Origin of the sequence: Legionella sp. ST3F1, from assembly GCF_048553315.1 — a bacterium.
Classification (GTDB): domain Bacteria; phylum Pseudomonadota; class Gammaproteobacteria; order Legionellales; family Legionellaceae; genus Tatlockia; species Tatlockia donaldsonii.
Genome location: NZ_JBLZIO010000012.1, coordinates 57,672 through 106,652 on the forward strand (window position 1 = coordinate 57,672; position 48,981 = coordinate 106,652).

Sequence of the window (48,981 nt, forward strand, 5' to 3'; positions counted from 1 at the left end):
AAATAATGAAGAGTAAAACCATGTTATGGTTATTAGTCGGTATTATCTTGACTACGGCTGCTATTTTATGGGGGCCTCTTGTGAGCAATGTAGAACAAACAAAATATAAAGTAGTCGAATCTTTTGGCGGTATTGAGATTCGTGACTACTCTGGGATGATTGTTGCGGAAGTTCAAGTACCTGGCGATCGTAAGGATGCAGCCAATAAAGGTTTTCGATTACTAGCCGGTTACATTTTCGGTGAAAATGAATCAAAAAATAAAATTGCAATGACGGCACCAGTCATACAAGAATCAGTTGGAAATGAATGGAAAGTGAGATTTATTATGCCATCCTATTACTCGATGGAAAGGTTGCCAGCACCAAATAATACCGCAGTTAAATTAACAACGATGCAAGGAGGACGCTTTGTTGTTATACGTTTTTCAGGATTGGCAAATGAAAGAAATCTAAAAGAACATCAACAGAAACTGGTAGATTTTGTTAGAACAAAAAAATTGAAACCAATTTCAGAGCCAATTTATGCTTTCTTTAACCCGCCTTGGACTTTACCCCTGCTGAGACGCAATGAAATAATGATTGAAATTAAACGCTAATTATTTATAGAGATTTTTATGGTGACATCAATATATGCCCATACTACTTGGAGTAATACTTATTCTCCTTTCCAAATACAGGGTCGCAGAAAACTGGGAGTGGGTATTGGTGATTTCAGGGACTCACTTCAGACGCTGATCAAACGGTAAGCAGAGTAAAGCCGGCATCGAGAGCTAATCTATTTTCGGAAATTTAATAATGAAGTGAGTATACTTCCCAAGCTCTCCCTGACAGTTAATAGAACCACCCGCTGCCTCTACCAGCTGCTTGCTACAAGCTAATCCTATTCCAGTCCCACCTTTTCTTTCAGAATAAAACGGTTCAAAGATGATTTTTGTTTTTTCGGGAGAAATTCCTTTGGCAGTATCCCTAATGTGCAAATAATTAAAATCATCATCCTGACTTCCTTCTGCGACCCAAATCGATATTTCTCCTTTACCGACCTCTTCAATTAGCTCAAAGCCATTCTTTAATAGATTCCAGAGCAGATTCCTGAAAACCACATCAGCAACCCACACCGGGTAATCGCAGCCCAAATCCAGCTGAATAAGCTCCTGTTGACCTTCTTTAAATGGATACTCTTCCAAAGCCTGTTTAAGTAATTCTTTAATGGGATAAATAACAAATTTACGCGTATCAAACCTGCCACACTGAATGTTATTTAATTGAATATTAATAAGCTGATTAATACTCTCAATACCACGCCCAATGATCTGAACCCCCTCACTTAAACGTTTTTTCACGTCGGGGTTCTTAATTTTTTCAATTTCCACTTCTTGCAGTTGGGCCTGTAAATAGATGCTTGTTAACGGTGTTCGCAAATCATGAGCCAAACTTCCTGCTAAGAGCCGAATTCCAGAAATCCTGGCATGAATTAATTCCCGCTCTCTGGCAAACAAGGTACCGATCACAATCGCCGTAGCAAACGTCATAGCCAACTCAAAGAAAGAAGGGTTATTCGGAACATAATGGATTGAACTGTCAGAGCCGCATAAATAACAAAAAAAGGCTAACCCGCCACCAAGCATTAACAGAACCAATGAATCCAATGCGGTTGCGACAAGAAAAAGAAAGAATGTGGCCGAGATACAATTCATTAGCCAGAATGTTGCGCCATGGTTAAGTAAGGTCAAATAGGTAAAAAAGAAGGGCAGACAAAAAACCAGGGTCAAATACCAGACAATAGGGAGAAATTTCTGGTATTGGATTAGCCAAAATTTATGTAGTGAGAGGATTGTACAGAGACCTGTAGCGATTAATCTCAGTATAATTTCTTGATTTGAAATAGGATTTTCCACATGCTCCAGCAACCCAAACAGTGGGAAGTTAATCATCATGACGAGACCAAACAAACTGATTTGATGGCTAGATTCAACTGCTTTTTCTTTAAAATAACTATATAAAGGATAGGCCATTTACACTCCTCAAAAGCTGATAGTTACTTGATCGAAATTGATTTCTATTAATCAGAAGTAAATGGCAACATCGCTCCTGATTATCAAAAACCCGGCAAATTGGTTGCCAGGCTTTCTCATTACCCAAGAAAATAGTACTTAATTTGAACAAAAAAGGATAGGGGGACAAACTCCCCTAGATATGTTCAAAAATAGATCATTTTGATATAATGAGGCTAGCTCATCGTTGGTATACCGTTATTTTATGAAAACTGAAGAATCACTTCTCTTAAACCACTTAGAACCTTTATTTGAATTAGCCTCTGTCAATGTTTATTCAAAAGACCTCAAAGGTTGTTTCATGAGTAGCAATCAAACGATGCTAGAGGTTAATAATATACCCTCTGAGCAGGATATCCTTGGTGCAACCGATTATGATCTCGCCTGGAAAAACCAGGCGCCTGCTCTCATAAAAAATGATCAGGAAGTCATCCAAACGAATAAGGCAAAAACCTATATTGAACCCGTTTGGTTAAATGGCAAAGAATTACATTGTTATATTAGCCACAAAAGACCTTTACGCACCTCATTAGGGAAAGTGATAGGTGTTTTCGGCCTTTCTTTTTTACTGGACGATGAAAACTCCTTAATAAATACCGTGAATGAGATCACTGCTCTAAGCAATTCTAACCTTTCCAAGCAAATACAAGACCTGGGAGAACAACCCTTTCTTAGAGCACGCCATTTGACCAAACGACAAATGGATTGTCTTTATTATTTGGTTAAAGGGATGACAATCAAGCAAATTGCCAATACGCTCAATTTATCGCCCAAAACCGTTGAGCATTATCTTGATGCCGTGAAAGTAAAGCTAAAATGCCGCAATCGTACCGAATTGATTACAACAGCCTTGCAAATGCCAGCTATCAGAGAGCAATTATAATATCAGGTCTACTGTTTACGCCCATAAGGTCTGGTCATCAACTCAAGCAGATGGCCATCAGGATCTTCAAAATAAACACCCTTTCCCCCATCACGATGATTAATTTTACCCCCTTGTGTTTGACCAGGATCGGCCCAATAAGTAAGCCCGCGTTGACGAATCCTGCTAAAGATTTCATCGAACTCGGATTCTGTCACTAAAAAAGCATAATGCTGGGATGTAATGTCATTATCAGTCTCATAAAAATCGAGGCTAACTGCATTACTCATTTCAACTACCAGGAAGGGACCGTAAGCACTGGCCTCCGCTAATCCAAGAATCTCAGTGAAGAATTGAGCCGATTTTTTTTGATTGCGCGACCATACAATCGTATGATTGAGTTGTACCGCCATAGGTTTCTCCATTAAGCGCCTCAAAGAGCGAAGCAGCAAAATCTTTATCAACTAACAGGTTTTCTATCGCCTTTAGCAACAGGGGCTTTTAGAATATAGCTCAAAATTTAACTGTTCTAATTCACTCTGCGATTTCTCCTGCTCCATCTCATGGGGCAATCACTAAAGAGAGTGAACAGGGAGGCAAGGGATAAAAACCATGACAAAAATGCATGAAAATGAGGTAAGTATAGACGCGACCCTTGTTCATACCCTACTCAAAGCGCAATGCCCTCAATGGGCTAATTTGTCTCTACAAGCTATTTTATCAAGCGGTACAGACAATGCCCTATTTCGCTTGGGCACTGATTATGTTGTTCGACTTCCTCGCATCGATTGGGCCACTAAAAGTATCCATAAAGAATATGAATGGGTTCCCAGACTTGCAGAACAGCTGCATCTCCCTGTTTCGGTGCCTTTGTTTAAAGGTCATCCTTATCAATCCTATCCCTGGTCTTGGCTCGTCACCCAATGGAATGAAGGCCATAATCCCCCCTTTGAAAGAAAAGACGAATATGAATTATTGGCTAAAGAGTTAGCTGCTTTTTTAAATGAACTCCACGAAATAAACCTGGCTAACGGCCCTCTTTCCAGACGCGGAGTATCTTTAAAAGAGCTGGATGAAGAGACAAAACAAGCAATAAGCGAATTAGAAGGGGAGATTAATACCCAAGACGTCACCTCTTTATGGCATCAGCTATCCAATTCTCCCTCATGGGATAAAGCACCTGTGTGGATACATGGGGATTTTCTACCAGGCAATATTTTAGTACAAAACCATCGCCTAAGTGCGGTGATTGATTTTTCTGATGTGGGCATCGGTGACCCTGCCTGTGATTTGGTGATTGCCTGGAGCTTATTGAACTCACATTCAAGAAACGTTTTTAGAACCCATTTAAAAAATATTGATGACAACACCTGGGAAAGAGGGCGAGGCTGGGCTCTATCAATCGCGCTCATCATGCTGCCCTATTATAAGAATTCCAACCCGGTTTTGGCCGCATTAGCAAGACGAATGATAGACAAGGTATTGGGAATTAAACTAGATCAATCGGATCAGGATATTGAGCGACAATGGCCTCTGATGTAAGTAAAGTTATACCCTCTACCGTAGCTTGAGCCACAAGTATTCTATCAAAAAAATCCTTATGTATAGCGGGTAAATTTTGGATAAATACAGAGTGGCACTTGTTAGTGGCAGTTCAATATAGGAATCCAGTAAATTTCGCCGAAGAACTCTCGTATCGACCTGAAAGTTATTCCTCTGCAAACTACTTTTAATGGCAACTTCCCAAAGATTTGCGGGACTAAAAAAGATCATTGGCTTCATCTTCGATTAGTTAGCGTGTCTCTCGAGACAATTCATTAGGAGCGCTTGCTGCCCATAAATTGGTTTTAGCTCCATGACTATTTACTTTATGCATAGCTCTACTAAACTAAGTTTATTTAGTTTGGTTTAAATTTTTTACAAATTACTCTTTCATCTTGCTAAAAAGGGCAGTCTTTGGGGTCAGCCTTTTTACTGCGACAAAACCCTGGCGATTCAACATTCCATAAACCGGATTCGGGATTTTTTGTCAAGGCACTCTGCGAATACAGCGCCACATAATACGGCCTTTTAGGAGTATTTATTTTATACACACAAACTATTTTTCCATTAGGAACTTTCTGTGTGGTTGCCCAGGCAAAACTTAACTCACTATTGCTAATTGCATCAACAGGCTTGCCCGTTGCTGCGATTGAAACCATCCAGCGACTATTCAAATGACTCACCATTTGCCCGTTTTGGATTGAGGATGATAACTCACTGGTTGGTGGACAATAGTTAACTCCTGACGGCAACTCTTCGGTTGAGGCATTAAATAGGCCACCTGAGTAAGACCAGCTTATTTCCTTATTGTTGTAGGAAGGGGTAGCAATAATGGTGTCATTTTCCTGCAAAAAGCCGAATACCTTGGTATTGGGTATGATAGTGATAACACCATCTTTGATAAGCAGCTCTTTAACGGGCTCCTTATCTTTTTCTTCCTCAGTCATGTTGGGATTAGACGTAATTAAATCAGTACAACCTAGGGGAGTACCCCGACGTTCAATACACTGAGCAATGTATTTTTGATAACGTTGAATCGCTGCGAAGTTCATACGGATATAGGCACTAATGTACTTCGTATCGTTAGGGTATTTTTGCCTTGCTTCCTCAATGAGCAATTGTACGGACGGGTTGACCAAGGGCTCTGTTTGCCCATAACTGCTATTCGCCATCATGCTGATCATAAACAATGCAAAAAGGGCCGCCCTTATACTCTGTAACATTATCGACTCCAAAGACTTCGTATGCGCTGAATCATGAGCACTTTTCTTCTTAAGATCAACCGCTGAAAATGAGTTGAATTTATTACGATCAACAAGATTTTTACTGTACCAAAAATTATTTATTTTTAACAAAATCTTAAAAAAATAGTCAGGATTATTTAAAATACCGCTTTAAATGAATGGAGAAACTGACAATGCACTGTGGATTTGGAACTTTTTTTGAAAATAATTATGATATTGAACACGCAAGAAATATTTTGGCTTCCATTGCCAGACTTGGACTGACAGTTCCTCAGCCTTCATCAATACGAGGCTCTTTGAAATATGATACGCCCGATAATCAGCTTTGCTACAATCAAGTTAATTTAACCGATCCCCGGCAGCTTGACGAAACCATTCAAAGTCTCGTTTATGATGAAAAAGAAGGTTTCTGGGCCATTGCCTGTGAACGCCATTTCGACGCAAAGAGATTAGCTGCTTATCAAGTATCAGACGCTTTAATAAATTCTGTGGTTTTTCTATTTTCGCGAGAAGGAAAAATCTACGGACCAGAAAGCCATAAAGACATAGCCGTCAATTACTGGCCCAATCTACGCCTCTGCGGGGTACCAACCCAAGAGGAAACGGAGTCTTATTTCGGCGAAGTGAGAGTACCGGGAGAAACACATGCTGTTCCCTCCTCAGAAATAAGAGCAATCCTGGCCCCCCTTCATTTGGTGGATTGGGTAAAAGAATTTTTTCCGAAGAGCAGGGTTATTCCCGTGACCTTGATGGAAAAAAAACTGACTGAAGACCCTCTTGAATTATTTGTAAAATGTAAATCGGTTAAAAACCAAACGGTGATAGGACCCAATTACACTCGAGCGCTTCACATTGCCTTAGCAGCCTTCCCCGACCTTAATCAGTTTGGTGTGCATTTAACTCGCTTACCTATGGTCTATCAACCTGATTTATCCCTCACACTAGAAAAGAATCATGAAATCTATAAGAAAAAGTGGGATACGGTTACTTTGCGGTTATCCAATGTACGTCCCGATCAACTCGAGGAACTGCAAGGACTTGATGGGGTAATGACTGTAAAAGAAGCACGTGGTAAGGGTACTTATTTATGTTTTTGCCCTGCGCAGCAAAAAGAAGCGGTCGCTGCATGTTTGAGACGAGAACCTGTCTCGAACGACGATCAAGTTCGTCCCCATTAGACGTCATCCGATTGCTTTACAATATTGCAAATAAATTGACGTTATAGACACAATTGGTTACCTTTGTTTGGAATATCACTGTTTAAGGTCAAGCCCAGGGATGACCGAACAAAGGAGCACCCATGTTAATCAAGTTAATGCGTCACATCCGTCAACTTCAAACCAAAACTGATGAGGGGATCTTGGCTATCCTTAAACGATTAAGCGACGTTCAATTCCCTGAGACTCTTTTGATTACCTGTATAGACTCGCGTATTGGCTTAATCACCCAATCCCAACCCGGAGAATTATTGGTTCATCGCAATGCAGGAAATATTGTTCCCGCTTATCCTAATGAATCGAGCGAAGCCGCTACGATTGAATATGCAGTGGAAGTACTGAAAGTAAAAGACATCATCATTTGTGGCCACTCTGATTGCGGCGCGGTAAAAGGACTATTATCACCAACGATTAAAAGCAATTTACCCTCTGTCGCTTCCTGGGTTAGCCATTCCCATTCCGTATTAGAAGAGATTGGGACAGAAACTAATAATGATGATTTTGCACTCAAAGTACAGATAGCAATTAGAAAGAATGTATTAGCGCAAATTGAACATTTAAAAACCTATCCTCATGTTGCTGAAAAGCTTGCCTCCAAGCAGCTAACGATTCATGGATGGGTGTATCACTTTGAAACAGGTGAAGTCTCTATCTTTGAGCCCAAGCAGAACGATTTTGTTAAGTTGGAGACTGCCCTTCAGCTTGCCATCGAAGAAAGAAGAAACCGAATTGTTAAAACAATTGCCATGAATTACCTGGCGCAATTTACCCACCCTCAAACTGCTGACGACTACCGTGCTTTAATGCACTTTTTTTCGCTGTTAGAAAAGGATTTAACTGCTATTTGGGGACGAATTAAAGGGCAAGTTTTACATAGTCTATGGACCGAATTAGGTGCTCTGTATGATGGTCCCCAGGATCCTGAATTTAGAACCATGGTGAAACTTGGCGTCCAAGTTAAATTGGATAATTTAACCGATTTTCAAAAGAACATTCAGGAATCAGCAGGTTATCATCAGTATTGTAGCCAATTAATTCGTCACACCTTGTTCGGAAGATCAGTGCCATTGCCCAAACTACCGATTGTCATTCCCCATAACGTATATAATCCTCCTAGTATGTAAAGATTTACACCTGGAGAAAGGGCTCCAGACTTTTGCCTGCAAAGCATCGGCTGGGTTGCGCCTGCTCTCCTGGAACAAATCAAGTCCTTTCACTTTACCGGTTACGAATATGGTATAATTTTGGGCTTCCTATAAAAATTATTATGAACAATGAAGATAAAAACTCTTTTTTATAGTTTGCTCATTAGCTTCCACGCTATTGCTGCCCCTCGTTTCGTTCCTGCTGAACCATTGCCCGCCGGGCATTATGAGATTGATGGGCCAGCCCTTTGTGCAACCGCTAAAGAAACACTGGCTTATTTAAATAAAGGCAATCACTATGACCCTCAGGTGATCCATGAAGGCAAGGTTTTTAAACTGCCCCTGGCACGAGTCAAAGCGACCTTAACCTTTATTTGCCAACACCAAAATGAGCTGCAGGACCCTGCTTTTGTAAAAAAGCACTTTGATTTTATTCGCTGGTATCCAGACAGCGAACAAGCCAAAACACTTAGAACCAAACTCCTTCTTGCTAATTTACCCAACGATAAAATTTTAATGACGAAGTATTACGTCCATCGTGCCAAAGTATCCAGCAAACCAAGCCCGGCTTATCCCTTTGCGCTCTATGCGCTTCCAAAAGATGAAGAAGCGCTCACCCTCGAAGAAGCCAATGCCAAACCGGAGCTTGTTCGTTTCCACTATGGCAAACAAGCTATCTTGAAGGGTGCTTTAGCCAATAAAAATGTTCCTGTTCTCGCTTATTTAAATCGAGATGATTTGGAAGCCGCTTTAATGCAAGGCACAGTCGTCGCTGATTTTGGCAACCATGGACAGATAAAAATCTTTAACGTTAATCGCAACAACAACATTCCCTACGATAAAGCCAAAAATCCCTATAAGCAGGAGCGCTATTGGTATTTTAAGCCAGTAAACGGGATCAAAGGATATGGGAAAGATGCTGAGTATAAAATTACCGTCAATAGCCAGGTTACTTTTGCAGCCGATCTTGAGCAGCTTGGCCTCGGAAAACTGCTTATGGTGCAATATCCTGACCAGACCGGAAAAATAAGGACACGAGCAGGTATTCTTGCTGATACTGGTGGTGCATTCCAAAATAACCTTTATCAAGTCGATTTTTTAACAGGCAGTTATGCAGGAAAAGAGGCCTTCTATCAAGCAAACCGCCATTTACCCAATTATGTGACTGCTTACTTCATGGTGTTAAAAGCGTAATATGAAATTTTTTATACCCTTCTTATTTTTTATGAGTTCTCTGGTACATGCCTTTTCTTGCCATGATGCCCAGGTTATTCATAAAGCGCCCATTCAATTTGATCAAGAGCGTATTGCCTTAACCCGGCAGTATCAGTTAACCCATTATGGAATTGACTCCAAATCAATTGAAATTGAACCTAAAATGATTGTATTGCATTGGACTTGCATCCCATCACTCAAAGCCACCTTACGTATATTTAATCCGCCTACTTTTCCCCAAAGCTCCCCCCGTATAAAAGAACTGCCTGGCAACTTAAATGTCTCCAGCCATTTTGTTGTTGATCGCGACGGCAGTATTTATCAGCTTATGCCTGACAATTGGATGGCGAGACATGTGATCGGCTTAAACCATTACGCGATTGGGATTGAAAATATTGGTGGAGTGGACAGTAAAGACGACTTAACCGATGCACAAGTGAGAGCAAATGCGTTTTTAGTTTGTTATTTAAAAAAGAAATACCCGGAAATAACCCATGTTATTGGCCATAATGAGTATTTAAATTTTAAAAATACACCGCTGTGGCTTGAGCGTGATCCCAATTACCAAACCGATAAAAACGATCCTGGGCCGGTGTTTGTCAGTGAAGTTATGCGCTTAGTCCACCAGGGATAGTTGCTCATTTTGTTTGGCTGACAACTGTTTGATAAGTCCCACGCGCTTGCCCATATCAGCCATTTCAGCCGCTGTTAAGAGCGCAGCGATATTCGCCCAGTTTTCTATCAACTTAGAGGGTGCAGCATGCGCAATATCACGAATAAAATATTCTTTATCGTCAGGATTTAAAACTGCAAACAGGGTTTTTAACATCCCGACAATTTCCTCGGCAGTCATGACCTGATAGACGGGATAATCGATCGATTCGAGATCTTCTTTGCTGCACAGGCGAGCAAGCTCTGGCATTAACTGCGTTTCTTCCTTATGAAGATGCTCTAAATTTTCTGCAATCAATTTTCTGTAGCTCAAAGAGAAATGATATCCACTCTCAATTCGTTCTTTATCGGAATTGGCTCTCCTGATAGCCGCAAGTTTATTTTTAAGGGCATTAAAAATGGCTTCATGATGTTGATGATCAGCCTCTACTTCCTGAAAAACATAGCTATTATGTTTTTTAAATAACCCATGAATTTTTTCATCTTCATGTTTGGCATGAAAACCAAGCAAATTGACCAGGTTATTCAGATCGCTCGCAATGTCCTGTACCTGTTGTAGATCACGAAAATCAGTTTTGCCAATTTTATTATCCAGCTCATTCATCACCAGGGTGATATATTTATGCTCTCTATATAAACGTCTTTCTGGACCTTGATAGATCCCGTATTGATCTTGCATTCACAGTCCTCGTGGTTATACCAAGTCTTTAATTGCTGCGATTTTAACAGGTTTCAAAATGATAGCGTATTTGTATTGACCTGGTTTGCCCAATAACAAACCAGGAATAGCGATTAAATCCCCACTCTCATTTAATCCAATTAAGTCTGTTAACTAGCTAACCCAGGCTCAATTCTTTTTTACTGGTGATTCCGGTTTCGCGCCTTTGCTTATAGAATTTGGCAAAAACAAGGTCGCTTTTGTTGCTTCCTGACCGTTTAAATATCGTTTCCAGTCATGATTAATTTTTTCTAACTTTTCATTGAGAATTTTTTCTCTTACCGTAAATGACGAGTTAAAGAGTACATCTTTTGTCAATAAATTCAGTTCTACTATTTTTTGATTGAGTCGATTAATCTCTACCTGTTTTTCTTGCATTTTTGCTTCCAGTAACGAAACTCGATGATGAGCAATCCATGTTGCTCCAATGGATACTGCAAAAGCTAATAACAAGACTGAAATATCTAATCCAGTCATACTAGACATTCTGCTTCCTTTCCCATCTTTCCCTTTTGACATGATATTCTCCCAATAATCAGCCAAGTGTTTTACTCTCCTGCTTATGAATTTGATACCGGTGAAGGGGGTGTAGTTTCCTGTGGCGCAGGTGATATGGCAGTCTCAGGGAATAATAGAAACAGCATTCCCACTATGACCAATACAATGATAATAATTGACAGTTTATTCATAGTAATCCCTTAGCTTTAAGAAGGATAACCTCCTGCCATCCCTTTCTTTCTTCTTAATTATAACCTAGTGTTGGGAATTGGTTGAAAATAAACCATAAATTATTTATTTTAATAGCCTTTATTTTTTCTTTACTTGATTAACTACAATGAGAGAAGGAAAACAACGTTAAGGGAATTTATGACATCACTACAGCATTTTGTATGCGAACACCCTTACTTTAGTATGCTGGTATTTGTGGCGATTGGCTTTCTTTTACGCGGAATTAGGCGACTCAATCCCAAGAGCGTGCGAATAGCACTCACTGAGCTGGAATTGGCTTTGGACGATGAAGACATGGAAAGAGCAAAACATGTCCTGCAACGATTAAAATCAGGCTTCGGTCTCTAAGCTTACGCGACTTGCTATACCTTGTAAAAAAGCAAACCCCTCTCTGCTATACTCTAAGCAACCGATTAGTTTTGCGCCCTTGTTAGCTTCTTTTGGGGCTGAGAAACCATGGCAAAATAGCAGAAGGACTCATCGTGAAAAACCATCGATTCCTACGCATCCTCTTAATAGTACTTCTTATTTTTCCTTCTCTTAATTATGCTGACGATAACGACGTAGCCGCATGGACACGACAGGTTCTTATTTCTACCCTGTCGATTGATTACACGGTAACCCCTGAAAATTTTGCTATTTTACAGGAAAATTATATGCCCACAGCCTGGGAAGCTTTGGAAGATTTTGTTGGTGATCAGGTTAATGTGATACGCGCCGAGAAGTTAACCCTGCATCCAGTTGCCTTAGGTCCAGCGACAGTCGTCAGATCAGGTTTCTCTTTTGGCATTCATTATTGGCGGGTTAATCAGTCCATCGCCATCCCAGAATTAAACATGACTATTGATTTTTCTGTGATCGTTATCAAGGCAAATAACCCGCCTTATTTAATCCAGAATATGACGATGAGCAAACATGATTCTTAACGAATGATGGTGCGGAAGTGCAAGGAAGCAAGTTAAGTTCCCTGCACTATTCTCTTAGGGAAGGCTTACTGAAAGAGAACTCCCTTCTTCATAAGCAGTGACCAGGATGTCACAGGGATTTTGAGGATTCACCCAAGCCCTTTTATCGATTTCGCCTTGCTCACTAAACTCAACACGCCACTTTCCATTTTCCTCATCAATGCTCTGCACGGTAAGGTATATGGTATTGGTATTGCCATAGGTTTGAGAGTAAATCTTCAAATCTGGGGCATAATATTGTGCCAAAGACTGCTTCACATGCTCTTTAAGAGTTTTCAGCTCAACTGCTGAAAGCTCTGAGACGTTAAAGTAAGGCTTAAATCCTACGCGTAATTCTATTTTCATAATTATCCTGTCTAAAGTTTTAACTCGGGCTCTGCACTCGTTATTTTAAAATAATGTTTTTCCAGTACATCAATTTCAAGAAAAATTTGTAATTGCAGCTTATTAAGCGATGCAGAAAAATGTTGCTTTAAGACAGCGATCAATTTCTCACCCACCTTTTGTAAGGTCTCCTCACTGCGACCAGCCAATATTGTCAAGTTAACAAGAATAAAGGCCTGTTGCGGTTGCCCATCAGCGATATAATAATCCTTGCATTCTACTGCCCTGCTCTTGCAATTGCCTAATTGCGCGGGCAGATCTTGCGATAAAACAGCATGGAGTAAAGGAAACACCGCAGTGATCTTATCTTTCTCGATGACATTGGCACTGTATTCTAAAAGCAATTGCGGCATACCATTCCCTCCTCTGTTTTATCGCGCTTTTATACCCGATTTCAGTTCTTTAGAACATAGTTAAGAACGTAGTTACTTTAATTTTTTTATCAACCCAAAATAAATATCTGGCAATAGTGGAATTTTCAGAATTATCTGATAGAATCATCTCGTCTATTTCTGTGCCTCACTGTGAATAACTTTTCTTCCCTTGTTAACACCCCTCACTTACTTAAAATTAATTTTATTATATCCTCTTGATTTTAAAGGATTTTTTGTTTTTGCTTATCATAAACCCATCCATTTTTATCCACAAATTCTGTGGATAATTCTGTGCATTAACTGCTTGAAACCCCTTGGTAGCCAAGCCAAAGATGATATACTCTTGCCATGTTTACGAAAATTGCAGCTTAGAATGCGTTCCTTATCGAATTTCATCTTCAGTATTCTATTGATTTTATTTGCCAGTTTTGTCCATGCTGAGAGCAACTTAAAAGAATTCGAGCAAAAATTAAGCGATTCCGTTATCACGACAAAAATTACTGCCAAATTTACTAAAAACCGTGATCTTAATCCTTTGAAAATCTACGTCTCAACGAAAGATGGTATTGTGACCTTACGTGGCCATGTAAAAAATAGACAAGCCTATGTAGATGCCCTTCGACTTGCCAAAGTAACCAAAGGGGTAAAGGCCGTTGAAACCGATGAATTGGTCATCAAGCAGGTAAACACTGCCTTAACCGATGCTTATATTACTGCCAAAGTCGAAGCGGCTATTTTACGAGCCAAGGTGTTTGACGATGAATCAATTCCGTTAGTCGGCATCAATGCAACCACAACAAATGGTACTGTCACCCTGTCTGGAAATCTCAAGCAAAAAAAATCCATTGTCGCGATAATAAAGCGGGTCAATGCCGTGCGAGGCGTCAAGAAAATCGTTTCTAACTTACAGGTAGTTAACAAGGAAGGTTAATGAAGGATTTCACTCGGTTTAAATTTTTCCTCTGGTATTTTGGCCATTTTCAAGTTCCTTTGATTGGCCATTTGAAACCCAAACTAATCGCTCTCGATGAGCAAAAAATTGTTGCTAAAATAGCTTTAAGAAGACGTAGTAAAAACCATCTTAACTCCATGTATTTCGGCGCCTTGGCAGTGGGTGCTGATCTTGCTGGCGGCTTACATAGTTTCTATCACGCAAAGCGGGCCAACTTGAAAGTATCCGTTGCGTTTAAATCGTTTCAGGCCCAATTTCTTCGCCGGCCTGAATCCGATGTTTATTTTGTCTGTGAAGAAGGCGATCGGGTCAAGGAGATGCTCTTGGAATCTAAAAAGTCCGGTGAGCGGGTAAACAAGCCAATCCAAATCAGGGCTTTTACTGATTATCTTAAAAACCCTGAAGAAGTCGCTACCTTTAGTCTAGAGTTATCAGTTAAGGTATTAAATTAGGGATTAGCGCTTAGGGTTGATTGTCTGCGCTTCGCTGCCCACATACCAAGATGTATGCTCTGCTGCGATACCCAACAAATCAACCCTAAGAACTCAAGCTAGCGACATAGAAACAGTCCCTAATAAAGCTGGAATAAACGGTCAATGAGTGCAAAAAATGAATTTTCGCCACTGGCAAATCGCTGTATTACTCCTCCTTCTTAGCACCTATAGTGTGTTATTTTATTTTGTTTTTACTTATCAATATAAACTCGATTTTTCATCGTTTTACTCCGCCTTTCAGCTTTTTGATACCGGAGATAATCCCTATCAAAGTTTATATACGACTTATCTGCTTACCATAAAAAAGTTATCCGCTAATCTTAATCCACCCATTGTGCTCTGGGTACTCACTCCTTTATTACGCCTTAACTATGATCTGGCCTTGATTATCTGGTCAGGCCTTTCTTTACTGTTAGGATTAATCGGGGCTCATTTTAGTTTTAAGCTGGCCTTTCCTGCCGATTTCATTAAGAAGAATTGGCTGAGTTTATACCTCATTTATTTATCCTTGTTCGCAACAGTCATGGATACGGCCATTGCCCAATTTGGTTCCATTTTATTTTTCTTTATCATGACCGGTTATTATTGTTACCTTAACAACAGAGAATATAGTGCCGGCCTACTTTGGGGCATCATCATCGCGATGAAATTCTTTCCGGCCTTACTTTTTTTCTTTGTCTTAAAACAAGGCCGCTACAAAGTCTTTATGGTCATGTGCGTTACCCTGCTGGTACTGTGCCTTATCCCATGGGTTGTTTTAGGGACAACTATTTACAAGCAATATTTTTCCATGATGACCCGGGTTCTTTGGTACGGTGATAGTTGGAATGCGTCTCTTTATGGTTTTCTGTTCCGTTTATTTATTGATGTGCACGATAAAACACAGAGTTTAATCGCCATTAAGACAGCCTATATTTTTCTATTTTTCAGCCTTCTCTTCTGGTACCTGAAAAAAAGTACCGGAAAATCGACAGTCCAGAATCACCAACCGTTTTGTTTGACCTTGGTCATGATGTTATTAATGAGTCCTTTCGGTTGGTTATATTATTTTCCCTTGTTAATTCTTCCTTTTGCCTGTCTCTGGATAACCGCCATTGATAAAAAAACAAATACGGCTCAATTACTCTTCATGTGGCTTATCAGTTTATTTCTGCTTAACTTCCCAATTGACTATGTTCGTACCACCGATATGCCTACCTTCCTGGGTAAACTTGGTTTTTATTCTTTTTATTTTTATGGTTTATTGCTGATGGCTCATCTGTTGACACGACAACCAATCCTCCCTCCTGCCAATGATCTGAGCATAAACAAAGCGCCTGCCTACTTCACCCCATCACTATCTATTATTATTTCTTTCGGTCTTTTAATTCCCATTATTAGTTTTGTTATGCGCTTATTCTCTATTCCTGGCGTACCCCTGTTGCATTATTAAGGGAGAGGCGCTTTTATTATTTTGCCTAATTGACAAACCCATGCATGCCGTCTAACGTTAACAAGGAATGCTTAATCTCTATGCGACTGAATTTAGGCCATCATGATCAACTTAACCATTCACACACAACCTGATGATGAAACTTGTGGCCCCACCAGTCTACATGCTATTTATCGCTTTTATGGCATGGATATCAGTCTTGAACAGGTCATTAGTAAGGTAGAGCGTTCTCTTTCAGGGGGAACCCACGCCCCCATGTTAGGCAAACATGCCTTACAACATGGATTTCAGACAACGATTTACATTAACAATCTTAATGTATTTGATCCAACCTGGTTCAGAGGTGACCAAGGGGAAGCCTGCCAAAAAATGCTGATGCTTAAGCTAAAAGCACAAATGAAACATAAAAGAGAGAAAGGATTCACTCAAGCAAGCCACGCTTTCCTGGAATACCTGGATCTAGGCGGTCAGGTGCGCTTTCGTACGCTGAGTGTGCAATTGCTTAAAGAGTATTTCTCTCAAGGTATCCCGATATTAACCGGGCTTAGTGCGACTTATTTATATCGTAGTGCACGTGAACGTTTCACTAAACAAGGAGAATCTATTTATGATGATATTCGAGGCACTCCCTGTGGCCATTTTGTTGTGCTCTGCGGTTATGACAATAAAAGGAGACTCATTGTTGTCGCTGATCCGCATCGCGAAAACCCGATTTCCCATGACAATTATTACAAAGTAAGCGGCCACCGCCTAATTAATGCCATCATGCTCGGCGTCCTAACCTATGATGCTGTGTTACTTATAATTCAACCCAAAGAGTCGTGAATGCAAACTATAATAGTAACGGATGACCCACCAAGCTGGGAATTTTTAAGCCCACTCGCCAATATTGTTAATGCTTTAGATTACTTGTCCAGTGAAAATTATCATCAAAGCAAGTCGATGCGGGTGATTAATCTTTGCCAATCCTATGGCCATCAGACCATTGGTTATTATGTCTCACTACTGGCCCATGCCCGTGATCATAAAGCCATTCCCTCAGTCCATAATATCCAGGATGTACTCAACGTGAGTCTATCGATTCTTATTTCACAGGATATTGATGAAGAAATTCAACACAGTCTTCAGGACATTAAGGGGGATGAATTTATTCTAAGCCTCTATTTTGGCCAAAATATGGCTAAACGTCATGCGACCCTTGCTAAAAAATTGCATGGCTTATTCCCCCTGCCAATGCTTCGCTTCATCCTGGAGAAAAAGAAACAGTGGCGGATTAAAAAACTGCTGCCCTTATCACTGAACGATGTTCCCGAGCATCATCTCGAATTTATGAAGCAAGCCGCTGAAAATTATTTATCGAAGAAACGCTTTCACCAATGGCGTAAAAAGCAACGTTTTCATGATTTGGCGATTCTGATTGACCCCTGTGAATTGAATGCGCCCTCTAACAAAAAAGCCTTGGATTTTTTTGTCAGTGCCGGTGAGGAGTTGGGATTAAACATCGACTTTATTGAAAAAAGTGACAACAAATCCATTGCTGAATATGACGCTTTGTTTATACGGGCAACCACTTCCGTTAACCATTACACCTACCGAATGGCAAGACGAGCTGCCCAGGAGAATCTGGTTGTGATTGATGATCCACAATCCATCGTCAAATGCAGCAATAAGGTTTATCTGGCTGAATTAATGCGTAGCCATCAAATATTGACGCCAGAAACTACTTTTATCAGTAAATACGATAAAAATCTTCCAGAGATAGAGTTTCCTTGTATCTTAAAAAGGCCAGACAGTGCGTTTTCCCATGGCGTTCTTAAACTCGATGATGCGAAATCGTTACAGAAATCCCTGAATCAATTTTTCAAGATTTCTGATCTGGTTTTGATCCAACCTTTTATTCCAACGGAATATGATTGGCGTATTGGTATTTTAGATAACAAACCCATTTTCGCCTGTCGTTATTACATGGCTAAAAATCACTGGCAAATTTATAATTGGAATGCCTTGAGCGAGAAAAGAGAGGGGGCAACTGAAACTGTTCCTCTTAATGAAGTGCCTGAAGCCATTATTAAAACCGCGTTAAAAAGTACCCGTTTAATTGGTGATGGCTTATACGGTGTCGATATCAAAAGCCAGGGTGATAAGCACTATGTTATTGAAGTGAATGATAATCCCAATATTGACTTTGGCATAGAAGATAAAATTTTGGGTGATTCTTTATACGAACACATAATGGGTGTTTTTTTACAACGTATTCGCAGGAAACATGGTTATGTCTGATTATTCGCTTTCTTCTGTTTTAGGCATCGAAATTGAGTATATGCTGGTGGATCGCAACAGTTTGAATGTACAACCCAAAAGTGATGTGATCTTAAGTGCTCTGGCAGGGAAACAAGTCAACGAAACAGTACTTCCCAATGGGGATATTGCTGCCAGCAATGAATTAGTGATGCATGTACTGGAACTAAAAAATAATGGCCCAAAACCACCGCATGCCCCCTTAGTAGAGCAATTTCAGCAAGCCATACAATCCTTACAGCCGTTATTAGACCAGCACAATTTACAATTAATGCCTTCTGGCGCCCATCCCTGGATGAATCCACTTACGGAAACAGAACGGTGGCCACATGGTAATAATGCCATTTACCGCCAGTATGATTCTATTTTTAATTGTCAGGGGCATGGCTGGGCTAATCTACAAAGCATGCACGTCAATTTACCTTTTGCCAATGATGGTGAGTTTTGCCAATTGCACAATACGATTCGTCTGCTACTGCCTTTGCTCCCCGCGCTCGCAGCCAGTACCCCTTTCCTTGATGGTAAAGCAACCGGATTAAAAAATTCACGCTTGTATTTTTATGGTAAAAACCAACAGCGGATCCCATCCATCAGCGGCGACATCATTCCCGAATTTATTCGTTCTGAGGAAGAGTACAGAGAAACAATTTTGGCACCCATGTATGACGATATTCGTCCCTATGATCCCGAAGGGATTTTGCAATATGAATGGCTAAACTCCAGAGCAGCGATTCCCAAATTTGACTACAAAGCCATCGAAATCCGCATTCTTGACTCACAGGAATGCGTGCAGGCTGATATTGCTATTGCGCTGGCCATCCATGCTATTTTGAACTATTGGCAACAGAACTCTCCCTATTATTTAGACACCCCTTGTGACTCTAAACGCTTAAAAACAGTCTATGAGCAGACCATCAAAGAGGGTTTATCGGTTACTGTTGATGATGCTGAATTATATAGACAATGGCAATTACCCCAAAAACGGACTCTCAGTTGTCGCGATATCTGGTCGCAACTTCTTGAACGAGTCAGCAGCGATTTGGATAACCCTTGTCAGCGTGCGCTTGAATATATTTTAAGCCAAGGCAATTTAAGCGAGCGGCTTTTACGCGCCTGTGGAAATGACTACACCAAACCAACACTGGCCAGGCTTTACCGCCAATTAACGCATTGCCTCTACACGAATCAAATGTTTAATCCATCATGAAACCCGTGGGTCTTGTAATAAGTTGCGAACATGCGGTTAATACGGTACCTGTTGCTTATCAAAAGCAGTTTGCCCCTTACCGCCACTTATTAGAATCCCATAGTGGTATCGATTTTGGCGCCTTGTTTGTAGCGCGTTATTTGCAACAGGTTTTTAATTGTGATTTTATTCAGGCGCAAGCAACCCGCTTGCTGATTGACTGCAACCGCAGTTTGACTCATCCCCGTTGTTTTTCTGAAATCACGATTAACTTGCCCCAGGCAGAAAAACAGCAACTTATTCAGCAGTATTACTTGCCCTTTCGCCAGGCAGTAGTTGCGAAAATAGAAGAACAAATTGCCCAAGACCGGCAAGTGATTCACTTATCGATTCATAGTTTTACACCAATCCTCAACGCGAAAGAGCGTAATGCAGACATTGGTTTTCTCTATGATCCAGGGCGTGCAAGCGAAAAAATGCTTGCCCGAGAATGGCAACAACAGCTTAAGAAGCACCATAGCCAACTGCGTACCCGGCTGAACTACCCTTATCTTGGCATCAGTGACGGTTTTACCAGCGCTCTACGCAAGCAATTTTTTGATCAAGATTATGCAGGTATCGAAGTTGAAACCAATCAAGCCTTGGTTCGGGATGAGAAAACCTTAATCAAGGTAGCAGACGCGCTGGCAACAACCTTCCCTCGACTGGCGCATGGATGAAGCCTGGGCACGCGTAAAAAGAAAATGGAGCCTGATCGCTATTCAGGCTCTTTAATTCAGATTGGTGTTTGGCAACGCAGTCCTTATTCCTCCCTGACTAGTCTACAATTGCACTTACTATCCTCTCTCTTTGGTTCTATTGAAATGCCAATCCCTAATAAAAGAGAAATCGGGGTGTGGCAATCATTGGAACGAAAAGAGACCCTAAGCTATTAACTGATGACAATGTTGTTTTATAGATTGCCAGGTATTATCTCCGAGAATTTCTTCACTGATCTTGCTCATTGACAAAAAACAACTTGCAGGTGCCATAAGTTCCACTGTTTTAAACATCAATACACGCTCGTCAAAGTTCATAGCCGGCAAATGATTACTCAGCCATTTTCTTCCTTCTTCAGGATCATGATAAACTTGAAATGCCATCATCATTCCACTTAATTCCGGAGCAGCAGCAATCTCCCATAAATTTTGCATAACATATTCTTCTTTATCTATATGGTAAAGATAGTTGGCAATGAACCGATTAAGCGCGCGGTAAAACTCTAACCCTTGTTCCTGGCGTTTCGGGTAATGGTTTGTTAATAACTGAATATGAGCAAAATTTTCTTCCAGATTTAATAGTTCTTTTTTTAATTCTTCATGTTCATTATCCAAAGTACGGGAAGCACTGGGCATTTTTCTGCGTAATAATGGATGGATAAAAATGTCTTCGTGATCAGCATGACTGCGTATACCTGTTAAAAAAACAGCAAGCTCTTCGGCTAGTGGCAATAGCTTTTCCGGCTCATTATAATTAATCTCACCCGCATGCATTGCAAGATTGAACATTTGCTTCCGTTGACACTGATGTACATAGGTATAAAAATCAATTCTCATGGGTCTTCCTATCTTAAATTTAAATAATATTGACGTTCCTCTGGTGGAAACTTTTCAATTGCATACCTTAAAGTAGTGCGGGAAAAGCGGGCATGATGTAGATCAATAAATTGCTTTAACGCCAAAATATTTCGCTTACCAACTTCTCGTAACATCCAACCTGTTGCTTTGTGAATCAAATCTTCCTGATCTAAAAGCAAAATTTCAGCAAGTTTAAGGGTATGATCAATTTCATTGTGGCGAATGAACCACCAGGTTGAGATAATAGCAATACGCCTATCCCAAATGTTCTTAGAATGAACTAATGTGTAGAGTAATGTTTTTTTACGGTTTAAAAGATAAGGACCAACAACATACGGAGCGACCCCATCTACCCCATCCCAATCGCGAATAGTATGTCGATGTTCAATGTAAAAATTAAAAAGATTTAGTTGCTCTTTTTCATCGGCCTTTTTGAACTTTAAGCATAGTATGATATACGCAATGGAGCGTTCATCATGGACATCCGAACTCATAAGTTCAAGAAGATTTGTCAATGAAAGAGTAATGAAATGCTTTGCTATCTGGCGCAGCAAAACTGTCGAAACCCCTAAAAAAATATCTTCTTGGGAATTTTTAAAAAATTTACGTATATTGAGCGCGCTCGATTTATTTTCGTGCTCGAGTAGCTGCTTTTTTAGAACAATTAATTCACACATTTTTTTATCTTCAAATGAATAAGCCTACATCGTATCAAAAAGAAAAATTAGTTATTGGAAAAACCCGACAATTGTCATTGAGCAGGTGTTTTTCTGTATAGGATTTGAAATCATTAATAATAGGAGACTGATCATAATAGTAAGGATTGAATGTCCTTGATTAAAAAATACCAATACGTCTTGAAAGTGAGTTAATGCTGAAAATTTCTTTAGGGTTAACCCAATACGCTGTAAGTTGCGTTCTAAAAGTCCAGACAACTTAATTAAATCACTCTATTTTGACGCCAGAACCTTGTTTCTATAAAAATAGGCTCTAGCAGTCCTACTTGAAGCGTCCAGGATTCCAAGTAGGATTCTTTGCATAAGGCAGGTCATGGCTCTGTAGACACGTCCACAAGCCTTGCGTGAAAAGTTTTTATTTACCTCTCTCAAATCGCAGACTTGAAAGAGTCCCCCCCGATAAAATTAACCACCTCGGCTGCCTCAAAGCGAGTAAATGGCTTGGAGATAAAACCACTTATATAAGCATCTTTCGCCTGCTCATAAAATTGCGCCTCGCTATGAATACTAAGGACAATAATAGGCGTGTCCTTGTTGTGTTTGCTTTCGGTTTTAATTAATTTTGCAACCTCGAAACCATTCTCACCGGGGTATAGGCCTAGATCCATTAGAACTGCATCGTAGGGAACGGTATTGCATTTTTCGATCGCGCTGTCACCATCCGCGGCAATATCGACCACACAATCCAGATCTGTCAAATGTTGTTTAGCAACTACCTGAGCAGGCTGAGAATCCTCTACTACCAATATGCGATAGGGTTTATTCATCTTAGTTTCCTAACTATATCCATGGCTAAAAAATTTGATGGTCGCGCTCTTGCTGCTTAATTTTTAGCCTTCCATAGCGCACAGCTTTTGCTTAATTATAAGCCACACAGAGCTATTTATGCCACATCGCAGGCGCATAAATTCAAAGTGTAGTCCAAATTTAAAAAAAATGTTTCAATTTTTTGCTCATAACCAGTTAGAGTGACCCAGAATAGTAAAGTAAATTATGGAGCAATAGACTCTCTAACTCATATCAGTTATTGCCTGCTCATAATAACAGGGGAAAAACCTTAGGATATTTCTGGCAAACGTGTTGAACAATGCCTCATGCGGAGCTATTTTCGATTGCTATTATTGACTGGACCTAATGTACCAGATCCGGTACACACCCTTGCACCATTCTCAATTCTACAAGAGAATTCGGTTTGGGTTTGTGGGCTACCTCCACTCACTCCTTTTAACTCTTCCCGGGCAATTTTTTTGACTTTCTTGGCGGATACCTTTTTTGTGCGTTTCATTTGAACTCTCCAATCTGGCAATATTTTAATCATAGGTAAGGATTGAACCATTTACCAGCTTGGCTCGACGTATAAAAAATAACCTGTTGATCGCTCTGGAATAATTTTTACGCAGGCACTCACCATTCCCGTCTTAGTACTTTCAGCAGGATAAAGTTAATGTTACGCTCTAAAGCAATACACTAGACCCCGCTTATTTTTCAAGGACTGATTGATGGACTACCAATTAACCAATAAGACAGCGCTTGTGACCGGTTCAACGGCAGGCATTGGATTTGCCATTGCTCAATTACTGGTAAAGGAAGGAGCAACCGTTGCGATTAATGGCCGAACGCAGCAACGGGTAGATGAGGCTATTCAAAAAATAAAATTGACCTGTCCCAAAGCCAAACTCATTGCCCTTCCCGCGGATTTAAGTCTAAAGCAGGATTTTGAAACCATTTTTCACCAATTACCAACCCTGGATATCCTGGTTAATAATTTTGGTATCTATGAGGCGAAACCATTTGGTGATATTTCTGATGAGGATTGGCAACGGTTCTTTGACGCAAATGTGATGAGTGGCGTACGTCTTAGCCGTCATTACCTGCCTGATATGTTTAAAAGAGACTGGGGAAGAATCATTTTTGTTTCCAGTGAATCAGGCTTACAAATTCCTGCCGAAATGATTCACTATGGCATGACAAAAACAGCCCAACTGTCTATCGCGCGTGGCCTGGCGGAAACAACCGTTGGAAGCAATGTTACTGTTAATTCTGTATTACCCGGCCCGACAAGTAGTGAGGGGATCACGCAATTTGTGGCAAACATTGCAAAAGAAGAAAACAAAAAACCGGAGCAAATTGAAAAAGAAGTCTTTACCTCTTTACGACCAACCTCGCTACTCAAGCGTTTCATTACCCCCGATGAAATCGCCGCGATGGTCGCATTTTTATGCAGCCCCCTATCTGCAGCGACTAATGGCGCTGCAATACGGGTTGATGGGGGTATTGTGCGGTCAATTGCCTGATTTTAAGCGGCATAGCCCTCTGTTCTTAGCTAGGTTCGCGGATTTCTTGGGTTTCTTGGAAGCCCATGAAATCTAGGATCCGAAAGGTCTTGGTCTTGTAAACTCTCTCCAGTACCGAGGTTGCCTGCACGACCTCCAGAAATATTCTTCAGATCCTCTTTTTTAACCGATTTTTTCGCTTTATTTTGTGAAGATTCTTTGGAAGACTGCTTCATGATTATGTCCTATAACAAAGAAAATATTCCCTAAGTATAGTTTAAGCAACAGCACAGAACTGGAGTGTCCTCCGATACCGATTTAATTTCTTCATTATTAGCCTTGGGAAAAAAAAGCGCGCACCTATTCCCATAAGTAAAAAAACAAGATATAATGTTTAAAAATTAAACAATCTGGAGAATTAACATGCCGTCTACAACTAAACCCAACTATGTGGAAACCGATATTTTACCCGATGTTGATAATCCAGGATATGGCAGATTTCGTGAGCACGTTTTCTTTGGCGCTGCACGCACTCATTTGGGAATGTCAACTCCAAATCCAGATGCAGGTCTAACCCGTATCAGCCAAGGTTTGAATGATCCTGCCGTTCAACAACAAGTCACTAATAAATTAGAAATCGTAGCCCGAAATCAGGAAACTGCTGAGGCATTAGAAGATGTTCTTCCTCCAGAGCTTATCTCCGTGGTGAACAAGTTTTAATTTATCGTGGGCTAACGCGCAAGAAGTGCACTCACGCACCTATTGCGCGTTACCAGTCTTATTCCAAAACTTATCAATATCATTTTAATTGTCTGTTGTCATACCAGCCATATAATAAATAGCTGCTGCTATCGCTTCATCGGAGCAATTCTTATTCGAGTCATCGGCTTCTTTACATAAGCCGCCATGAGGCATTAATCCTTTTCCAGTGCCTACTTTATAGAGTAAGTAATCGATCGCTGTTTTAAATCGGGTCGGGTTATTCTTCGACTCCATGATTGCCTTATTAAATCGGATAGCCCATGCCTGTTTATTGAATGCAGCCGGAGCATGCATCCCCGGAGCAAAACGAGGATCATGACAAGTTTGGCATGTCATTTCATAAGTCTTTTTACCTAAATCACTGGCCATGAGGGTGCTACTAAATGCAATGAGGAGACTAAGTAATATTGTTTTCATTGGAAATCCCTGTATAAATTAATAACAATCCATAAATCCGGGTTACTTTTCAATTTTAACAATTAACGATTGAAAAATCTTATTGGATTTTAGAATACCTACACTATAATCAAATCAATATTAACCGGGATTACATAATAAGATAAAACCCGCTTATGAGTAACATCTCTACCAACCTTGACCCTTTGATTCATGACGCCACATTGTATCTCCATGAGACAAAGTCTATTCTCGGTAAACTGCCTCAAATAGCAACGGACGATGAGGATTCTTCGGATGGTGAAAAAATTCTTACCATTCAATTAATCCTGCAATACCGTTTAAGCGGTGAAGATGCCTTGAGCTTTTTGTTAAAAATAGATCAAAATTTGCTTTATTTACTCGGAATTCAGCCTCAGCATTCGGCTAAAATGAATATCGATCGCTTGGCTTATGCGGTAGGAAATGAAGATTTAAGACAACTCTTAACGATTTTAGGAACATTAGCGTCTTCCCTCTCCAAGATTATTGCTCGTTATAAAAGCAGCCATACCTCTTTTTCATTCAAAGACAAAAAGCCTCAAAAACAGCACATGATGACAAAGGCCTTGGCTCAACTCCTTGACAAACAAAAGCAATTCTTAGATGTCTTGCAGAAGCTGAATTTAGAAATAGAACAACTTTTAAAACTGCAAGCTTCAGGGCCTATTTTGGATCACATTGCGACCCTAAGAGGATCCATTTCACAGTTTCCCCAAGCCATCATTGATGGTCTTGAGCAGGCAAAACAGCTCTATCATCAAGTGAATAAACCCCCTTTGCTAGACTATCAACTTGATACTTTACTAAAAAAAACTGAACAAGTGCTTCATTCAATGCCAAGTCCCTATAATCCCCATCCGCATTACCCCATCAAACAGTTTGATCATCCAATGACCTCTGAGCAACTTGAACAACGCGCTGCGGCAAAACGATTAAGGCCTTTCTTTGGGTAACGAATTAAAATGGATAGGATAGGTCAGGCCACCTTAATGATGACCTTCGTATTCTACTAAACTCTCATCTTGAGTATTATCTTGAAAATGAGAGGAATCCCATTTCCAGTTTCTAATTTCCGGTAAATCTTGCCCATGTTGTCTGATGTACTGTTGGTGCTCTAACAATTTTATTTTAGTATTCTCAACCAGTTTTTGTTCTTCGCTACCTGAATGGGGTAACTGGTTAAGCACTTCCAGAACCAGGTGGAAACGATCCAATTCATTTAATACCGTCATATCAAAAGGTGTCGTAATAGTCCCTTCCTCTCTATATCCTTTAACCTGTATATTTTTATGGCCGGATCGGTTACTGGTCAGACGATGGATGAGCCATGGGTAGCCATGATACGCAAAAATGATTGGTTTATCCTGAGAAAACAACCGATCAAACTCTTCGTCACTTAGGCCATGCGGATGCTCATGGGCCGGTTGCAATTTCATTAAATCAACCACGTTAATCACGCGAATTTTTATATGGGGTAATTCAGCACGTAAAATAGAAACTGCAGCCAAGGTCTCAAGGGTAGGAACATCGCCTGCACAGGCCATGATGACATCAGGGGATTTCCCTTTATCATGACTTGCCCACTCCCAAATCCCTATTCCATTAGCGCAATGCTGTTTTGCTTCTTCCATTGAAAGCCACTGCGGCGCTGGGTGTTTTCCGGCAATAACCACATTGACAGAATGTTTACTCTCCAAACAGTGATGCATAACAGACAACAGGCAATTGGCATCGGGAGGGAGATAGGCACGTATTATTCCTGCTTTCTTGTTGACGATATGGTCGATAAACCCAGGATCTTGATGTGAAAACCCGTTGTGATCTTGTCGCCAAACATGGGAGGTGAGTAAGTAATTTAATGAAGCAATTTTTTTACGCCAGGGAATCGTTGATGTGACCTTTAGCCATTTGGCGTGTTGATTGAACATGGAACTAATAATATGAATGAAGGCCTCATAACAATTAAAAAGGCCATGGCGCCCTGTCAATAAGTAGCCTTCTAACCACCCTTCACATTGATGCTCGCTCAATACTTCAAGCACCCTGCCTTGCGACGCTAAAAAGCTGTCAGTGGGGACGATCTGGGTATCCCATTGGCGATTCGTTGCCTCAAATACAGCTTCTAATCCATTGGATATGGTTTCATCCGGCCCAAATACACGAAAATTTTTTGCATTTAACTGGATTATATCTCTGATATAGGGTCCCAAAACATGGGTATCCCCTATCCCCTGCATGCCGCGCCTGGACAACTGAACCGAGTAGTTCTCAATTGCAGGTAATTGGAGTGGCTGTAATAATAATCCGCCATTTGCATGAGGACTTGCACTCATCCGTTTTTCATTTTCGGGCGCCAGGGCACTTAACTCATTGAGTAGCCGACCCTGCTCATCAAACAGCGTCTCTGGTTGATAACTTCTAAGCCAATGCTCCAGGATGTTTAGATGTTCTACATTGCTTGAGCAATTAGCAACCGGTACTTGATGGGAACGGAATGTCCCCTCAATCGGTATACCATCAACCACCTTAGGGGCGGTCCAACCCTTAGGCGTTTTTAAAATAATCATCGGCCAGCGCAGGCGTTGGGTATTGTTGTTAGAGCGCGCATCGTGCTGAATACCCTTAATCTGCTCAATGACCGTTGCAAGGACGGTTGCCATCTTCTCATGCATCAGGAGAGGATCATCGCCTTCGACCCAGTAAGGCTCCCAACCATAGCCGTAAAATAATTGCTCTAATTCCTCTTCCGTAATACGGGCTAAAATCGTTGGATTAGCTATTTTATAGCCGTTTAAATGAAGGATAGGCAACACAGCACCATCCGTTACCGGGCATAAAAATTTATTGGAATGCCACGCCGTGGCCAGTGGTCCGGTCTCTGCTTCCCCATCGCCAATCACACAAGCAGCAATTAAATTCGGGTTATCAAATACCGCACCAAAAGCATGGCTTAACGAGTATCCCAATTCGCCGCCTTCATGGATAGAACCAGGACATTCTGGCGATGCATGACTTGGAATCCCACCGGGAAAAGAAAACTGGGCGAACAATTGACGCAAACCGTTTTCGTCTTGAGTAATAGCCGGGTATATTTCGCTATAAGTTCCTTCAAGGTAAGCGTTGGCGACCACTGCAGGGCCACCATGCCCTGGACCAGAGATATAGATCATATTCAGATCATATTTCTTAATGACGTGGTTTAGATGGGCATAAATAAAGTTTTGTCCTGGCGTTGTTCCCCAATGCCCTAATAGCCTGGGCTTAATATCTGAGAAAGCCAAAGGACGTTTCAGCAGTGGATTGTCGCGTAAATAAATTTGTCCCACTGACAAGTAATTCGCTGCCCGCCAATAACCATCTATTTTATTCAGTATTTCTTGATTCATTGTTTCTTTTCGTTTTTAAAATAAGCCCATTGAATGAACAGGTATTAAAGCTAATAGGGTGTGAATTATATCGAAACACTCGATAAAAAGTCTTGAATCCTTATCAAAGTTGAATCGATATTCTGATTTTAGTTATATTAACGCATAATAAGTCGAAAGGTTATTTAATTTATGAATACTGTAGAAGTAATGGCGCCCACAACCATTGGTGTTTACCTGGGATCAAGTATGGGAAACAACCCCTCTTTTAAAAACGCCGTTATCTCTCTAGGCAAAGGAATTGCCGAATACGGATATACCGTCGTATACGGCGGGGGAGGAACTGGTTTAATGGGACTTCTTGCTGAAACCGTTAAAACGTTTGGTGGAAGAGTGATTGGGATAACGACGGAGCACCTTGCCAAAATAGAACCACCCAGTGATTTTTTAGATGAATTACATATCGTGGGCTCTATGTATGAGCGAAAACGTTTAATCCATGAAAAATCAGCGCGTTTTATCGCAATGCCGGGAGGGATTGGGACATTCGATGAACTATTCGAAACCTGGTGCGCCATCAAAATAGGCGTCATTAAAAAGCCTCTTGGCTTGGTCAATATAGAAGGGTATTTTAACTCCATGATCCAGTTTGTAACGTCCTGTAGTACTGATTATGACTTTATCAATGGACAAGACATTAAAATTCCAACCATCTATGATGAGATTTCGGTCTGTATAGAACACTTAAAAGAAGGGCGACAAGGTAATTTGTTTGACGTTTCTACCGAGGTAAATTCGGATCATACCAATAACAGATATAACTATTCTGTTGAAACGTTTGAGATAAGTTAACTTTTTATTGCAGGCAAGTTGATTAAGGTTCGCTATACCCTAATTGCTTTAACCTGCTTTTTTGCTAACTACCCTGAAAATTTGTAAGACATCTCTTACAAAATCTACTTACTATGTCTTAATGACGCACACAAAGAATTAAGCCATACTTATCTTATTGGGGAGTTGCAGATATCAGGACAGGATGTCCTTAAAAAGGGAATCAACACAAGGATGTGTTGGCCACAGGAAGTGGAATTTGCAACTTACCAAATTAATCTATTTTTCTTCCAGCCACAGCTCCGCATTGATTATTCCAAACTACAACCCGACAATAATTGTGCTCGTATATTTCTTAATTTTTGAAAAATGGATTGCCGATGCTGCGTGGCTTTTCTCGTATGGATACCTTTGGACGCTGCAATTTGCTTAAGCCCGCTCTATCTTTTCGGTAAGTTGCTCTGGCCTTATAATTTAAAATGTCTACTAATTAAGGCCTCGAGGTCGTCCGTTGAAGTCGTTGATTTAGATTCTTTCACTTCACTATCTATTCCACTTGCGTTAATTTTTTTAATATCCTTCGCCATCTGAACATTGCTGGCAAGAAACCTGCAAACCTCTGAGGTTCCCCCCAAGCAACTTTCTTTGGGAAGTTTCAATATCGTGCTAAAAGAGCTTCCCAATCCAACCGATTTGAGCTTCTCTTTAACCCCGGGATATGCGTCAATTGCGTCCTTCTCTGCCTGGGGCAAATTTTCATAATATTGTTTGAATTGAGAAAAAGCCTCTCCTCTGACAAGATCCTGTAATGAAATATCCATATCACTTAAATCTTCCAACTCTTGGCGGCTATATTTAGCTCGAACACTGTCTTCAAAATCCGCATCCAGGCATCGCATCCCGGATCGATTATAAAGACTCATCATCTGCTCCACTGTTTCATCACTGATCACGTCAAGATATGGCTCTTTATCCTTAGTGTAGTTTTTAAAAAACTCCGCGAGATAATCACTCATGCCCTTTAATTTTTTCATATCTCTTACTGAAAAATTTTCTTTGGCGTAGAAATTATTAAGCTCATTGCATCTTTTGGTATGATCTTCAAGTTCTTTAATGGTAAATGCCCATTTTTTTCCTTGGCTATCAGTGCTTACAAAAAGAGAGCTCGATGGAATCGTGTCTATGTCTGTACCATCTAAAGTTTCTGGGTTAGAGACGGTTATTCTTTTACCTTTGTACTTAATTTTGGGCATGGATGCACCATAAAAACGTATTTTACTTAATTATAGGTCTTGATGATTTCAAATCAACCACGATAATAGCAGAAAGCCCCCACACATTGCGGTTTAATGGGTGCACTACAAAACCTCAAAAGGCTACCATTGCCCTATATTAGGCTCCGAAACCCAAGGCTCCTGTACTGGGTGGGGATTTTGCTGTTTATAGAGGAGGAGACGGCTCGGCCGCCACATTCGAGTCGGTACCGTCGCCCGTCTGCGTTTGGAAACCTTAGGTCGAACAAAAAACTTCAAACTTGCAGAGCTTATGCAGCAAGTAGCCTGGGTGAAACGAAGTGAAACCCGGGTTACAGTCCTGCGGACCTTCACTCAGACTACATTGATTCGTTTGTTGTTTCGTCAGGAGAACCAAGTTTTGTAAGATATTAGGCTGGCTATTGCACGCTTCTAAAAGTGGCCCCCCCTATTGAAGAGCCAACCAGCTTGCTTTTAATTGCATCGTAATTTATTTTGTACCTAGTGATAGGGCCCGTTTCATAAGATAAAAAAGCCCCCTTAAGGGATTAACCATGTCTATTTTTCGCCACTTTGGGCTCAATATTATAAACGCCTTCCATTCCTTTATTCTTGTTTTTCGCTTTCTGGGCCACTTACTTTATAGCCTTGCCCGCATCATTTTGAGGAAGGTATCTGTGGGCTGGCCTAATACCATGGAGTTTATGTATTATGCAGGAGTGCGTCCTATCCCTTCATTAGTTCTTATTTGCTTAATAATCGGTATAACCGTTTCACAAGCCGTTTATTTTCTCTTACAACCCTTTAACATGCACCAAAGAATTTTACCTACTGTGCAAAATATTTTAACGCATGAAATATTACCTATAGTGATTGGTTTTATTTTATGTATCCAAATGGCTTTGCATTTGATCAACACTCGTTTAGAAGAGCACCATAGAAATCCGGCGGATTTTATTCTTACTCATGTATGGCCAATTATTATCGGTATGAATATTACGTCATTAATCCTATATATTTACCTTGTTTCATCCATTTTTGTCAGTTCTTATATTAGCTTTCATTTTTTATTTGGGTACACAAATAATGAATTTTTGATCCATATCCTAAATTCTACGACAACATTTGATCTGATTTATTCACTCGGTAAGACATTAATTTTATGTATTATTGTTGGGTTTTCTGCCAGTTATTATTATTACGAAACAGCCGTTAAAAATATCCATTTGAGAAAAGCCATCTCTCGAATTCTGACACGTAGCTCATTCTGGTTAATCATAGCCAGTATGTCCATCACCTACACCTTTCAAGGATAAGAATGCAACAAGACCGAGTCTACACATTAGTTGGTTTTTTGGGAGCTGGGGCCCTCTGTTTACTAATCTTAGGAAGTGTGTTTTTTTATACCGAGCATAAACGTGCTCAAGCCCAAACTTTTGTTATGTTTTTTAATGGATCTCTAAAAGGATTGGTAATTAATTCTCCGGTGACCTATCTAGGAGTGAAAATAGGTGAGGTTAACTTTATTGAACTTACTGAAGATAAAAAGAGAAATAAAGTCCGTATCCCAATTTATGTGCGATTTTTTGTTAACAGGAACTACAGTTTTAGCCAAGACCCAGTTCACCTACTGATTAATGATGGGTATGTAGCAAACATTGGCAAACCCAACTTGTTAACTGGTGTTGCTGAAATTGAATTAATTCCGTCAGATTCTTCCAGACAATTCAAGCAAACCTATTACCAGGATTATCCTATTTTCCCGACTTATAATAAAGTTGAACCCTATACATCCATGGAAGAAGTGTTCGAGGCCGCTAAAAAGACGTTTGAAGATATTAGCGAATTAGTCCGCTCAAAAGAAATCAAAACCACCTTGGAATCCTTACAAAAAATGTCCGATAGCTTAGATATCTTAGTGTCTAGCCTAAATCAGAATGTCCCCGGTGTTGTGACCTCTTTGAATCAAAGTTTAAAACAAATTACTGCTGCAGCTTACTCCACTCAAAACCTAACTGATTACTTGTCCCGATATCCGGAATCTTTGCTCCGAGGTAAGCAATAAAATGAGGAGATTATTTTCCATGTTCTGGCGCATCCGCAAAAAAAACTCTTTAAATAGAAGGCTAGATTCCTTTTGCGCTTTTATCCATCGTCTTTTTATAACTGACTATCGCTCATCCAAACCAAGTAATGATAATCGTAGAAAGATACCCTTAAAGAGCAACATCATACTACTCACCACTCTAATCCTCTGCGGATGTGGTAAAAGTAAAGAATCACAGTTTTATATCCTAACCCCACTCCCCCCTCAAAAAAATCACCATTTCTATAATCATGTACAGATAGGTATTGATAGCGTAACTATTCCTGATTACATAAAGAAAAAACAATTAATGATTAATCAATCTCCAAATCACTTGAATATTGAAGAATTCCATCAATGGGCCGGGTCTTTGGATAAAAATATAACGCTTGTCTTAACCACCAATCTTTCTACATTAATACCTGGAGCTATCGTTCAAAGCGCTCCATTGGATACTAAATTTCACCCCGATTATCATCTTCAAGTAGATATTTCACAATTTGAAATTGATATTCATGGCGCAAGTATCTTAAGAGCTGAATACATTATTTATCGACAGGAAAAACTAATCCATAAAGGAAATGCTTACTATCATATTAGAATTCCAGTCGTCACAACTGAGGCACTGGTAAAAAGTATGAATACCAATCTAACCAGTTTATCAATAAAAATAGCTCATTCTTTTATTAAAAATAATAAGTGACGCCCCTACAGTTTTTTTGATTCCAGCTAGCAAATAGCCTGAAAATTTCTAAGATATCTCTTACAACATTTACTTACTATGTCTTAATGACGGACATGAGCAATTAAGTCATACTGGCAACTATTGGAAGTTGCAGATATCAGGACATGATGTCCTTGAAAAGGGAATCAACACAAGGATGTGTTGGCCACAGGAAGTGGAATTTGCAACTTACCAAACCAATCTACTTTTCTTCCAGCCACTGCTCCGCTTTGATTATTCCAAACCGCAACCCGACAAGAGTTGCACTCGTATATTTCTTAATTTTTGAAAAATGGATTGCCGATGCTGAGTGATTTTTCGTATGGATACCTTTAGACGCTGCAATTGACTTAAGTCCGGGTAAACCAAGGCTCGACTTGAAATTAAATACGATTATCCAGAGACTTGACCCTTGCCCCCTCTAACTTAATGTTCAAGAAAACAGATAATTCACTGGGGTTATGCAAAACGTCAGCCAAGGTATAGCGTTCCAAGACTTTCATAAATGCAGCCTGGGCTTCATGCAGGACACCCTTTAATTTGCAGACAGGGGCGATACAGCAATTGGCTTTTTCTTTATTAAAACAAGGGACCAAATCAAAATGGGGCTCCAGTTGAGCAATTAATTGACCTAAATTAATCGCTTCCAATTGGGCGGCCATTAAAATGCCCCCCTTCTTGCCCCGAATGGTTTTAATCAGTCCAAGTTTGGCTAAATTGTGAATGATTTTAATCAGGTGATTGTTTGAAATTCCATAGGCCTCTGTAATGTCCTTTATCGTGCAGGACTCTTTTCTGAGAGCAATGTAAATCAAGGCGCGTAAGGAGTAATCAGTAAATTGTGTCAGTTGCATCATTAAATCCAGCTTGTTAGTTGACGCTGATTATTTCTTTTTATAAGATGTATTGCAAATACATCTTTAAGGAGTATACCATGTCTGAATCGCTATTTTCGCGTTTGGGAGGCCAACAGGCAGTCAATACGGCTGTTGATATTTTCTATCGTAAAATGTTGATGGATGAGCGTGTGAGCCATTTTTTTGATGACATTGATATGGACCAGCAAATCTTAAAACAAAAAGGATTTTTAACCATGGTGTTTGGAGGCCCTAATCACTACAGCGGCAAAAACATGCGTGAAGGTCATGTCCATTTAATCAAGCGTGGTTTAAATGATACGCACGTAGATATTGTGATTGAGCATTTGGGTGCAACCCTTAAGGAATTAGGGGCTACAACAGACGATATCAACCAGGTAGCTGCTATTGCCAATAGTGTTCGCGATGACGTGTTGGGTCGTTCATGAGTACGATCAATTTTAATAATCAATCCTATCCCTTGGAGCCGCGGGAAAATGTACTCCAATGTCTTCTGCGTCATGGTGTAGATTATCCCAACTCATGCCAGGCGGGTATTTGCCAATCTTGCTTGATTAAAGTCAAGGATGGGGTAATTGACCCATCCTGGCAGGAAGGATTGCCTGAAGCGCTTAAATCGCAAGGCTATTTCCTGGCCTGTCTGGCACAACCACAAACTGCCCTTCAGGTCGTTGCACCTGAGAGTGCCGAATGTGAGGTCACAGCGCAAATCATTGAGCTTAAACCCCTTAACTACAATGTTATGCAAGTTAAACTTGGTGTAGCTAATTTAACACCTTGGATACCGGGACAGTACCTTAATCTGATTAATCCTGAAGGCACCATGCGCAGCTACTCTATAGCCAACATACCCCTGCAAGAAGGCTTTATTGAATTACAGGTTAAAATCTATCAGGGCGGGCGTATGGGACAATGGCTGATGAATAAGGCAACGAAGCAAACAGAGGTTAACCTTAGAGGTCCTTTTGGCCGTTGTTTTTACTATAATCCCCAGCAATTAACCTTTGATATGTTATTAGCAGGAACCGGAACAGGACTCGCCCCCCTCATTGCCATTATCAAAAGCGCGCTAAGAAAAAATCATCAAGGACGCATCACGTTGGTTCATGGCGGCATGACTGACAAGGACATTTATTTTCAGGAAGAACTGGACACCTTATCGGCGGTATTTAACTCCTTTGTTTATGACCCTTGTGTAGTGCAAAGCCAGGGACGTTATCCTGAGGCGTTAATTGAACGAAGGGTATTGACACACCTCGCTAACTCCCATGATACCCGGGTCTATGTTTGTGGTCCTAAAGAAACGACCCATAAACTTAAAACCACTATCTTTCTTGCAGGCGTTCCTTCTAAACATATTTTTAGTGATCCCTTTCTTTAACGATGATCGATTGATTCGGCTCTGTCCTAAAAACAACTGCATTTCATCATGTACTGACGGAGCAAAAAGTGAGGGCTTGAATTTTGAACTGGCGTCAACCAGAAGCCAAAATTCAAGCCCTGCCCCCTATGCTTGTTACTAAGGTTTATTACTACTTACTTTTCATAATCAAATGGTAATCATAGAAAACCCGCTTTAATGTAGGGCGACGTTTTTCGCGTTTTAACGACTTTATCAAATGATTGGCCGCTAAAACCTCTCTTTTTTTAGCATCCAATTGATCCTGGAGTTGTTCTTGCCTCCGGAGGAAGATATGCTGCATTTCACCAATCTCCTCAACCAATCGGCTATTTTCATTCAACGTTTGGTGAAGGTCTTTTTCTAACTGTGTTTTATCATGAGTTAATTCATGGACATAGGAATCAGTAACAAACAATTTATTTTCAATTTCTTGCAGCGAATGAAGAATATAATTACCGAGTGGAATGGTTTGATTGGAGAGTTGATTCAGAGAATCACTGTATATTTCCAACTCTTTAGCTAAACATTGCAGGGATATAATGGCTTGTTGTAACTTATTGCCGTCTGGGCTTAGCTCCGTAAGAGAGGGTGAAAGAATATCTCTTCTTAATTCAGAGTCTTGCTGTTGCTCCCACCATTCGTAGAGATGCTTTATGGCAGCATCACGGGTTATCTTGGCTTTTGAACAAATTTCTTTTACATCTGGAATATTTTTTTTGCCATTTTGCTTAAAAAGCTCATTGATTATTTCTAGAACATGAGGTGCTACCGATTTATTATTGTTTTTCATATCAAACTCCTCCCATTTAAAAAGCAGGCACTGCATTCAAACAACAATTCGTCCAGCGAGTCGGCATTTTACGAAGAACAACGCCTGATGCATCAAAACACCATCAACCTAAAGCGCCTATTCATTTTCAAACTCCTTTTTTATTGTCCAACCTATTTTCATCACATCGAGACAAATCTGTCAATAAATTTGTGACAAATATCTTTAAAAAATTTAGCGGCAGATATTTGACTTTTTCCCCTGGTTATAGCAGGATGAAATCTCCACAAAAAAATAAGGACTAAATAATGAACAAAATTAAAATGACTATTTTTGCATTATCCTTGGTGACAGGGATTGCCTCTGCATCCTCGTCTTGTGATGGTTTTCAAATTAGATTGAAAAATAATCTCGCTGATGATTTGTGGGTAACATCCATTAACTTAAAAGGAGCAGAAATTCAGCCAGGCGCTTTTGAAAAATTAAAGCGTCAATCAGAACAAGTATTTACAATTAACCGTACTACTCAAAATTTACCAATGACAGGGGAGTTTACTCTTCATACCCTCTCCTTTCCCGCAAAAACCGTAAAGATTCAGTATACCCTGGAGGATAAGGTCGCTTTTTGCGAACATACCGACAACTCTCCGCGAGGTGATTACGCTGCAGAAAAAAGTCGTATCTTGGGCGGAGTCCAGTATTCTATCAATAACCAATAGCCTTTATGAGGTCAAACCTGGCCATGTGTTTGACCTCTCTATCGATCCTTGAGCACTATTGACAAGAATAATAATCATCAAGGGATCTTTTCTTAACCAATGAATTACATCACTTATTGAAAAATAAGGATTACCAATTAGTAATTTGGCTAAAACACGAATGAGACATTGAATCTAACGTATTTGAGGAGGTTTTATGAAAGTAAAACAAGCCATTACTTATACCTTGGGGATAGTACTGACCCCCTTGTTTTATAGTGCGAATGCAGCACAATGTTCTTACGAGTTGCCTCCCAATGAACAGCTGACTCTTAACGGCAATGAAAACAGCACAAGAGAGTTAAGCTGCGAGGTAGAACATAGTGGGCAAGAAAGCGATTATTTGATAGATTTTGTCTCTGAAACAAATACAAGTTTCGTCAACAACTTAATGATGCCAGAGGGCACCATAATGAGTTTATCTTTTGCGTCGATGAATAACAATGAGTTAAGATTTGAGTTAAAACCAAAAGCCAGATTAGGCATTACCAATGACTCTGCCGATTTTATACGATTGAAATGCATCAATTCATAAAGCAGAGACGCATTAATTATTGAGTGTCGTTTTAACTATGCAGGCGGGCTTGACCCGCTTGCTCTATTTAAACTGTTTCCTATTTTACGGAGGAGCGCATTAAAATGCTGATTACCCAGGAAAAAGAAGATGACAAAATCCAGTTCCGCATTCGAATGCATGCTTCGGTATTAAAGGAAATTGAGGACTATTGCCAGTGGGCAGGCATTCAATATAAAGATTATTTTATCCAGCGTGCGTGTGAGTATATTTTTACTCATGACGAGGAATGGATTAATTATAAAAATAAAATCCAGTGAAATTGTCGGTTTAAACGTCGTTGAGCACGACAGGCTCTAAACGCCTGTAGCACTTATAGGGCCATAGAACGCTATGGGCAGTACCTGAATTTTGATTTTCTAATGATACTCATTCAACATTCACACCCTGCCCCATTGACTTAAAAAATTCAGCTAGAGGACAAGGACTCCCTTTTGGCGTCACCCTTGATGGGCGAGATCAAGCGAAACCAAGCGAACACGCTCAAGGATATTCTTTTACTTAAAATCAAATTTAGTATAATCTTCGAGCATCATGAATTCTTATGGATTTCCTTTATCATGCTTGATGCATTTCAGAAAAGTGAATTAGAAAAAATCAGACAAAATACTGGGTATCTTGCACAGCTTTCTGGGGATCTGATTGCTCATGAAGAGTTCATGCTTGAGGCGATAAAAATAAGCGCATTGGCAATGTACCATGCTGACCCTCAACTACAAGATAAAAAAGGCTTTGTTCTTGCGGCAATTGAAATTGATTGCGACGCTTACATGTATATATCCGATAGATTAAAAGATAGCGAAAGAGTAACTTTTGCAGCGATAAGAAAAAAACCCAGCTTATATTTTTATTCTTCTGAACGATTACAGGCAGATGAGGACTATAAAAATAATACCTTGAAAATTAATAGTTGGTACCCATGGATAAAACTGCATAAAGTATTAAAGAATAATTTTTGGGAGGGGCTGAAAGATGCTTTCTCAATCATGTATGGGGATTATGGGATCCTGAAAAAAATAAATGGCAATGAACTGGATCCAAATCAATTGAAACATGGACTCGTGGATATCACCTTGATCCCTCAATTATCCAATGCCTTAATTAATTATGGTATGCCTGGGAAACCGCTTAGTACTAATCCTTTCAAATATGCCAGGGATGAAGAGCGATGGAATGACGCTCCCCTGCTTAGAACCATATCCGCTTGCATCGGATTTGGTTTACAATTTTTAAGATTGGCAATGGCTGCAGCAGCAACGTTAATGGTTCTCCCTGTCGTTGCATTAGTCCATATACTAAAATCTCCTCTTGCCTATTATTATCAACATCAATTACTTCAGCTTGAAGGGGTAATCTACAATGCGACTACACAGCAACCTATCTCTAATGGGCCCTCTACATTAGGAGAATTTGCTGCAATCACTGACTCCAGCTTAGGTGATTTATGCGGATACAAATCCTCGGATCTAACCTCTTATTCCTCCGGGAACTCGACGTTCTCTTATTATGGCGGATTACGTGGCACGCAACCAAACCTCTTTTTTCGACCCTCAGCGAGCAATAACCCAGCTCAGATTAAAGCGCAACAACTTGTAACTGCACTGGAAATAAACGAAGAATATGACCCCAATGACTCAAGATCAGAAGCGATAGGGCGCTCTTTTTGGTAATCCTTGCGGATAGGCATCTATCGTAAGATGCCGTTACCCCCACTCTCATAGAGAGTTGGATCCCATCAAGTTTCTAAACAATTAAGAAATTCAAACTTCAATGGCAAATTCGATCCATGACGCAATCAATTGTTTGTGAATAGTTTTCTTGATAACAAAATTCACTGCCTAATTTGTTGCTAGAAATTACAAATAAACATCATAATACTTGAAAATTAAACACATTTATTATTTAATAAGCGTCCCTGAGGTGATCCCCTAGGCATGAGATCCCAGTTACAGTAAGAGGTTACCCAATGATATATCGCTTTTTTTTAATCGCTCTTTATTGCTTTTGTGCAGTTAGCTTTGCTTCAAGTAACCCAATTCTACCCAATGATGCCGACAGCACATTAATGACAATCTATAACAAATATAAAGCGGTTAAAAAAGGGCAGAATGCTTCCTATATCCCTGAACTTGCCAAAACAGACTCCCGATTATTTGCCATCTCAATTGCCACAGTGGACGGTCATGTCATTTCTATAGGGGATGATCGCATTCCATTCTCTCTGCAATCGATATCGAAGATTTTTGCTTATGCACTTGCTATAGAGGACAATGACCCCCAAACTATTTTTAAAGAAATCGGATTGGATGCAACTGGTGAAAAATTTAATTCTATAGCAGCAGTTGAGAATAAAATAGGCCAGGCAAACCCCTACGTGAACGCGGGTGCCATACAAACAACGAGTTATATCAAGGGGCATGATTCTCATGAAAAATGGAATAGGATGTTGACTCTGTTTAAAGCCCTGAGTGATGGAAAACCTTATCTAAGCGAACCGATTTACCTATCTGAAACCCAAACAAACATGCGTAATCATGCAATAGCCCATCTTTTGAAGTCCCATAGCAAGCTTGTTGGTGAGCCGGAAGACGCCTTGGATCGCTATACGAAAGCTTGTTCAGTGATGGTCACAAGCAAACAGCTGGCGCTCATGGGAGCCACCTTGGCAAATAATGGTGTTAATCCCATAACCAAGCAAAAGGTTATTTCCTCTGCTGTCATTAAGAGTGTTTTGGCGCAGATGGTGATTAATGGTCTTTATGAAAAAAGTGGAACCTGGTTTGTTAAGGCTGGAATTCCTACCAAAAGCGGTGTAAGTGGTGGTTTGCTGGCTATTATCCCTAATAAAATGGCAATTGCCGTCTATTCTCCCCCTCTTGATGGCAGTGGTAATAGCGTCAAGGGGCAAATGGTTTTGAGAGACCTCTCCGCACAATGGCGACTGCATTTACTGGAGAATAGAACGTCTCAGTCATAGCCTGGAAATGGATGGGGGCAGGTCTTGTCGACATCGTAGCGGCTTGGGAAAGCCCCCTAAAATTAGCAGCTTTTCCCAAAAAGAAGAGCAAGCGTAGATACTGTCTTTAAAACTATGTGCAAACTCAAGTTATTGCTTTCACGATGTAACTCGCATTGGCGTTAATAAAGGTGGGAGCTTTTCAAACAACGCAACCAGTCACCTAACTTGTATGTTTTCTTATGCAGGAAGCTATACACTGGAAGCTACGACATATATTTCAGGAAATACATCTTCCACTGATAGCTCTCGAGCTACCATTTACATTAGACGCAAATAAATATTAAAAGGAACATTCATCATGAAAAAGCAAATAATGATTTTTCTATTGTCTCTAGCACCTCTTGGTTATGCAGCAGAAATGAATCAGGCTGTCATTCTTGAGCACCGTTCTTGGGTCAGTGGGGCAAATGAACAAGGTCGTGCTATTGAAGGACATATTGAAAAAGATATAGATAACAAAAAAGAGCGAAATCTCCAAGAGCGCTCTGAGAACCTTTTAAGCAAAACCCAAAAGCAAAAAGCTAAGTCTTGATAGAGCAAAGCGTAATCAAGATTTATTATCTCAATCCTTTGATATGGGGCAGTTACTAAAAATTGAGTTGATTTGATGGATAAAACCAATTGAACAGTTTTAATTTGGAGAATGAAAACCTTAACCCCCTTCGGGAGATCGCCGTATTTGAGTACGACATCGTACGATACAGTACGCCATTGTAGGAAAAACAAGCGGCATAATTTATAATAAAATCAAATAGTTATAATTGAAGAAGATGACTCATAATCCGTTAGTCATTATGTTGTATTCCAATAAAGAGTAAAAGATCATAGGAGTTGAGCACCGTTTTCCGAAAAGGGAGAGCCCAAAAGAGTCGTCTTTTATTTTTGAAAGTACACCCAGAAGTACACCTAGCAGAATTTTTTATTTAAAATGAGTTTTACTGCAATTCTGTAACTTATTGATTTAAAATTGGATTTTATGGTCGGGACGGAAGGATTTGAACCTTCGACCACTAGCACCCCATGCTAGTACGCTACCAGGCTGCGCTACGCCCCGACTGGTAGCGAATAATAGCCTTTCTCCAGGGAAATGACAAGGTTGTTTGCTCAACTTTGGCTTGCCGCCTTGTTACTTCTTCCCCTAAGGCGGTGAAAAAGAGGGTGTCGATTGCTCTTCATCTTCATCAGACTCACCGCCACTCGAACCAGACATCCCTCCCCCGAGTATGGATGAATCAACGTCTCCCAATACACTTCCTACCGCTCCGCCTACTACGGGAATTTGATCAGCAATATTAGCAATATCACCCATAAACTGATCAACAGGGGACCCCACTGTATCCACAATTTCTTTTACCAGATTCATATCCTGTTGTATTTCGTCTTGTGACGAATCGTCTGTTTGTGATGGGGAGGGCGATGATGATTGCGATGGCGGAGGCGATGCTGATTGTGTTGAATCGGATGAATCGGAGTCTATTAAATTACCAACAACGGGGATATCTTCAATAATAGCCGCCTGTGGCACAACAGATACTACAGTATCTACGATTTCTTTGACTAATTTAACCATCGCTGTCTCATAAATCGACAAATAACCTACTTAAAGTATAGATGGTAATTCAAAGAGCGATCAGGGGCATTTCTAAGATCGTTAAAGATTTGTAGAATGAATTGGTTAGGGCAAAAAATTGCAATAGCGCTGTCAATTACAGGAGGTTACAAATGCTGCGTAGCATTGTCGAGCACGTTCATCCATCGCTTATCTTTCTCAGTTGGGTTTGTATTTTTGCTGCGACAAGCAGCTTATTTTTTTATTTAAAAGCGCGATTTTACAAAGAGGAGGAAAATCAGGATATTGTCCGTCTCGTGGTCACTCTTATCACTAACTTCTATAGTATTTTTTTAGGGTTTATCGTTTTTATTTTGTGGACTGATTATACCAATGCCCGCGCAGTGGTAATCGATGAAACAACAAAACTCTATATCATCTGGAAAAGCAGTATGGACTTTCCACCGGCTACTACCCAGATAATCCAAAACAACTTGTCACACTATCTTTCCACCGTTATTAATCAGGAATGGCCTGCCATGGCACAAGGTCATGACAGCCCGCAAGCGGAAAAAACAGTGAGCCAGCTCTATAGGAGTCTTCTGAACTATCGGCCACAAACAGCCATTTCACAATCCTTTTATGACAAGACGGTCAGTGCCTTGAATGAAGCGATTGAATATCGCAATCATCGGCTCAGTATGCTCGATATTTCCATACCTACAGCCTGGTATGTCATGATCGTTATTGGCGCTTTCTTTATCATCATCATGTCTATCTTTTTATGCACAACCTGCAAAATACATTATTTCATGCACACCCTTCTCTGTCTCTTTTTAGGCTTCTATCTTACTGCAACCACTGTATTAAAGTACCCTTTTTCCGGTTTTCTTACGGTATCCAATCAACCCTTTGTTAAACTGCTTCACAGTATTCAAGGCTATTCAATTAAGACAGCTGCACTGGCTGTAAAACCCGGTTAGAACAACGTGAAGTGAGTACCGGGCTAAGGTTTTCACTTAGCCCGGCAATTGAATGAAATACCTTAACCAAAGGCATTAATCCCGGTAATGTGGCGCCCGAGCACGAGCGTGTGCACATTATCAGTCCCCTCATAAGTAAAGACTGACTCTAAATTCAGCATATGACGGATAACATGGTATTCGAGGCTGATGCCATTACCGCCTAAAAGATTACGGCATTTGCGAGCAATGTTTAACGCTTCACGACATGCGTTTCCTTTCGCCAATGAAATCATGACTGGGGTCTCTCGTTGCTGTTCTTTTAAACGTCCAATTTGCAAATTGAGGCATTGTGCTTTAATAATTTCACAGTACATATCAGCCAAATCTTTTTGAATTAACTGAAAAGAGGCTAGCGGCTTATCAAATTGCTTACGCTCCAGCAAATAATCACGGGTAATATCAAAGCAGGCCATTGCCGCCCCCATGGCACCCCAGGCGATACCATAGCGGGCCTGGCTCAGGCAACTGAGAGCCGCCCCCAAACCCTTGTCGCTTTTGGGCAGCAAATTAGCCTCAGGAACAAAGACATCTTCAAACACTAACTCACCGGTTATTGACGCCCGCAAGGACATTTTCTGTTTAATTTCGGGACGAGAAAACCCTTTAAATTCTTTTTCGACGATAAACCCACGGATACCTTCATCCGTTTTGGCCCAGACAATAGCAATATCAGCGATGGGTGCATTGGTAATCCACATTTTTGCCCCATTCAAACGCCAGCCGCCTGCTACTTTTTGTGCCGATGTCCGCATGCTTCCCGGATCTGAACCGGAATCTGGCTCGGTTAGACCGAAGCAGCCAATAATTTCACCCGCGGCCATTGCTGGCAGAAAGCGCATTTTCTGCTCTTCATTCCCATAACGGAAAATAGGGTACATGCATAAGGAACTTTGTACTGACACAAAACTTCGCAAGCCACTATCGCCCCGCTCTAACTCCTGACAAACAAGGCCATAAGCCACATAAGACGCTTCGGCGCCTCCATATTGGGCAGGTAAGGTTAGTCCCAGTAATCCCAATTCGGCCGATTTCTTAATCAGTTGCTTGGGAAATTGGGCATGCTCAAATGATTCTGCCATGAGAGGGATTACATCATGATTAACAAAGCGGGCAACACTGTCGCGAATCATCCGTTCATCATCATGCAATTGTTCATCAAGAAATAACAAGTCGTCCACGTTCTTTCTCCCGTTTAACTGAGTTCAAGGCGATAACCGCTGCAACAATAGAGTCACGGCTAGGCAACAGATATTGCCAGGCTGTACCCAATGGAATGAAGCAATCCTCGCCAGTAATTCGCTTGATTCTTATCCGGTTTGCTGCCTGCTCTACTAGCATCGTCATCAAACCTTCGCTGATAGAGGCACTTTGTCGTCCTTCATCGACAATCAACACACGTTTTGCTTTCGCTACCTCACGTAAGATCGCTTCAGTTGGCAAGGGGCTTAACCAGCGTAAATCCACTATTTTTACCTCAATACCATGTTGCTCCCGAAGGACTTTGGCGGCTTGTCGCGATAAATAATAACCATTGGCATAGGTCAAAAGAACCGTCTCACCTTCACCATAAACACCCACCTCACCCGGTTCGATGGTTTGCTCTATCGAGGGATAATCAAATAACCAGCCATTATCACCCGTTTCATGCAAATCTTTCGTCATATACAATGCAATCGGTTCCAAAAAGACAACAACACGCCCGTCTTGATGGGCCAGTTTCATACAAGTACGCAGCATTTTGGCAGCATCCGGGCCATTAGACGGACAAGCCACTATGACACCAGGCAAGTCACGTAGAACGGCAATCGAATTATCATTATGAAAATGCCCGCCAAAACCCTTCTGGTAAGCCAGAGAAGCAATGCGAATAACCATTGGATTCTGATATTGGCCATTTGAAAAGAACGATAAAGTAGAGGCTTCTCCTCGTAGCTGGTCTTCTGCATTGTGCAGATAGGCTAAAAACTGAATTTCTGGTACGGGCAAGAAACCGTTATGAGCCAAGCCAATCGCGGTACCCAGGATCGTTGTTTCATCCAGCAACGAATCAAACACACGCCGCTGACCAAAACGCGCCTGCAGATCAGCAGTTACCCGGTAAACACCTCCTTTCTTGCCAACATCTTCACCAAAGATCACCATGTTAGGGTATTGCATCATGAGATCGGTTAAGGCGAAATTGATGTGTTGGCAAAGGTTACGCTTTATGGCTAATTGATTAAACGTGCTGCCATAAATTTGCGTTCTTCTTGCTTCATCAGGCAGTGGATAACCCTTCTTGTTCGTTTTTTTCGGGACGATAGAGGACATGACCTCTTGAGCACTATTCATCTTGGGCAAACGAATCGCTTCCATCGCTTTGGCTTCAATCAGCGAACGATTATCTTCATATAAATCAAGCATTGCCTGACAACTCATCCACCCTTCGCGATGAAGCAGGCCTGCGGTATGTAACAAGGGATCATCCGCTTCACGACGTTCGATCTCGCTTTGAGGCGTATATTGCGATTCAATATCAGAACCCGCATGTCCCAAGAGACGAACACATTTCATATGCAGAAAAACAGGTTGCCTTTTTATTCTTGCCAACCGCTCGGCTTCGTTCGCCTGATGATAAATATCGGCGATATTCAGACCGTCACAAGCCAGATAATGCCAACCCGGCCGCTGCCTGACTGAATCCTCTATCCAATTGGCCGGTGTGGGAACAGAAATACCAATGCCATTGTCTTCGCAGATAAAGACGAGTGGCAAAGGATAGTTCTGACTCGCTATCCAGGAGCAGGCATTGAGTGTTGTTTGCGCCGAAGCGTGGTTAGTTGAGGCATCGCCAAAAGAACAGAGAATGACTGAATCGTCTGGTAGTTGACTCGCAATTTCCAACTCTTTTGCCCGTGTTATCGATAACGCGCAACCTAGCGCTTTAGGTAGATGAGAGGCAATGGTAGACGTTTGCGGTGGAATATTAAGTGGCACACTGCCAAATACTTTGTGCCGCCCCCCGGCAATCGGATCAGCCGCGGCGGCCACCAGGGATAAGAGTATATCCTTCACCCCATCACAGTTTTTTACTTGCTTGGCCCGTTGAAGATAAAACGCACCGCTACGATAGTGCAAAAAAGCCATGTCACTCGCGCGAAACACATGGCCAAGAACGGCATTCCCTTCATGCCCGCTACTGCCAATCGTATAATAGGACAAGCCTTTTTCTTTCAACTGACGGGCTATCAAATCCAACAAACGCGATTTAATTTGAGAATCAAACAATTCAATCGCCGTTTTTTTATCCATTCCCACGTCTAAAGGGCGGGTAACCGTTTTACTCTGCGGAAAATCCGCCTGAGTTAGACGGTTAATAAATTGCGCATCGACCACACTTGCTCTGTCTAACATCGTCACACCCTGTCTTGTTAGAGCTTGTCTTCAATGACAAGTACTCACTCTCCCATATCCCTTTCTGTCAGCAGTCTGTCAAGAAATTGCGATAACTGCCGATAACATTGGGCATCAGTATAGTGAAATGGCTTGATAAATGACAAGCAAATTAAATTAAAGGACTACCGACATGCCTGTGGATATAGGTTATACCCCGAGTATCCGGCTAAATCCTATTCAGGAATTAAAAATAACAAAACCCGATATAGAGCTTTATGCTGGTCAAATTTTAAAAACCGTCGTGGTTAAAGAATTGAATGAGAATCAGGTGCTCATTAATATTAATGGCCAGAATATCAATGCCAACACGGCGCATCATTTTGATGCCGGCGAGTTACTGCAGGTGAAAGTCGTCCTTGCTAACGGTGAAACGATCTTGCAAGTATTGCATGAGCCCCCCCCTTTAACGCCTATACAAACGGCCTTGTTACAAGCCTTGCCCAAACAAGCGTCAGCGACCCATTTGCTTGCCTCGCTGACTGCGCTTGAAAATATGCCCAATCTTCCTGCAGCAGTACAACAGCAATTGCATCAATTAATTGACAGTATTACGCCACTTTCGCGCTTACCCCAGCAGTTTGCCCAGGCAATTCGGCAAAGCGGTCTTTTTTGGGAGGCTACGCTCTTGGCATCACAACAGCAAAATGTTACCCAAAGTTTAATGAATGATTTTAAAGGACAGTGTTTGCGCCTACTCGCTGTCTTGCTGAATGAAGGGATTACACCGGCCAACCCTGTGCCCAACTCAATGGTACAACAATACTCACAAGACGATACCCTTCCCTTACCAGGCGCCATTCCACATCCTCCTCCACGATTGCCTCCACCTAATTTTAATGATCATACAATCAACTCGATTCTGGGAGTTTTGCTTGAGCAAACCGAGCAAGTGCTGGCAAGAATCAAGACCAGCCAACTCACCCATTTGCTTCATTCCCCCGATCAACCTTATAGCTTGATGCTCGAACTCCCTCTCCGTGTCGATGCCGATCTCGAACTCTTGCCACTCCTCATTAAAGAACATCGTCAATCGACAACAACCGGGGAATCAAGCTGGTCGGTAACGTTTGCAATCAATCTTGCCAATCTGGGCTCTCTCCAGGCGCGATTAAGACTACAAGACCGATTACTTGATATCCAAATCAATGCAGAAAAGCCCGCCACCGTTGATTTGTTGGCGACACATCAACAAACCGTTGCTGAGTTACTTGCCGCCTTGGATCTCGATTTAGGGCTATGGTGCTTGCATTTGGGCTTGGAAAAAGATGATATTGATACAAGCAATTTGCGTTTGCTGGATTTACGCGTATGAAAAAAAACAAACAACAAGCCGTTGCCTTACATTATGATGGTAAATCAGCCCCTAAAGTAACCGCCAAAGGGGAGGGGTTACTTGCCGAGCAAATTGTTAAAATTGCACGAGAGCGTGGCATTCCCCTACAGCAAGATGAGGAATTAACAACCTTGCTTGCTGAAGTACACTTAAATGAAGAAATACCCCCTAAACTTTATTTAGCAGTCGCTCAGTTGTTAACCTTTCTCTACTATGTGAATGGGAAAACACCGGCGGACTACTAATAACAAACTGGCAAACACTGTGCAAATAATCTACAATTCTTAATAGGTTAGCGGACTTGAGGTCAATCATGAAATGGATAGCACTAGCACCTGCCGTATTGTTACTAACAGCTTGTGGCTGTTGCACAAACTCCGTAGCATACCAGGAAGTCAATGTAGCCCCAGTTGTCGCTACACCCGTTTATTATCCAACACCTGCTTACTATTCAAGGCCTGTCTATTACGATTCTGCCGTTATCATCGATAATGAACCTGTCGACGTCACCACAACAACGATTGAATATTATTAATAAACGTCCAGGACTACTTCGCTCTCTCAAAAAGGTTTAATACGTAGCCTGGCTGCTTGCAGCTGAATCTTCTACATAAGTCTGTATAGAAAAACTTCATAATAGAATTAAAATCCCCTTTAAAGTAAGCAAAGGGGAT

At 40.8% G+C, this 48,981-nt stretch carries 55 protein-coding genes and 1 tRNA gene; 35 read left to right on the forward strand and 21 right to left on the reverse strand.

Annotated features, from left to right (window positions below; translation table 11 throughout):
* Positions 1-5 precede the first annotated feature (5 nt).
* Complete coding sequence (locus tag ACN4Z1_RS09625) at positions 6-596, forward strand: SOUL family heme-binding protein (protein ID WP_228362858.1); 591 nt, start codon at positions 6-8, stop codon at positions 594-596.
* 174 nt (positions 597-770) lie between these two features.
* On the opposite strand, the gene ACN4Z1_RS09630 is transcribed toward ACN4Z1_RS09625, so the two are convergent.
* Positions 771-2,012, reverse strand: a complete 1,242-nt coding sequence (locus ACN4Z1_RS09630; RefSeq protein ID WP_228362859.1) for a sensor histidine kinase — start codon at positions 2,010-2,012, stop codon at positions 771-773.
* A gap of 244 nt (positions 2,013-2,256) precedes the next feature.
* Between ACN4Z1_RS09630 and ACN4Z1_RS09635 the strand changes: the two genes are divergently transcribed.
* Complete coding sequence (locus ACN4Z1_RS09635; RefSeq protein ID WP_228362860.1) at positions 2,257-2,934, forward strand: PAS and helix-turn-helix domain-containing protein; 678 nt, start codon at positions 2,257-2,259, stop codon at positions 2,932-2,934.
* An 8-nt stretch (positions 2,935-2,942) separates the two neighbouring features.
* On the opposite strand, the gene ACN4Z1_RS09640 is transcribed toward ACN4Z1_RS09635, so the two are convergent.
* A complete protein-coding gene (locus ACN4Z1_RS09640; RefSeq protein ID WP_228362861.1) occupies positions 2,943-3,326 on the reverse strand; it encodes a VOC family protein in 384 nt (127 codons plus the stop codon).
* Between the two features lie 199 nt (positions 3,327-3,525).
* On the opposite strand from ACN4Z1_RS09640, the gene ACN4Z1_RS09645 reads away from it, so the two are divergent.
* The gene (locus ACN4Z1_RS09645; protein WP_228362862.1) at positions 3,526-4,455 is read left to right on the forward strand and encodes an aminoglycoside phosphotransferase family protein; all 930 of its coding nucleotides are present in this window, start codon (positions 3,526-3,528) and stop codon (positions 4,453-4,455) included.
* A 398-nt stretch (positions 4,456-4,853) separates the two neighbouring features.
* Here ACN4Z1_RS09645 and ACN4Z1_RS09650 read toward each other — a convergent pair whose 3' ends face one another.
* On the reverse strand, positions 4,854-5,678 hold the full coding sequence (locus ACN4Z1_RS09650) for a hypothetical protein (protein ID WP_228362863.1): 825 nt from the start codon (positions 5,676-5,678) through the stop codon (positions 4,854-4,856).
* A 194-nt stretch (positions 5,679-5,872) separates the two neighbouring features.
* On the opposite strand from ACN4Z1_RS09650, the gene ACN4Z1_RS09655 reads away from it, so the two are divergent.
* From ACN4Z1_RS09655 to ACN4Z1_RS09670, 4 genes are all read left to right on the forward strand, one after another.
* On the forward strand, positions 5,873-6,877 hold the full coding sequence (locus ACN4Z1_RS09655; protein ID WP_228362864.1) for a hypothetical protein: 1,005 nt from the start codon (positions 5,873-5,875) through the stop codon (positions 6,875-6,877).
* 122 nt (positions 6,878-6,999) lie between these two features.
* On the forward strand, positions 7,000-8,040 hold the full coding sequence (locus tag ACN4Z1_RS09660) for a carbonic anhydrase (RefSeq protein WP_228362865.1): 1,041 nt from the start codon (positions 7,000-7,002) through the stop codon (positions 8,038-8,040).
* Positions 8,041-8,190: 150 nt separating this feature from the next.
* Complete coding sequence (locus ACN4Z1_RS09665) at positions 8,191-9,255, forward strand: hypothetical protein (RefSeq protein WP_228362866.1); 1,065 nt, start codon at positions 8,191-8,193, stop codon at positions 9,253-9,255.
* 1 nt (position 9,256) lies between these two features.
* On the forward strand, positions 9,257-9,910 hold the full coding sequence (locus ACN4Z1_RS09670; RefSeq protein ID WP_228362867.1) for an N-acetylmuramoyl-L-alanine amidase: 654 nt from the start codon (positions 9,257-9,259) through the stop codon (positions 9,908-9,910).
* Here ACN4Z1_RS09670 and ACN4Z1_RS09675 read toward each other — a convergent pair.
* Together ACN4Z1_RS09675 and ACN4Z1_RS09680 are read right to left on the reverse strand one after the other, a co-directional pair.
* Positions 9,893-10,627, reverse strand: a complete 735-nt coding sequence (locus ACN4Z1_RS09675) for a hemerythrin domain-containing protein (RefSeq protein ID WP_228362868.1) — start codon at positions 10,625-10,627, stop codon at positions 9,893-9,895. The two genes, ACN4Z1_RS09670 and ACN4Z1_RS09675, sit on opposite strands and share 18 nt — an antisense overlap.
* 168 nt (positions 10,628-10,795) lie before the next feature.
* Positions 10,796-11,185, reverse strand: a complete 390-nt coding sequence (locus ACN4Z1_RS09680) for a hypothetical protein (protein WP_115222166.1) — start codon at positions 11,183-11,185, stop codon at positions 10,796-10,798.
* Between the two features lie 348 nt (positions 11,186-11,533).
* Here ACN4Z1_RS09680 and ACN4Z1_RS09685 point away from each other — a divergent pair, with 348 nt between their 5' ends.
* Both ACN4Z1_RS09685 and ACN4Z1_RS09690 read left to right on the forward strand, forming a co-directional pair.
* On the forward strand, positions 11,534-11,743 hold the full coding sequence (locus ACN4Z1_RS09685; RefSeq protein ID WP_228362869.1) for a hypothetical protein: 210 nt from the start codon (positions 11,534-11,536) through the stop codon (positions 11,741-11,743).
* A 134-nt stretch (positions 11,744-11,877) separates the two neighbouring features.
* Positions 11,878-12,321: a hypothetical protein gene (locus ACN4Z1_RS09690; protein ID WP_228362870.1), complete on the forward strand. Its 444-nt coding sequence runs from the start codon at positions 11,878-11,880 to the stop codon at positions 12,319-12,321.
* 54 nt (positions 12,322-12,375) lie between these two features.
* Here ACN4Z1_RS09690 and ACN4Z1_RS09695 read toward each other — a convergent pair whose 3' ends face one another.
* Both ACN4Z1_RS09695 and ACN4Z1_RS09700 read right to left on the reverse strand, forming a co-directional pair.
* On the reverse strand, positions 12,376-12,705 hold the full coding sequence (locus ACN4Z1_RS09695) for a hypothetical protein (RefSeq protein WP_228362871.1): 330 nt from the start codon (positions 12,703-12,705) through the stop codon (positions 12,376-12,378).
* A gap of 11 nt (positions 12,706-12,716) precedes the next feature.
* Positions 12,717-13,097: a 5-carboxymethyl-2-hydroxymuconate Delta-isomerase gene (locus ACN4Z1_RS09700; RefSeq protein WP_115222170.1), complete on the reverse strand. Its 381-nt coding sequence runs from the start codon at positions 13,095-13,097 to the stop codon at positions 12,717-12,719.
* Positions 13,098-13,491: 394 nt separating this feature from the next.
* On the opposite strand from ACN4Z1_RS09700, the gene ACN4Z1_RS09705 reads away from it, so the two are divergent.
* From ACN4Z1_RS09705 to ACN4Z1_RS09735, 7 genes are all read left to right on the forward strand, one after another.
* Entirely contained in the window at positions 13,492-14,049 is a 558-nt protein-coding gene (locus ACN4Z1_RS09705; protein ID WP_115222765.1) for a BON domain-containing protein, read from the forward strand.
* Positions 14,049-14,522 carry a PaaI family thioesterase gene (locus ACN4Z1_RS09710; RefSeq protein WP_115222171.1) on the forward strand — a complete coding sequence of 158 codons (474 nt, stop codon included), beginning with the start codon at positions 14,049-14,051 and terminating at the stop codon, positions 14,520-14,522. The genes ACN4Z1_RS09705 and ACN4Z1_RS09710 overlap by 1 nt, the downstream gene beginning before the upstream one ends.
* Positions 14,523-14,679: 157 nt before the next feature.
* On the forward strand, positions 14,680-15,996 hold the full coding sequence (locus tag ACN4Z1_RS09715; protein ID WP_228362872.1) for a glycosyltransferase family 87 protein: 1,317 nt from the start codon (positions 14,680-14,682) through the stop codon (positions 15,994-15,996).
* 102 nt (positions 15,997-16,098) lie between these two features.
* Positions 16,099-16,821: a C39 family peptidase gene (locus tag ACN4Z1_RS09720; protein ID WP_115222173.1), complete on the forward strand. Its 723-nt coding sequence runs from the start codon at positions 16,099-16,101 to the stop codon at positions 16,819-16,821.
* Positions 16,822-18,276, forward strand: coding sequence for a RimK family protein (locus ACN4Z1_RS09725; RefSeq protein ID WP_228362873.1), 1,455 nt, complete (start codon positions 16,822-16,824; stop codon positions 18,274-18,276).
* Positions 18,269-19,501, forward strand: coding sequence for a glutamate-cysteine ligase family protein (locus ACN4Z1_RS09730; protein WP_228362874.1), 1,233 nt, complete (start codon positions 18,269-18,271; stop codon positions 19,499-19,501). Before ACN4Z1_RS09725 ends, ACN4Z1_RS09730 begins: the two co-directional genes overlap by 8 nt.
* Positions 19,498-20,199 (forward strand): N-formylglutamate amidohydrolase, encoded by a 702-nt coding sequence (locus ACN4Z1_RS09735; protein ID WP_228362875.1) that lies wholly within the window; start codon positions 19,498-19,500, stop codon positions 20,197-20,199. Before ACN4Z1_RS09730 ends, ACN4Z1_RS09735 begins: the two co-directional genes overlap by 4 nt.
* Before the next feature lie 204 nt (positions 20,200-20,403).
* Here the strand turns inward: ACN4Z1_RS09735 and ACN4Z1_RS09740 are convergent, their stop codons facing one another.
* From ACN4Z1_RS09740 to ACN4Z1_RS09755, 4 genes are all read right to left on the reverse strand, one after another.
* Positions 20,404-21,075, reverse strand: a complete 672-nt coding sequence (locus tag ACN4Z1_RS09740; RefSeq protein WP_228362876.1) for a hemerythrin domain-containing protein — start codon at positions 21,073-21,075, stop codon at positions 20,404-20,406.
* 8 nt (positions 21,076-21,083) lie between these two features.
* A complete protein-coding gene (locus ACN4Z1_RS09745; RefSeq protein ID WP_228362877.1) occupies positions 21,084-21,773 on the reverse strand; it encodes a DNA alkylation repair protein in 690 nt (229 codons plus the stop codon).
* Positions 21,774-22,201: 428 nt separating this feature from the next.
* A complete protein-coding gene (locus ACN4Z1_RS09750) occupies positions 22,202-22,600 on the reverse strand; it encodes a response regulator (protein WP_228362878.1) in 399 nt (132 codons plus the stop codon).
* A 335-nt stretch (positions 22,601-22,935) separates the two neighbouring features.
* The gene (locus ACN4Z1_RS09755) at positions 22,936-23,118 is read right to left on the reverse strand and encodes a hypothetical protein (protein ID WP_228362879.1); all 183 of its coding nucleotides are present in this window, start codon (positions 23,116-23,118) and stop codon (positions 22,936-22,938) included.
* 214 nt (positions 23,119-23,332) lie between these two features.
* Between ACN4Z1_RS09755 and ACN4Z1_RS09760 the strand changes: the two genes are divergently transcribed.
* Positions 23,333-24,127, forward strand: coding sequence for an SDR family NAD(P)-dependent oxidoreductase (locus tag ACN4Z1_RS09760; protein WP_228362880.1), 795 nt, complete (start codon positions 23,333-23,335; stop codon positions 24,125-24,127).
* Positions 24,128-24,156: 29 nt separating this feature from the next.
* Here the strand turns inward: ACN4Z1_RS09760 and ACN4Z1_RS09765 are convergent, their stop codons facing one another.
* Positions 24,157-24,342 (reverse strand): hypothetical protein, encoded by a 186-nt coding sequence (locus tag ACN4Z1_RS09765; RefSeq protein WP_228362881.1) that lies wholly within the window; start codon positions 24,340-24,342, stop codon positions 24,157-24,159.
* 187 nt (positions 24,343-24,529) lie between these two features.
* Here ACN4Z1_RS09765 and ACN4Z1_RS09770 point away from each other — a divergent pair, with 187 nt between their 5' ends.
* Complete coding sequence (locus ACN4Z1_RS09770; protein ID WP_115222184.1) at positions 24,530-24,826, forward strand: hypothetical protein; 297 nt, start codon at positions 24,530-24,532, stop codon at positions 24,824-24,826.
* 84 nt (positions 24,827-24,910) lie between these two features.
* On the opposite strand, the gene ACN4Z1_RS09775 is transcribed toward ACN4Z1_RS09770, so the two are convergent.
* On the reverse strand, positions 24,911-25,285 hold the full coding sequence (locus tag ACN4Z1_RS09775; RefSeq protein WP_228362882.1) for a c-type cytochrome: 375 nt from the start codon (positions 25,283-25,285) through the stop codon (positions 24,911-24,913).
* 155 nt (positions 25,286-25,440) lie between these two features.
* Between ACN4Z1_RS09775 and ACN4Z1_RS09780 the strand changes: the two genes are divergently transcribed.
* Entirely contained in the window at positions 25,441-26,259 is an 819-nt protein-coding gene (locus ACN4Z1_RS09780; RefSeq protein ID WP_228362883.1) for a hypothetical protein, read from the forward strand.
* A gap of 33 nt (positions 26,260-26,292) precedes the next feature.
* On the opposite strand, the gene ACN4Z1_RS09785 is transcribed toward ACN4Z1_RS09780, so the two are convergent.
* On the reverse strand, positions 26,293-28,692 hold the full coding sequence (locus tag ACN4Z1_RS09785) for a phosphoketolase (RefSeq protein ID WP_228362884.1): 2,400 nt from the start codon (positions 28,690-28,692) through the stop codon (positions 26,293-26,295).
* Positions 28,693-28,863: 171 nt separating this feature from the next.
* Here ACN4Z1_RS09785 and ACN4Z1_RS09790 point away from each other — a divergent pair, with 171 nt between their 5' ends.
* Positions 28,864-29,523 carry a TIGR00730 family Rossman fold protein gene (locus tag ACN4Z1_RS09790; RefSeq protein WP_228362885.1) on the forward strand — a complete coding sequence of 220 codons (660 nt, stop codon included), beginning with the start codon at positions 28,864-28,866 and terminating at the stop codon, positions 29,521-29,523.
* Positions 29,524-29,969: 446 nt separating this feature from the next.
* Here ACN4Z1_RS09790 and ACN4Z1_RS09795 read toward each other — a convergent pair whose 3' ends face one another.
* Positions 29,970-30,755 carry a hypothetical protein gene (locus ACN4Z1_RS09795; protein ID WP_228362886.1) on the reverse strand — a complete coding sequence of 262 codons (786 nt, stop codon included), beginning with the start codon at positions 30,753-30,755 and terminating at the stop codon, positions 29,970-29,972.
* A 554-nt stretch (positions 30,756-31,309) separates the two neighbouring features.
* Between ACN4Z1_RS09795 and ACN4Z1_RS09800 the strand changes: the two genes are divergently transcribed.
* The 3 genes from ACN4Z1_RS09800 to ACN4Z1_RS09810 are packed head-to-tail and all read left to right on the forward strand — an operon-like array spanning position 31,310 to position 33,544.
* Positions 31,310-32,071, forward strand: coding sequence for an ABC transporter permease (locus ACN4Z1_RS09800; RefSeq protein ID WP_228362887.1), 762 nt, complete (start codon positions 31,310-31,312; stop codon positions 32,069-32,071).
* 2 nt (positions 32,072-32,073) lie between these two features.
* Positions 32,074-32,820 (forward strand): MlaD family protein, encoded by a 747-nt coding sequence (locus tag ACN4Z1_RS09805; protein ID WP_228362888.1) that lies wholly within the window; start codon positions 32,074-32,076, stop codon positions 32,818-32,820.
* 19 nt (positions 32,821-32,839) lie between these two features.
* Positions 32,840-33,544, forward strand: a complete 705-nt coding sequence (locus ACN4Z1_RS09810; protein ID WP_419388171.1) for a PqiC family protein — start codon at positions 32,840-32,842, stop codon at positions 33,542-33,544.
* A 404-nt stretch (positions 33,545-33,948) separates the two neighbouring features.
* Here the strand turns inward: ACN4Z1_RS09810 and ACN4Z1_RS09815 are convergent, their stop codons facing one another.
* Positions 33,949-34,419: an Rrf2 family transcriptional regulator gene (locus ACN4Z1_RS09815; protein ID WP_419386007.1), complete on the reverse strand. Its 471-nt coding sequence runs from the start codon at positions 34,417-34,419 to the stop codon at positions 33,949-33,951.
* Positions 34,420-34,499: 80 nt separating this feature from the next.
* Between ACN4Z1_RS09815 and ACN4Z1_RS09820 the strand changes: the two genes are divergently transcribed.
* The gene (locus ACN4Z1_RS09820) at positions 34,500-34,871 is read left to right on the forward strand and encodes a group I truncated hemoglobin (protein WP_419388172.1); all 372 of its coding nucleotides are present in this window, start codon (positions 34,500-34,502) and stop codon (positions 34,869-34,871) included.
* Positions 34,868-35,824, forward strand: coding sequence for an FAD-binding oxidoreductase (locus tag ACN4Z1_RS09825; RefSeq protein WP_419388173.1), 957 nt, complete (start codon positions 34,868-34,870; stop codon positions 35,822-35,824). Before ACN4Z1_RS09820 ends, ACN4Z1_RS09825 begins: the two co-directional genes overlap by 4 nt.
* 151 nt (positions 35,825-35,975) lie before the next feature.
* Here the strand turns inward: ACN4Z1_RS09825 and ACN4Z1_RS09830 are convergent, their stop codons facing one another.
* Positions 35,976-36,635 (reverse strand): hypothetical protein, encoded by a 660-nt coding sequence (locus ACN4Z1_RS09830; RefSeq protein WP_419388174.1) that lies wholly within the window; start codon positions 36,633-36,635, stop codon positions 35,976-35,978.
* A gap of 287 nt (positions 36,636-36,922) precedes the next feature.
* Here ACN4Z1_RS09830 and ACN4Z1_RS09835 point away from each other — a divergent pair, with 287 nt between their 5' ends.
* The 6 genes from ACN4Z1_RS09835 (at position 36,923) to ACN4Z1_RS09860 (ending at position 41,497) form a co-directional block, all read left to right on the forward strand.
* The gene (locus tag ACN4Z1_RS09835; RefSeq protein ID WP_419385979.1) at positions 36,923-37,333 is read left to right on the forward strand and encodes a hypothetical protein; all 411 of its coding nucleotides are present in this window, start codon (positions 36,923-36,925) and stop codon (positions 37,331-37,333) included.
* 196 nt (positions 37,334-37,529) lie between these two features.
* Positions 37,530-37,907 (forward strand): hypothetical protein, encoded by a 378-nt coding sequence (locus ACN4Z1_RS09840; RefSeq protein ID WP_115222196.1) that lies wholly within the window; start codon positions 37,530-37,532, stop codon positions 37,905-37,907.
* Positions 37,908-38,011: 104 nt separating this feature from the next.
* The gene (locus ACN4Z1_RS09845; protein ID WP_058447673.1) at positions 38,012-38,206 is read left to right on the forward strand and encodes a hypothetical protein; all 195 of its coding nucleotides are present in this window, start codon (positions 38,012-38,014) and stop codon (positions 38,204-38,206) included.
* A 300-nt stretch (positions 38,207-38,506) separates the two neighbouring features.
* Positions 38,507-39,616, forward strand: a complete 1,110-nt coding sequence (locus tag ACN4Z1_RS09850) for a DUF4116 domain-containing protein (protein ID WP_419388175.1) — start codon at positions 38,507-38,509, stop codon at positions 39,614-39,616.
* A 296-nt stretch (positions 39,617-39,912) separates the two neighbouring features.
* A complete protein-coding gene (glsA, locus tag ACN4Z1_RS09855; RefSeq protein WP_228362895.1) occupies positions 39,913-40,923 on the forward strand; it encodes a glutaminase A in 1,011 nt (336 codons plus the stop codon).
* 340 nt (positions 40,924-41,263) lie between these two features.
* On the forward strand, positions 41,264-41,497 hold the full coding sequence (locus tag ACN4Z1_RS09860) for a hypothetical protein (RefSeq protein ID WP_228362896.1): 234 nt from the start codon (positions 41,264-41,266) through the stop codon (positions 41,495-41,497).
* A 445-nt stretch (positions 41,498-41,942) separates the two neighbouring features.
* Here ACN4Z1_RS09860 and ACN4Z1_RS09865 read toward each other — a convergent pair.
* Positions 41,943-42,019: transfer RNA gene (locus ACN4Z1_RS09865), tRNA-Pro, on the reverse strand.
* Between the two features lie 84 nt (positions 42,020-42,103).
* Positions 42,104-42,535, reverse strand: a complete 432-nt coding sequence (locus ACN4Z1_RS09870; protein ID WP_228362897.1) for a hypothetical protein — start codon at positions 42,533-42,535, stop codon at positions 42,104-42,106.
* A 152-nt stretch (positions 42,536-42,687) separates the two neighbouring features.
* Between ACN4Z1_RS09870 and ACN4Z1_RS09875 the strand changes: the two genes are divergently transcribed.
* Positions 42,688-43,497: a DUF4239 domain-containing protein gene (locus ACN4Z1_RS09875; protein ID WP_115222199.1), complete on the forward strand. Its 810-nt coding sequence runs from the start codon at positions 42,688-42,690 to the stop codon at positions 43,495-43,497.
* 62 nt (positions 43,498-43,559) lie between these two features.
* Here the strand turns inward: ACN4Z1_RS09875 and ACN4Z1_RS09880 are convergent, their stop codons facing one another.
* A complete protein-coding gene (locus ACN4Z1_RS09880) occupies positions 43,560-44,669 on the reverse strand; it encodes an acyl-CoA dehydrogenase family protein (protein WP_419386006.1) in 1,110 nt (369 codons plus the stop codon).
* A 25-nt stretch (positions 44,670-44,694) separates the two neighbouring features.
* Complete coding sequence (locus ACN4Z1_RS09885) at positions 44,695-46,932, reverse strand: thiamine pyrophosphate-dependent enzyme (RefSeq protein ID WP_419388176.1); 2,238 nt, start codon at positions 46,930-46,932, stop codon at positions 44,695-44,697.
* A gap of 172 nt (positions 46,933-47,104) precedes the next feature.
* Here ACN4Z1_RS09885 and ACN4Z1_RS09890 point away from each other — a divergent pair, with 172 nt between their 5' ends.
* The 3 genes from ACN4Z1_RS09890 to ACN4Z1_RS09900 all read left to right on the forward strand — a co-directional run bounded on the left by ACN4Z1_RS09890 (position 47,105) and on the right by ACN4Z1_RS09900 (position 48,842).
* Entirely contained in the window at positions 47,105-48,286 is a 1,182-nt protein-coding gene (locus tag ACN4Z1_RS09890) for a flagellar hook-length control protein FliK (RefSeq protein ID WP_228362901.1), read from the forward strand.
* Complete coding sequence (locus ACN4Z1_RS09895) at positions 48,283-48,552, forward strand: EscU/YscU/HrcU family type III secretion system export apparatus switch protein (RefSeq protein WP_228362902.1); 270 nt, start codon at positions 48,283-48,285, stop codon at positions 48,550-48,552. Before ACN4Z1_RS09890 ends, ACN4Z1_RS09895 begins: the two co-directional genes overlap by 4 nt.
* Positions 48,553-48,620: 68 nt before the next feature.
* Positions 48,621-48,842, forward strand: coding sequence for a hypothetical protein (locus ACN4Z1_RS09900; RefSeq protein WP_115222204.1), 222 nt, complete (start codon positions 48,621-48,623; stop codon positions 48,840-48,842).
* Positions 48,843-48,981 lie beyond the last annotated feature (139 nt).

Coding starts and splice junctions, on each gene's coding strand:
- ACN4Z1_RS09900 (WP_115222204.1), top strand. CDS start 48,621: ATGAAATGGATAGCACTAGCACCTGCCGTATTGTTACTAACAGCTTGT.
- ACN4Z1_RS09665 (WP_228362866.1), top strand. CDS start 8,191: ATGAAGATAAAAACTCTTTTTTATAGTTTGCTCATTAGCTTCCACGCT.
- ACN4Z1_RS09745 (WP_228362877.1), bottom strand. CDS start 21,773: ATGTGTGAATTAATTGTTCTAAAAAAGCAGCTACTCGAGCACGAAAAT.
- ACN4Z1_RS09885 (WP_419388176.1), bottom strand. CDS start 46,932: ATGTTAGACAGAGCAAGTGTGGTCGATGCGCAATTTATTAACCGTCTA.
- ACN4Z1_RS09750 (WP_228362878.1), bottom strand. CDS start 22,600: ATGAATAAACCCTATCGCATATTGGTAGTAGAGGATTCTCAGCCTGCT.
- ACN4Z1_RS09725 (WP_228362873.1), top strand. CDS start 16,822: ATGCAAACTATAATAGTAACGGATGACCCACCAAGCTGGGAATTTTTA.
- ACN4Z1_RS09840 (WP_115222196.1), top strand. CDS start 37,530: ATGAAAGTAAAACAAGCCATTACTTATACCTTGGGGATAGTACTGACC.
- ACN4Z1_RS09645 (WP_228362862.1), top strand. CDS start 3,526: ATGACAAAAATGCATGAAAATGAGGTAAGTATAGACGCGACCCTTGTT.
- ACN4Z1_RS09685 (WP_228362869.1), top strand. CDS start 11,534: ATGACATCACTACAGCATTTTGTATGCGAACACCCTTACTTTAGTATG.
- ACN4Z1_RS09625 (WP_228362858.1), top strand. CDS start 6: ATGAAGAGTAAAACCATGTTATGGTTATTAGTCGGTATTATCTTGACT.
- ACN4Z1_RS09760 (WP_228362880.1), top strand. CDS start 23,333: ATGGACTACCAATTAACCAATAAGACAGCGCTTGTGACCGGTTCAACG.
- ACN4Z1_RS09775 (WP_228362882.1), bottom strand. CDS start 25,285: ATGAAAACAATATTACTTAGTCTCCTCATTGCATTTAGTAGCACCCTC.
- ACN4Z1_RS09630 (WP_228362859.1), bottom strand. CDS start 2,012: ATGGCCTATCCTTTATATAGTTATTTTAAAGAAAAAGCAGTTGAATCT.
- ACN4Z1_RS09895 (WP_228362902.1), top strand. CDS start 48,283: ATGAAAAAAAACAAACAACAAGCCGTTGCCTTACATTATGATGGTAAA.
- ACN4Z1_RS09660 (WP_228362865.1), top strand. CDS start 7,000: ATGTTAATCAAGTTAATGCGTCACATCCGTCAACTTCAAACCAAAACT.
- ACN4Z1_RS09635 (WP_228362860.1), top strand. CDS start 2,257: ATGAAAACTGAAGAATCACTTCTCTTAAACCACTTAGAACCTTTATTT.
- ACN4Z1_RS09780 (WP_228362883.1), top strand. CDS start 25,441: ATGAGTAACATCTCTACCAACCTTGACCCTTTGATTCATGACGCCACA.
- ACN4Z1_RS09700 (WP_115222170.1), bottom strand. CDS start 13,097: ATGCCGCAATTGCTTTTAGAATACAGTGCCAATGTCATCGAGAAAGAT.
- ACN4Z1_RS09880 (WP_419386006.1), bottom strand. CDS start 44,669: ATGATTCGCGACAGTGTTGCCCGCTTTGTTAATCATGATGTAATCCCT.
- ACN4Z1_RS09795 (WP_228362886.1), bottom strand. CDS start 30,755: ATGCCCAAAATTAAGTACAAAGGTAAAAGAATAACCGTCTCTAACCCA.
- ACN4Z1_RS09740 (WP_228362876.1), bottom strand. CDS start 21,075: ATGAGAATTGATTTTTATACCTATGTACATCAGTGTCAACGGAAGCAA.
- ACN4Z1_RS09890 (WP_228362901.1), top strand. CDS start 47,105: ATGCCTGTGGATATAGGTTATACCCCGAGTATCCGGCTAAATCCTATT.
- ACN4Z1_RS09825 (WP_419388173.1), top strand. CDS start 34,868: ATGAGTACGATCAATTTTAATAATCAATCCTATCCCTTGGAGCCGCGG.
- ACN4Z1_RS09790 (WP_228362885.1), top strand. CDS start 28,864: ATGAATACTGTAGAAGTAATGGCGCCCACAACCATTGGTGTTTACCTG.
- ACN4Z1_RS09830 (WP_419388174.1), bottom strand. CDS start 36,635: ATGAAAAACAATAATAAATCGGTAGCACCTCATGTTCTAGAAATAATC.
- ACN4Z1_RS09670 (WP_228362867.1), top strand. CDS start 9,257: ATGAAATTTTTTATACCCTTCTTATTTTTTATGAGTTCTCTGGTACAT.
- ACN4Z1_RS09695 (WP_228362871.1), bottom strand. CDS start 12,705: ATGAAAATAGAATTACGCGTAGGATTTAAGCCTTACTTTAACGTCTCA.
- ACN4Z1_RS09800 (WP_228362887.1), top strand. CDS start 31,310: ATGTCTATTTTTCGCCACTTTGGGCTCAATATTATAAACGCCTTCCAT.
- ACN4Z1_RS09870 (WP_228362897.1), bottom strand. CDS start 42,535: ATGGTTAAATTAGTCAAAGAAATCGTAGATACTGTAGTATCTGTTGTG.
- ACN4Z1_RS09680 (WP_115222166.1), bottom strand. CDS start 11,185: ATGTCAAAAGGGAAAGATGGGAAAGGAAGCAGAATGTCTAGTATGACT.
- ACN4Z1_RS09785 (WP_228362884.1), bottom strand. CDS start 28,692: ATGAATCAAGAAATACTGAATAAAATAGATGGTTATTGGCGGGCAGCG.
- ACN4Z1_RS09655 (WP_228362864.1), top strand. CDS start 5,873: ATGCACTGTGGATTTGGAACTTTTTTTGAAAATAATTATGATATTGAA.
- ACN4Z1_RS09765 (WP_228362881.1), bottom strand. CDS start 24,342: ATGAAGCAGTCTTCCAAAGAATCTTCACAAAATAAAGCGAAAAAATCG.
- ACN4Z1_RS09805 (WP_228362888.1), top strand. CDS start 32,074: ATGCAACAAGACCGAGTCTACACATTAGTTGGTTTTTTGGGAGCTGGG.
- ACN4Z1_RS09845 (WP_058447673.1), top strand. CDS start 38,012: ATGCTGATTACCCAGGAAAAAGAAGATGACAAAATCCAGTTCCGCATT.
- ACN4Z1_RS09715 (WP_228362872.1), top strand. CDS start 14,680: ATGAATTTTCGCCACTGGCAAATCGCTGTATTACTCCTCCTTCTTAGC.
- ACN4Z1_RS09705 (WP_115222765.1), top strand. CDS start 13,492: ATGCGTTCCTTATCGAATTTCATCTTCAGTATTCTATTGATTTTATTT.
- glsA (WP_228362895.1), top strand. CDS start 39,913: ATGATATATCGCTTTTTTTTAATCGCTCTTTATTGCTTTTGTGCAGTT.
- ACN4Z1_RS09650 (WP_228362863.1), bottom strand. CDS start 5,678: ATGTTACAGAGTATAAGGGCGGCCCTTTTTGCATTGTTTATGATCAGC.
- ACN4Z1_RS09860 (WP_228362896.1), top strand. CDS start 41,264: ATGAAAAAGCAAATAATGATTTTTCTATTGTCTCTAGCACCTCTTGGT.
- ACN4Z1_RS09770 (WP_115222184.1), top strand. CDS start 24,530: ATGCCGTCTACAACTAAACCCAACTATGTGGAAACCGATATTTTACCC.
- ACN4Z1_RS09755 (WP_228362879.1), bottom strand. CDS start 23,118: ATGAAACGCACAAAAAAGGTATCCGCCAAGAAAGTCAAAAAAATTGCC.
- ACN4Z1_RS09810 (WP_419388171.1), top strand. CDS start 32,840: ATGTTCTGGCGCATCCGCAAAAAAAACTCTTTAAATAGAAGGCTAGAT.
- ACN4Z1_RS09710 (WP_115222171.1), top strand. CDS start 14,049: ATGAAGGATTTCACTCGGTTTAAATTTTTCCTCTGGTATTTTGGCCAT.
- ACN4Z1_RS09720 (WP_115222173.1), top strand. CDS start 16,099: ATGATCAACTTAACCATTCACACACAACCTGATGATGAAACTTGTGGC.
- ACN4Z1_RS09730 (WP_228362874.1), top strand. CDS start 18,269: ATGTCTGATTATTCGCTTTCTTCTGTTTTAGGCATCGAAATTGAGTAT.
- ACN4Z1_RS09675 (WP_228362868.1), bottom strand. CDS start 10,627: ATGCAAGATCAATACGGGATCTATCAAGGTCCAGAAAGACGTTTATAT.
- ACN4Z1_RS09640 (WP_228362861.1), bottom strand. CDS start 3,326: ATGGCGGTACAACTCAATCATACGATTGTATGGTCGCGCAATCAAAAA.
- ACN4Z1_RS09820 (WP_419388172.1), top strand. CDS start 34,500: ATGTCTGAATCGCTATTTTCGCGTTTGGGAGGCCAACAGGCAGTCAAT.
- ACN4Z1_RS09875 (WP_115222199.1), top strand. CDS start 42,688: ATGCTGCGTAGCATTGTCGAGCACGTTCATCCATCGCTTATCTTTCTC.
- ACN4Z1_RS09735 (WP_228362875.1), top strand. CDS start 19,498: ATGAAACCCGTGGGTCTTGTAATAAGTTGCGAACATGCGGTTAATACG.
- ACN4Z1_RS09815 (WP_419386007.1), bottom strand. CDS start 34,419: ATGCAACTGACACAATTTACTGATTACTCCTTACGCGCCTTGATTTAC.
- ACN4Z1_RS09835 (WP_419385979.1), top strand. CDS start 36,923: ATGAACAAAATTAAAATGACTATTTTTGCATTATCCTTGGTGACAGGG.
- ACN4Z1_RS09850 (WP_419388175.1), top strand. CDS start 38,507: ATGCTTGATGCATTTCAGAAAAGTGAATTAGAAAAAATCAGACAAAAT.